Here is a 57,671-nt window from a genome sequence, read left to right as displayed (position 1 = left end):
TGCTGAGGCTTGCGTCGCCAAACAGCCATCAACATCGCGTCGATAGCCAGGTCGCTGCACATCCTTGGCTTCATTGACCAACCAATTACTTGGCGTGAGAACAGATCCAGCACTACCGCGAGGTAGAGCCACCCTTCATAGGTGCGGATGTAAGTGATATCTGTCACCCAGACCTTGTTCGGCTCACTTACCTTGAACTGCCGCGCGAGGTGGTTGGGCGAGGCCACTGTTGGTTTTCCACCATAGAACCCTGGACGCCGCCGATAGCCCGTTTGAGAACGCAGTCCCTCCGCCTGCATCAAGCGCCTGACTCGATTTCGGCCGCATTCCTCTCCCAGCTCACGCAGGTCATCGTGAATTTTGCGGTAGCCGTATACACCTCCGCTTTCCAGCCAAGCGTGTTTGATCAAGCCAAGCAGACGTTGATCTTCTTTTGCTCGGGCAGATTGAGGCTCGGCCAGCCAGGCGTAATAGCCGCTGGGGTGCACCTTGAGGGTTTGGCAAAGGCGCCGCACCGGGTAATCAGTCGAGTGCTTCTTGATGAAGGCGTACTTCAGCCGCACTCCTTGGCAAAGTACGCGGCGGCCTTTTTTAAGATGTCTCGCTCTTCCGTCACGCGCTTGAGTTCAGCGCGTAGCTTGCGCAGTTCGGCCTGCTGATCGTCGTCTTGCTGACGCTGCTCTTGGGGCTTGCTGTAGACCTTGATCCAGGCGTAAAGACTGTGCACGGACATGCCCAGGCGCTGGGCGACATCGGCGACAGGTTTGCCTTTCTCGGTCACTTGCTTGACCGCTTCGATCTTGAATTCTTCGGGGTAACGCTGACGACTCATGGCACCTCCTATTTGGGCCTCATTATGAGGCTTGGAGGTGTCTACGAAACCAGGGGCGATTCAGTTTTGGTATACTGGCTCAACTCATAAAGCGCCTCAACTCCTACGAAGCGTTGTACAAGGGCCGATTTGCCGAGTGGTTTTTTTGTAATGTCGCTGATCAAGCTTCTGCTTTCATGCACGAAGTTGCTGAATATGGGTTGTTGAAGTTTTTGAATGTCAGGTAGTCCTAGTCTTTCCAAATATTTAATGAAAGGATTCAGGGATACTACAAATCGATGGGCTGAACTTTCTTGAGCTTTGCGTCGGCTGTCACGGCCGCGAGTTAAATAGCAGAAGGCAACTTCTTTTATTGTTTGTCGGTAAACTTCAGGGTAGATTTCAAACTGAATCGAGGATGGATATTTTCCTGTGTTGGTTGGGGTGTTGTTAAAGTGCCAGGTGTCGTCGCCGAAACGACTTAAAATAACAAACTCGCCGTCAATCACTACGGCAGACACTATTAGACGGTTCTGGTAGTCAATCGAGGTTTTGCTGAAGTCCACTGGTTTGGGGAAAAATGGCTCGGAAGGGGGTGCAATAGATTCCATTACGCAATTACCTCTAGGGTGGGGATTGTATCGGCGCTCCAAAATGGATGAGGGTTTTTGTGAGCAAGAGCTTTAGCGTCATCAACCTGTTGCTGCTTGAAAATACCCCGGCGGAGGCCTTCCGCGATTACATAAATATCAATAAGCCTGGGTATGTGGGAGAGTTCCTTTTCCCAGCGGTGTTTCGAGATTATATTGCGCTCACTGTATATCCGAAAGTAAAAGCTGAAAAGCTTATAGAGATCTTCAGCAGTAATCACAAAGTGCCTACATCTTAAACAATTAAGAAAGCTAGTGCAGAGCCCTTGCTTCTCGTTCGGGTCCGGGGTGTTGCTGCCATTGGAGCACTTCGCAACGGGAGTTTGGTGATAGGTGGCTCCAATTGTTTTTGTCAGCAATTCGCTCACCAGAATTTCCCCCATAAATCGCCATTTCTTTTTGCTTTCCAGTGATGCTGCCAAATAGTTAGTATCTGTTACCCTGGCGGTATTGCCTAATGCACTTGCGACCCCATAAATATCACCGTCTAGAATTTCATAAACCCGGTTCGCAAATGTCTTTCTGAAACGGCTGATATTCAGTCTGAGGGGGTCCCCATTTGCGTCGGTTAGTCCATGCGTTGACACTAGCTTTGTGGTTGCCGAGCTTATTGCTCGGGGGGACAGCCGCTTGACAGTGCCCACGGTTTGATATTCTTGGCTATGATACAACCAAATGCAGTCATCGAATTCTGGATGCTGATTGCGAAGTAAGGCGGTTCTGAAAATGACTTGCCGTATTAAACGCTCGACACTGAACCTAATTGAAGTCGTTGACTCCGTTCCTCCTTCGCCATCGTTGTTGCTTTGTAGGATTATTTTGCTCGTATTGTGTCCGCGGTTCTTCCAGAGAGATAGGAAATATGTATTATCTTTAGGGTGCGGCCTGAGGCAGTCGGATGTCATCTCACGTAGCGGTGTCGTGTTTCGTCCCGTGTGAAACGCAACTACCAACAAACAATAGCTAATCAGATCGCTTGTGAGTGGTTGGTGAAGATCCCAAATCGGAAGAATTGCTGCTCGCAGTGCCTTAATGGCTGCTTTTTTTTCTTTGTTGGTGAGTGGTGTCTCGCCCTGCTGAAGTTTGTTGCTATTCGGGAAGGGATTCGTTGGAAAGGTCTTGTCTTTCCCATGAGTAACAACTTCTATGATGCCACGGCGCCCCAGCGGTACCAGTAAGCACTTAACATGAGCGTAGTGATTACGATGAGAGGTGATAGCCCCTCCGTGGCTTGATAGGTGGCGAATGAACTCATCGAGGAACTGGCGATTGATATCTTGTGGTGTGAGGATGCTATCTAGGGCATTAGCTCGTAGCGCCGCAAAATCAAGCATCCTCGTGATTGAGGTGTAGACTGAGCATACTGTATATACTTCCAGTTCCTTATCTTGTTTGGCAAAAAAACGAAGAATTTGAACGTGGCAGATATAGGTGATTGCATCAATTTTTCCGCCGTACCACTCCGCAAAGCTGAGGCTTGCCCGTTGGAAGGTGTTAGGTGGTATTTCCACAATCGGATTAGCAATGAGTTCCTGAATGCTTGGGTTCTTGAATTTGAGGCTACCGTCTATCTCAGGAATGGATATGTCGGTAGTGCTGAATTTCTTTTTTCTACCCATCAGCTGATCCTATTTCATTCAGTTCGTCGTCATACTGGAGTACAGCATTGTCGACGTAATCATTTGCAATGTGTAAGTAGATTCTGGTTGTTTCTATCGAGCTGTGGCCAAGTTGGCTGCTCAGATAGATTAGTGGGTCTAGGTCGAGTCGGGACCGCTGCAAAGAAATCAACGTGTGGGTGGCGTAAGAGTGTCGCAGCATGTGTGGGTGTACATCCAACCCTATTTTTTTTCCGATGTCACGCACAATTTTTTCTAACCCTTTTCCTTCATTGGCGTAAGGCTGGCCATTTTGGTTCAGAAACAGTCTTCCGCTGTCGCCAGCCCCTAGTGAGCATCTTTCGCCGCGATGCTGAGTAATGTACTGGTCAACTTGAAGTAGGAATTTTCGACTCACGTATACATCTCTAATTGTACCTCTTTTAGTTTTTATCCCAAACCCGTCAGATGGATCAAGGCGGAGGAAAATATTTCGAGTTTTTCCCCGGTCGCGCAATGCTTTTTTGATGTAATCAATAGGGATGGTGGCAAGCTCCATCCGGCGCAGACCCGTGCGCAGCGCAAAGCTTACGAGCATTCGGTGGTGTACGTTTTGAATGGAGCTAATGAGTGCTTTGATCTGGTCTCTAGTTAAATATTTTGGGAGGGTTTTAAGCTTGCGGGGCATCGCATCGTTAGCTTTTACCTTGTTGCCGCGCGCGTCAACGTGAGCTAAGAACCCGCTTCCGGTCTTTGCGGATCTAACTTCGAAGTCGTGGGGGAGGTTTGAAATCCAGTTCCTTTTATACGCATATTCATAGAATTTACAGACGTAATGCATGCGGTGTCTGACTGTGTTTCTTCCGTGATTGTGCTCAGTGAAGCAATAATCGCGATACGCGCTTAGTAGTGTTTTGGACTCCTCTCTATCTACGTCCCACCAGTCTAGGTTGTGGGCCTGTAAAAATGAGAAGAAGTCGTAAAGAGCCTGGCCAGTTGCGTTCCATGAATCACCTGAGCTTATTTGTGCTCTTGTCAGGTGACTTCTGTAAAAGTCATTTACAGGGATGCAGCTCTCCATTGTGTCCCATAGGAGAATTGGCATCCCAGCTAGGGGACGGCCTGAGAGCTGATAATCCTCGGTTGCCCAGATCAGGTGCATGAGTAGGTCCTTTCAAGAGCAGATTTCGTGGGAGGTGGCTGGGGCTAGCCAGCTGAGTGGGGTGGGTATGAGGAGATGCTAGCACTTCACCTAACAGATGGTACGCCCCATAACATCATGTATACCTCCGGCACCACCGGCAAACCCAAGGGCATCGTCCGCGAAAATGGTGGCAACGCGGTCGCGCTGTGCTACGCGATGCGTCATATCTACGGCATGCAGGCCGGGGATGTGTGGTGGGGCATTTCCGATGTCGGCTGGGTGGTCGGCCATTCGCTGATCGTCTACGGGCCGCTGATGAACGGCTGCACCACGGTGTTCTATGAGGGCAAGCCAATCCGCACACCGGATGCCTCGGCGTACTGGCGGGTGGTCGCGCAGTACCAGGTCAATGCCTTGTTCTGCGCACCGACCGCCATGCGTGCGATCCGCAAGGAAGACCCGGAGGGCGAACTGATCCGCAAGCATGACTTGAGCTCGCTGCGCCAACTGTTCCTGGCTGGGGAAAAGCTCGATTCCAGCACCCATGAGTGGCTGGAACGGGTCACCGGCAAACCGGTGCACGACCACTGGTGGCAGACTGAGACCGGCTGGCCAGTGACCGCGCCTTGCGTGGGGCTGGAGGGCAGTGCGGCGCGGCCGGGATCGAGTAACCGCGCGGTGCCGGGTTATCACGTGCGCGTGCTGGATGATGAAGGGCATTTGCTGGGCCCTGATCAGCAAGGCTCCATCGTCATCGCCCTGCCGCTGCCGCCCGGGTGCAGCCAGACCCTGTGGGGCGACCATGATCGCTACCTGCAGGCATATCTGCAGACCTACCCGGGTTACTACCACACCGGGGACGGCGGCTACCTGGATGAAGAGGGCTTCGTCTACATCATGGGCCGCACCGACGACGTGATAAATGTCTCCGGGCATCGGCTGTCCACGGGTGAGATGGAAGACCTGGTCGCCCGCCACCCGGCGGTGGCCGAGTGCGCGGTGATCGGTGTGCATGACGAGATCAAGGGCCAGGTGCCGCTGGCGCTGGTGGTGCTCAAGGATGGCGAGGGCATTGCCGAGGCACAGTTGCTGGTGGAGCTGGTGGGCAGCGTACGTGAGGAAATTGGCGCGCTGGCGTGTTTCAACCGGGTGCGGCTGGTCAAGCGCTTGCCCAAGACGCGGTCGGGGAAAATCCTGCGGGCGGTGCTGCGCAAGATTGCCGATGGGCAGGCTTATGTGCCGCCTTCGACCCTGGATGACCCGGCGGTGCTGGGGGAGATCGAGGCGGTGCTGGCGGATTTGCCACGGGCTGGCTGATGCGGTGACCTCTCTGGCCTCTTCGCGGGGCAAGCCCGCTCCTACAGGTACAGCACATGCCGTGAGAACGGTGGTGTACTTGTAGGAGCGGGCTTGCCCCGCGAAGAGGCCGGGTCAGGCAATAAAGCTTTCGGGTCCAGCCTGATGCAGTTGCCCTAATCGGCTCCGTGTCCGCATCAGGTCAGCCAGCGGCCCGCCAAGGCTTTCTTCCAGTGGCCGCTTGCCGATCACGGTCACCTGCCGATCCTGGTCATACAGCACATCCACCAGGTTGACGAAGCGCTGCTGCGCCGCCAGCGAACACTCCGACAGATCATCCAGCCCATCGATGATCCACTCGTCGTACTGGCCGGCCAGCACCAGGTAGTCGATGACTGCGGTGGCCTTTTCGCACAAGTCGTCAAAGGCCAGCACCACCCGCCGGCCATCGATGGCCAAGGCGCGCAGTGGGCGTTTGTTCACCTCCAGCATCACCGGTTGCTCCTCCGGCACCTTCAGCGCCTGGCGCTGCGCCGCGTCCCCCGGCCACACATAGTGCCCTTGGGTGAAGCGCTGGTGCTGGCGGTTGGCCGGCAGGCTGCGAAAATCCGTATCGCCACCGACTTCGAGCACTTCCATCGAGCTGTTGATCAGGCGGATCACCGGCAGGAAGCGCTCGTGGTACAGCGGGTTGGGCAGCAGCCCTTCAGGTGCGTAATTGGAGGTCACCAGCAGGAAGATGCCGCGGGCGAACAGGGCATTGAACAGCCGGGTCAGCAGCATGGCATCGCCGATGTCATGCACGTGGAATTCATCGAAACACAGCACCTGGCAGTCGCCCAGCAGCTGGTCCAGGGTGGCGCCCAATGCATCGTCCAGCAGGCGGTGCTGGTGCATACCCTGATGCAGGCGGGCAAAAAAATCGTGGAAGTGCAGGCGCCTTTTGGCCTCGACCGGCAAGGCCTGGAAAAAGCCATCGAGCAGCCAGCTCTTGCCACGGCCGACTGAGCCATGCAGATAGAGGCTGCGAGGTTGGCCTCCCTCCAGCAGCTGCGCAAGTTGCCTGGCCATGCTGTCGATGACCCGGCGTTGGCCATCGCTGAGCTGGTAGCCGCGGCTGGCGGCCTTGTCTTCGAACCAGCTGAGCAGCTCGCTCTGTTGAGGTGCGACAGTGCGCAGGCGCTGGCTGAACTGGCGCAGCGGGGCAGGGATCCAGGCGGACAAGGCGAAGCCTCCTTGGGCAAATGCGGAGCTGCGCGCAGCTTGCCCGAGGCGAGCGGTTTTGACCAATACAAAAAGTGCCAGGCATCTATCGCCTGGCACGATGTTTTCAGGCCTTGCGCTCCAGTTGGCGCTCGATCATGTACTTCACGGTCAAACGGCGTTCTTTCAGATGGCGCAGGTCTTCGTCGACAAAGTTGCCGGCCGAGATCGATTCGGCCGCCAGCACCTGGTTGTCGATGTCCATGTACTCGTCGAGCAGGCGGTCCAGGGCCTTGTCCTGCTGGCGCCGCTGCTGAACGATTTCGCGCGGATAGTGCAGGTCCTGGTAGAGGTCGTGGGATACGGGCATGGGGTCCTCCTTGGTCAATGCAGTTCGCTTATCTGGTTGGAAGGGAGGAATGCGATTGTGTTGAAGCGAGGCGGTGGAAAAACGACGGGTGGTTGCCCTAATGGGCCATGAAAACGGCTCGGAACCACTAACTTGCTGTTTTAAAGCATTTTTTTTCACGTTGGGGGTTTACAGGGAAAATCTATGTGTTAAAGTGCCGCGCATTCCAAGACAACAACCCAGTTGTCACTCAGTTGGAATTGTCAGAGCAGCATCAGCTGCATCCGATACAGGGGCGTCGCCAAGCGGTAAGGCAGCAGGTTTTGATCCTGCCATGCGTTGGTTCGAATCCAGCCGCCCCTGCCATTTTCTCTCTTCATAAATACCTATTCCTGATTCAGTGCAGATGACAATCGGCGCTGGGTTTTGCCGTTTCTGTCTCCTGCACCGGCCTATTCACGGCGGTTCGGCGCGCCGATAAAACCGCTCCCACAGGAGTGGAGCGGGCAAGGGTAGGTCTATCCGGCCACCCGCAGCAGTTCATTCAGCACCCTGGCCAGCTCATCTGCCTGCACGGGCTTCTGCATCACCAGGCTCCCTGGCACTTCCAGCCCTTCCAGCTCCGCATACCCGGTCAGGAACACCACCGGCAACTGCGGGTAGCGGTCGCGCGCCGCCAGGGCCAGTTGCCCGCCGTTGAATTCGGGCATGGCAAAGTCCGTCAGCAGCAGGTCGATGTCGTCGTCCAGCAGGGCCAGCGCCTGCTCCCCGCTGTGTGCCTGGCGCACCTGGTAGCCATACTGGCGCAGCACGTCGCCGAGCATGTCGCGTACCAGGTGATCGTCATCCACCAGCAGCACCGTGTGGTCATGGCCACTGTCATCGCTCGGCAGGGCGGCTGTCGGCGCTACAGGATCGATGGCCATCTCCTGCTTCACCGCCGGCAGATACACCGCCACCTGGGTGCCATGGCCAGGCTCGGTATCGATGCGCACACCGCCGCCGGATTGCTTGGCAAAGCCGAACACCTGGGCCAGGCCCAAGCCGGAGCCTTTGCCGATGTCCTTGGTGGTGAAGAACGGCTCGAATACCTTGGCCAGCACCTCATCGCTCATGCCGCAGCCGGTGTCACGGATGCTCAGCATCACGTACTCGCCGGGCTCGGGATCTTCCGGGCGTTGCGGCCGGGCCTTGATGCGGGTGTTGCGGGTCGACAGGGTCAACTGGCCGCCTTCGGGCATGGCGTCGCGGGCGTTGATGGCCAGGTTGAGGATGATCATCTCGGTCTGGGTCGGATCGGTCAGCGCCTGCCACAGGCCGTGGTCCAGGTCCAGGCGCACCAGGATGTTGCCGCCGAGGGTGCGGCGCAACAGTTCTTCCAGGCCGGTGAGGGTGCGGTTCAGGTTCAGTGGCACCGGCTCCAGGCGCTGGCGGCGGGAGAAGGCGAGCAATTGCGAGGTCAGCTTGGCGCCGCGCTCACCGGCTTCGCGGATATGCGTCAGGCGGCTGCGGGCCTTCTCCAGGTTACCCTTGGCCAGGTCGCGTTCAAGGAAGCTGGCGCCGGTGAGGATGACCGTGAGCAGGTTGTTGAAATCGTGGGCGACTCCGGCGGTGAGCTGGCCGACGGCCTCCAGCCGCTGCATCTGCTGCAGCGCCGCCTCGATGCGTTCGCGCTCGGTGATCTGTTCGCGCAGGCGGGTGTTGGCCTCGGCCAGGCCCAGGGCCGTTTCGCGCTCGCTAGTGATGTCCCGTGCCACCACGTAGAGCAAGGTGTCTTCCGGCACCACCACCCAGGACAACCAGCGCAACTGACCACCGGCATGCTGGATGCGGCCGACGAAGCGGGCGCTGGTACGGCCATGGGCGAGGGCCGCCAGCTCGGTGAGCAACGCCTCCTGATCCACTTCGGGCAGCAGGTGCAGCAGCGAGGTCTGGCTCAGGCGCTCGCGGGAGAAGCCCAGGCTGGCTTCCCAGGCCGGGTTGAGGGCCACCGGGGTCAGGTCCTTGTTGAGCACCGCGAGCAAGTCCTGGGACAGCTCCCAGGCACGGTCCCGCTCACGGGTGCGGCGCTCGACCCGTTCGCCGAGCATTTCGTTGAGCTGCCTGAGCGCCTGGGTCGCCTGGCGCTGGGTATGGATGTCCTGCAGTACCCCGGAAAACCGCGTGCACTGGCCGTCGACGAACTGGCACTGGCCGCTGCTGAGCAGCCAGCGCGGCTCCAGGCCGTTGGGTTGGGCAATGCGGAACTCGACCCGGTACAGCCCGTCGCTGTCCGGGCGCATGGCCTGCTCGACGGCTTCGCGGACCTTGGCCTGGTCGTCGGGGTAGATGCCGGCATAGAACACCTGCAGGCTCATCTCGGTCTCGACCGGCAAGCCGAACAGGGTCTTGCAACGGTCGTCCCAGACCAACTGGCCCTGTTGCGGCCGGAAGTCCCAGGTGCCCATGCCGGCGGCATCGATGGCGATGCGCGCGCGGGCCTCGACATCGGCCAGGGCTTCTTCCGCGCGGCGCCGGCGCTGGCGCTCCTGCACTTCGGTTAGGGCGCGGCGCACGGCCTTGGGCAGCAGCGGCAGGTTTTTCTTCAACACATAATCGGTGGCGCCCAGGCGGACCATTTCCACCGCATGTTCTTCACCGTAGATGCCCGAAAGAAAGATGAATGGCGTGTCGGGCGCCAGGCGCTGGGCAATGGCCAGCACCTCGGTGCCGGAAGAACCCGGCAGCACGCAGTCGCAAAGAATCAGGTCGAAGCTGGCCTGGTGCAGCGCGTGCTCGACGCCGACATGGTCGAACACCAGCCGTGATTGCACCTGCAACCCGCTGCGCTCCAGGCGCATCAGGGTCAGCTCGGCATCCATCGAGCTGTCTTCGACCATCAACAATTTGAGCGGTGTCGGCAACATCTTCGCGGGGGCCTCAGTTGCTGGCGCGACGGTTAAGGCGCAGCGAGCCGGGAGGTGGCTCGTTGAGTACTGCCCAGAATACCCCCAGGTCGGAAATCGCCGCGACGAACTCCTTGAACTCCACGGGCTTGACCACGTAGGCATTGACCCCCAGCTCATAGGCGCGCAGCAGGTCGGGCTCTTCGCGGGAAGAGGTCAGCATCACCGTCGGGATGCTGCGCAGCTCCGCAGTGGCGCGGACTTCCTTGAGCACTTCCAGGCCATCGACCTTGGGCAGTTTCAGGTCCAGCAACAGCACCGCCGGGTTGCCATCGTCGCGATTGGCGTAAGTATTGCGCCGCAGCAGGTAGTCGAGGGCTTCAGCGCCGTCGCGCAGGACGATGACCTCGTTGGCCAGCTGGCTGCGCTCCAGCGCCAGCAGCGTCAGCTCCAGGTCCCGGGGGTTATCTTCGACCAGCAGGATGGGCTTGAGCATGGTGATACGGGTACCTCAGTTGGTTGCGGGTTGACGGGGCAGGGTGAAGTGGAAGCTGGCGCCCTGGTCGACCTGGCCTTCGGCCCAGACTCGCCCATCATGGCGCTCGATGATCCGCCGCACGCTGGCCAGGCCGATGCCGGTGCCTTCGAAGTCTTCCATGCGGTGCAGGCGCTGGAATACCCCGAACAGCTTGTTGGCGTAGGCCATGTCGAAGCCTACACCATTGTCACGGATATACACTTCGGTCTCACCCCGGTGCTGGCGGGCGCGGATCGCGATGTGGGCGGGTTCACGGCCACGGGTGTATTTGATAGCGTTGGCGATCAGGTTGTGCAAGGCCATGTTGATGAACGCCGGGTCGGCGATCACCTTGGGCAGTGGCGCGATGTCCCAGACGATGTCGCGGCCTTCATAATCGGGGGCCAGTTCTTGGCGAATGCTGTCGACCAATGTGTTCAGGTCGACATCCGACAGGCGCAACGCCGAGCGGCCCATCTGCGAGAAATTGAGCAGGTTGTCGACCAGGCTGCCGGCGAAGTGCGCGGCTTCATCGATGTGCTGCAGGAAGCGCTTGCCGCGTTCGCTAAGGCCCTGGCCCTCGATTTCACCGAGCAGCTCGGTGTAGCCGGCGATATGGCGCAACGGGGCGCGCAGGTCGTGGGACACGCTGTAGGAGAAGGCTTCGAGTTCCTTGTTCGAGCGGCGCAGCTCGTTGGCCAGCTGCGCCAGCTCCTCGGCCTTGCGCAGCACGATCCCCAGCACTGCCGTGCGCAGTTCGAGCACGGCTTCGATCACCAGCGAGTCCCAGGGTTGGCAGTAGCCGCTGATCTGTTCCTGCCAGCGATCGAAGCTGTTTCGCGGGTTGAGCGCACCCTGGGCGCCGATCTGTTTGTCGGGGCGCCCGGCCCAGTCGACCGTGCGCACCTGCTCGGGGCGGAACCACAACAGGTAGTGCGAGTGAATCTGCGAGATGGCCACTGCCAGCACGCCGCCGGCATGGGCAGCCAGCTCTGGCAGCTCATCGATGTCTCGGCGCAGGTTGTCGCTGTGGAACACTGCCTCCTCGCCGCGTTGCTCCAGCCAGTGCACCAGGCCCGTGACTTGCGCCGCAGGCGGGGTCTGGCCGATCAGGTCGCAGCGCTCGGCAGAGATGACCGCCGCGCCACTGGCCCCGGCGAACGCCAGCAGCACCTCGGGCAAGTCGCGCAGGCCCTCGCTGACGCTGTCGTGGTCGGCCATCGACGAGATCATGCGCACGATGTGCTGGCGCAGGTCGAGCAACTGGCGGGTCCTGGCGTGCGACAGGCGGGTCTCGATCTGCAGCGACAGCACGCTGGCCAGCAGTTCGCAGGCGGTGCGGGTGCGGAACTCGACCACGCGCGGCTGGGCGTGGTGGCAGGAGATCAGGCCCCAGAGCTGGCCATCGACCACGATCGACAGCGACATCGACGCCAGGGTGCCCATGTTGCGCATGTACTGCAGGTGCACCGGTGACACGCTGCGCAGGGCGGCGAAACTCATGTCCAGGGGCTTGCCGGTGCGCGGGTTGATGGCGGGCACTAGGGGTGAAGCCTGATAGTTGGCATCTTCGATCACGCGGATGCGGTTGACGCGGTACAAGTCGCGGGCCTGGCGCGGGATGTCCGCAGCGGGAAAGCGCAGGCCGAGGTAGCTCGGGTAACCGACGTCGGCCTGCTCGGCGAGCACTTCGCCATTGCCCTCGGCGTCGAAGCGGTAGGCCTTGACCCGGCCGAAGCCGGTGATGCGCTTGACCTGCACCACGCACTGCTGAAGCAACTCTTCGAGGCTGTCGGCATTGTGCAGGCTGCTGACGAATCCCCGCACCAGCGGGTAATAGTCGCCCTGGTCGGCCAGGTCTGCAGGCTGGCGGAAGGGCTCGAACTCGGCGAACAGCACCTGGTCGTGGCGGTGCGTCAGCAGGCGCAGCGTGTCTGTGCAGGGTGCCCCTTGGCGCAAGCGTAGATCACCGATATGAAACGGGAAGGCCTCGTCGTTGGGCAGCCGTTCGAGCCTGGCGCGCAGGTCGAAGCTTTCGCTGACCACGTCGGCGAAGGTGCAGCCCACCAACTCACGTGCTGGCAGGCCCAGCCACTGCTCGACGTTCTCGCTGGCCTGGAGGATGCGCAGGTCGTGCTCATCCAGCACCAGCAGAAAGCCGTGCGGCCGGATGCCGCCGGGTATCTGGATCGGCTCCTCGGCGCAACGCTCCACGGCGGCGGCGAGCGCGTTGTCTGCAGTCGTCAATGGAAAGGCTCCTGTGATGTTCGTCCATGCGTGCCGCGTTAGCGGCCCATGGCCATTGGAGGCATAGGATGCCCAAGGGTTCGACTTGGCGGGGAAATTTCTGCCCGTTTCGCTAGGGCTTTGTCGTTAACACAAAAGAATGGCACCCCGCCATCACGATTCGGCCACCTGCTGCTACGCTCAAAAGTACGGTAGAAGAACAAGGATCACCCAGTGACGGAACGCTTTCTGGCCGTGCTGTTGGGCCTGTTTTTGAGCGGCATTGCCGGGGCGGCGGACTTCCTCGTGGAAGTGCGGGTCCTGGTAGAGCGTGGCTGCATGCTGACCCACCAACAGCGTGATGCGGATGCACAGGCCCTGGGCGTGATCGACCTGGGCACTGCCGCACGCCTGGATGGGCCCGGCGGGCCATTGAGTGGTGTGCTGATCAACCAGCGCCCACCGCGCCTCGAGTGTAACCCCGACACGCCTTACCAGGTGCGGGTCGACGGCGGCCAGCACGGCGGCGTCGGCGAACTGCGGTTTCTTGGCAGCGACGATGGCAAGGCCAGGCCGATCCCGTATCGGCTGTACCGCGATGCTGCCTGGCGCGAGCCGGTTGTCGTCGGTGTGGCCCATGCCGCACGGGTACCGGACAGCGGTTCGGTTGTGCTGCCCCTTTACGCCCGGATCGACAAACTGGCCTGGGTGCCACGCGCGGGGCAGTACGCCGACCTGCTCAAAATCACGGTCACCTGGTAGCGAGGCCGCCATGCACAAGGACGTCACGCCATGAACCGCACATCGATCCTGTTGCTCAGCCTTGGCCCGCTGCTGCTGCCCAGCGGCGCAGTGCATGGCACCACCACCGGTTTCATCCAGGCGCGCCTGGTGATAAGCGCCGCCTGCCAGATCAACAGCGGCGACCAGCCGCCTGCCACCCTCGGCAACCCTGGCCTGATGGATTTCGGCCAGCGTGGCCCGAACTGGGACACGCCGCTGCGCAGCCGGGTCGACGAGGCGAGTGGCGAGGGTAGTTTGCAGATCAGCTGCACGCCCGAGGTCAGGGCGTTCAATGTGCGCATCAATGGCGGCCTGAATGGCGACGATGGCGTGCGCCGGCTCAGCAACGGCCGTGAAATGATCCCCTACCAACTGGCGGTCGACCCGGGTGGCAATAACCGCTACGGCATCGGCCAGGCCCGAGCCTTCACCATCAGCAGTTCCGAGCAGGTTCCTATTCCCATCTACGGTGTGGTGGTGGCGCAACCGCGTGCGCTGCCGGCCGGGCTGTACCGTGACACCCTGAGAGTGACTTTGGACTGGTAAACGACGCAAGGAGACTCCGATGCGAACGACTTTCACCCGTTGCATGCTCGCCGGCCTCGGCCTGGCCATGGCAGCTCACACCCAGGCCGCCACGGTGACCGGGACCATCACCTCGACCTTGACCCTGACCTCGGCATGCCAGGTCAATGGCGCTGGCGGCACCTCAGGGTTGAACTTCGGTGCCCTGAACTTCGGCACCCAGGAAGCCCTGTTCACCACGGCCAACGCCCAGGTGCTGGGTGGCGGCGGTGGCGCCATGAGCATCCTCTGCTCGGCCGGCACGGTACCGGCGATCCGCGTGCGTGCTGGGTCCCATGACGGCCAGTCGACTGGCGGTACGCGTGCGCTGGCCGACGGCGCCGGCAATTTCGTGCCCTACGACTTCTACACCGATGCCGGGCGCACTACGTTGCTGGCCATCGACGGCACCATCACCTTGCCGACCAGCACCGGCGTGGCGCAGACCGTCAACCTGTATGGCCAGGCGCGCGGCAAGGCCGGCCTGCCGGCAGGGACGTACACCGACACGGTGGCGGTCGAGCTGTCGTTCTGAGCCCGGTTCGCCGCCATGCGCGCCTGGCTCGGTGGTTGCCTGACGGGGCTCGGCCTGTTGCTGGCCACGCCTCTGGATGCGGCGACCAGCAGTACTTTCCAGGTGAGCGCGCAGATCGTTGCCGGTTGCCTGGTGGTGGGTGGGGTGACCAGCTATGGCGTGCTCGATTTCGGCACCCAGTCGGCGCTGTCCACCGGCATTCTCAGTACCTCGCTGGGCGGTACCACGGTGACCTTCCAGTGCACCCCCGGGGTGACCCTGAACATGAGCCTGGACGGTGGCCAGAACAGCGCCAGTGGTACGCGCAACCTCAAACGCACGGGCGGCACGCAGGTGCTGGCCTACCAGTTGTACCAGGACGCAGCTTACAGCCAGGCCCTGGGCATTGGCCAGAGCGTGGCGGTGAGCTACACCGACGCCACGGCCATCAAGTTGCCGGTGTATGGCCGTACCCAGTTGCCCGGCACCTTGCCGGCCGGGACCTACACCGATGTGGTGCAAGTATCGGTGACCTGGTGAACACACCAGCACCCAAGAAAAAGAGACCAAGGAGAGCGGTATGGGGGTAGGCGCGAAGTGGGCGCAAGGTGTGATCGGTTTGTTGCTGTTGGCGAGCCTGCCGGCGGGGGCAGCCACCTCGGTGCTGATCTGGCCGATCGACCCGGTGCTGGAGGCTGACCAGAAGGCCGGTGCGCTGTGGCTGGAGAACCGTGGCACGGCGCCGGCGAGTCTGCAGGTGCGGGTGTTCGCCTGGCGCCAAGGCGACTACCAGGAACAGTTCCAGGCCCAACGCGAAATCATCGGCAGCCCGCCTGTAGCCACCATTCCCCCGGGGCAGAAGCAACTGATCCGCCTGACCCGCACTGGCAGCTCGCCGGTCGGCCAGGAGCAGGCCTACCGCATCATCATCGATGAAATCCCTTCGCCATTGCCGACCGATGCCGCCAGTCAGGGCACCACGGCGGCGATCCGCCTGCAGATGCGCTATTCGGTGCCGCTGTTCGTCTATGGCGAAGGGCTGTGGGGCAAGGCCGACCCGCAAGGCAAGCGCAATGCCGACGGTGTCGGCAAGCCGCAGCTCAGCTGGCGCCCGGTGATGGTGCAAGGCAAGCCCTATGTGGAGATGCGCAATACCGGCCCGGTACATGCACGCCTGACCGATGTGGTGGTGCAGCACGGTGGCCAGGGTAAACCCTTGGCCGAAGGCCTGCTTGGCTATGTGCTGCCCGGTGCCAGCATGCGCTGGCCGGCACCGGTTGCGCCGAACGCTGGCAGCGTGATCAAGGGGAGGGTGAACGGTCAGGAAACGGCCGAAGCGATCCGGCAAGGGCAATGAGCCCGCCGCTGAGTGAAGGGCAGGGGCCATGGAGGACCTGGCAATGGTCGGAATCCGTGTGTGAGATGGCTGTCGCGGGCTTCGCGCCGCTGGTGCCTGGGGCTGACCTTGTTCAGCCCCTGCCTGGTGCTGGCCGACGACCTGCCACCACCGCCCAGCGAAACCACTGCCATCGCCGACGCCACGCTGTACCTCGACCTGCTGGTGAACCAGATGCCCAGGGCTGAGCTGGTGCCCGTGCAGCAGCGTGCCGGCCGCCTGTTCCTGGACAGCGACGTGCTGCGTGGCCTGGGTGTCAAGCTGCCGGGCAACCCGCAAGGTGAAGTGGCGCTGGACGCTGTGGCAGGCTTGCACACCGATTACGACAGCCAGAACCAGCGTTTGCTGCTGCAAGTGCCACCAGCCTGGCTGCCGGACCAGCAGGTCGGTGACCGTGGCCTGTACCCGGCCAGCGAGGCGCGCAGCAGCTTCGGCGCCTTGTTCAACTACGACCTGTACCTCAACGACACTGATGATGGCGGTTCCTACCTGGCCGCCTGGAACGAACTGCGCCTGTTCGACAGCTGGGGCACGTTCTCGACCACCGGCCAGTGGCGCCAGTCGTTCAACGGTGCGCAGAGCGATGCCAACCGCCAGGGCTTCCTGCGCTACGACACCACCTGGCGATTTACCGACGAGCAGCGCCTGCTGACCTATGAGGCCGGCGACTTCGTCACCGGGGCATTACCCTGGACCAGCTCGGTGCGGGTCGGAGGCATTCAATTGTCTCGTGACTTTGGCGCGCGTCCGGACCTGGTGACCTATCCCTTGCCGGCCTTTGCCGGCGAAGCGGCAGTGCCAACCTCGCTGGACCTGTTCATCAATGGCTACAAGTCCAGCACCACCGAATTGCAGCCCGGTCCCTACACCCTGACCAACGTGCCGTTCATCAACGGCGCGGGCGAGGCAGTGGTGGTAACCACCGATGCCCTGGGCCGGCAGGTGTCCACTACCTTGCCGTTCTATGTCACCAGCAGCCTGTTGCAAAAAGGCCTGTCGGACTTCTCGGTGGCTGCCGGCAGCCTGCGCCGTGACTATGCCGTGGAAGATTTTGGTTACGGAACCGGCGTCGCCTCGGCCAGCCTGCGCCACGGCGTCAGCGACAGCTTTACCCTGGAAACCCACGTCGAAACCGCCGAGTCGCTGCTGCTCGGCGGCCTGGGCGGCAACATGCGCCTGGGCACTTTCGGCGTGCTCAATGCGGCCTTGGCGCAGAGCCGGTTCGAGGGGGAGCAGGGCCACCAGGTCGCCCTCGGCTACCAGTACAACAGCCAGCGCATCGGCTTCAGCTATCAGCGCCTGCAGCGGTACGGCGAGTACTCGGACCTGACCCGGGTCGACCTCCCCGATATGCAACTGAGCCAGCGCAGCGAGCAGGTGACCCTGAGCGTCAACCTCGACCAGTACGGCAGCCTCGGCGCCGGCTATTTCGATGTGCGCGCTGGCGACGACACGCGCACCCGGTTGATCAACCTGAGCTGGAGCAAGCCGCTGTGGGGCAACAGCAGCCTGTACCTGTCGGCCAACCGCGAGGTCGGCGACAGCAGCTGGGCGGTACAGGCGCAGGTGGTGATTCCGTTCGACTTCGGCAGCACCCTGGCGGTGAGCACCGAACGCAGCAAAGATGGCGAAAGCCTGCAACGGGTCAACTACAGCCGCGCCGTGCCGGTGGGCGGTGGCGTCGGCTACAACCTCGGCTATGCCAGCGGCAGCGACCGCGATGCCTACCGCCAGGCCGACGTCACCTGGCGCCTGCAATCGGTGCAGTTGCAGGCCGGGGTGTACGGCAGCAGCGGCGAGATGACCCGCTGGGCCGACGCCAGTGGCTCGTTGGTGTGGATGGACGCCGGGATATTCGCCGCCAACCGCATCGACGATGCCTTCGTGGTGGTCAGCACCAGTGGCTACGCCGACGTGCCGGTGCGTTACGAAAACCAGGAAATCGGCCGCACCGACCGTAGCGGCCACCTGCTGGTGCCGTACAGCAGCGGCTACTACCGCGGCAAGTACGAGATCGACCCGATGAACCTGCCGCCTGATGTGTTGGCTGCCGAGGTGGAGCAACGGGTGGCGGTGCGCCGCGGTAGCGGCTACCTGCTGGAGTTCCCGCTCAAGCGCGTGCTGGCGGCGAGCATCGAGTTGGTCGATAGCCATCAGCAACCGCTGAAGCTCGGCAGTACGGTCACCCACCAGGAAAGCGGCAGCCAGGCGGTGGTCGGTTGGGATGGCTTGGTGTACCTGGAGAACCTGTCGCCGCACAACCGCCTGCAGGTGGCGTTGGAGGGGGGCGGGCAGTGCCAGGTCGAATTCGATCTGCCGGAATCGGCAGGCTCGATTCCGCTGATTGGTCCGCTGGTATGCAGATGAAAGGCCTGTTGTGCAGCCTGCTGCTGCTGCCGGCTGGATCGGCCTGGGCGCTGTGCTCGTCGGTGGCAACCCAGCCAGCGGGATTCGGCACGGTCAACTCGACCCTGGTGCGTACCACGGTACAGAGCGCGTCAAGCACCAACGCCGGGTTGCAGTGCACCGGGTCGCTACTGAGCCTGCTCAGCTCCACCGACCACTTCTACGCCACCATCACGCCCGCCACTGGTGGACTGGTCGGCCCTACCGGCGACGTCATTCCGTACACCCTGTACGCCGACAACAGCACCAGCTATCCAATCACCCGCGGCGTTGCCTTTGACTTCGCCCGTAATGGCATCCTCGATCTGCTGGGGTTGCTAAATGGCACCACACCCAAGTCCGTGCCGCTGTACATGAGGACCCAGGTCGGCAGCAACGTCGCCGCAGGTTTGTACCAGGAGACCCTGACCATCGCCTGGAGCTGGAACTACTGCTCGGGGATCGGCGTTGGCAGCATCTGCCTGGGGCGCGACATAGGTTCGGGCAGCCAGACCCTGAGCGTAAGCCTGACGGTCAGCAACGATTGCCAGATCACCACGCCCAACATCAGCTTCGGCAGCGCGCCGGTAGTGGCGGGGTTCGGTACCGTGAGCCAAAGCGTGAGTCTGTCGTGCACCAAGGGGAGTGCCTACACAGTGGGCTTGAACGATGGGGAGAATGTGTCGGGCGGGCGGCGGCGGATGAAGTCCACGGCCGGCAACTACCTGGCCTATGACATCTTCAAGAGCGCCGGTACCGTGCGCTGGGGCTCGCTGACCACGGCCAGGCGCTCCAGCAGCGATGCCGACGTGAACCCCGGAAACGGGACCGGGACGGGGAGCCAGGTGTTCAACTACAACGCCAAGGTCTATACCGACCAGGCGACACCGCCAGCGGCGAGTTACCTCGACAATGTGATTCTTGATGTGCAGTTCTGAGGGGGCAGTCCTGTGCTGGCCTCTTCGCGGGACAAGCCCGCTCCTGCACGAGCCGCGTCGCCCTCAAGCGCTGCGCGGTCCCTGTAGGAGCGGGCTTGCCCCGCGAAGAGGCCGAACCTGCTCAGCGCAGGTCGTCGACCATCTTCAGCAAGGTCTCCAGCACCGCCCCGGCCAACGCCTTGGACCGCGCCCCTGACCACTGGGCCACCGGCTCCGGCGCATCGTCATGGTCCTTGAACGGCATCTCCAGGGTCAGCGACAGGCAGTCATAGGCCATCCCCACCGCATTGCACGCCAGCGTGGTATTCGCCTGGCCCGGCTCGTCCCGGGTATAGCCATGCACCGTCTGGAAGTCCTGGGTCACGCTGCACAAGGTCGTGCGGAACTGCTCTTCCAGCTTGGCCAGCCGCGGCGTGTACCCTGGGTTGCCCTCACAGGCCGCCGTGAACACATGGGGGATTTCCTCGTCCCCATGCACATCGATGAACGCATCCACGCCGTACTGCTTCATCTGCGCCTGGGCGAAGAACACCTCGGGGCTGAACTCGACACTGGCATCCTGCCACGCCCGGTTCAGGTCCTTGCCCTTGAAATTGGTGCGCAGGTGGCCGAGGAAGGCGCCGTCCGGGTTCATGTTCGGGATCAGGTACAGGTCGGCCTTTTCCAGCAGTTTCTGAACGGTTGGGTCATTGGCTTGCAGCCGGTCGATCACCCCTTCCATGAACCACTCGGCCATGTGCTCGCCCGGGTGCTGCTGGGCAATCAGCCACAGCTTGCGCTTGCCCGCCGCACCATCGCCTGCGCGCAGCAGCGGGATATCCCGGCCTTGCACGCTGCGGCCGCGGGCCAGCAGCTCGACGCCAGAGATCTGCTGGGCACGTTCGATCAGCTGGTTGTGGCGGGCACGCAGGTAGGGCTCGAAGTAGGCGAACCAGACCTGCTCCTGCTCGGCCTTTAGCTCGAACGACAGCGCCTTGCCATCGAACTGGCTCGGCACGCGGAACCAGGTCTGCTGGTCGTAGGAGGCCACGGCGTTGTAGCCGCTCCAGGCGTTCTTGTAGGAAGACTCGCTGGCGTTGTCCAGGCTGAAGCGATGGAACTGACCCGGGGTGAGGCCGCTGACCTTGAAGTGGAACCACTGGAAGTGGCCGCTGTTCGTGTCCGGGCGGATGGCCAGGCGCACCTGGGCCGGGTTGCTGGCATCCAGCACCTGGATGTTGCCGGAATCGAAATCGCAGTCGATTTGCAGGGGGGACAGCGTCACGGTCATGGGCGGGCTCCTTGGGATTTGTTGTGGGGGTACTGTACACCGCTTGAGAGGGACGTGTGGGGGTGAGTATTAGGCTCACGAAACTAGGGTGGTAGAAGTTTCCTACAGATATTTAGGGATATTCGCTCTGTATTTTGCCTTGTGCATCTTGCTCGAATACATCCTAGTTACTCCATTTGAAACTGAGGGTTGGCTATATGAATAGGCGAGGCGCTTCGCAGTCCACTAGGGATTATGCTTTATTGCTCCTCCTCATCACTCTTCTGGGTGTATTCCCGCTAGATGTCATTTTGCCCTCTGTCCCTTTGTTGGCCCAGCACTTTGGTGTCGATGCAGGATACATTGCGTATTCGATCAGCCTGTTCGCTATCGGTGTGGCCATTTCTCAAACCATCATCGGCCCGCTTTCTGACCGGGTGGGGCGAAAGCGACTACTGATTGCTGGTCTGGTGGTTTCCGTTGCAGGTGCGGTGGGGTGCATCCTCACATCCAGTTACGAAGGCTTCATGGCTTTTCGTTTACTACAGGCGGTGGGATGCGGGTGCTTCGTACTTAGCCAGGCGCTAGTGCAGGATAAGTTCAGTGGCCATCAGCGCAATGCGATGCGTATTTTGATGACCAGCGCAAGTGGCTTGTTTATTTCTTTGTCGCCGCTTGCAGGCAGCGTGCTCCAGCAGTATTTCGGGTGGGAAGGCAGCTTTCAGGTCTTTGTGGTGCTAGCCGTTGTCGTGCTGGTGCTTGCCTTGAAGTTACTGCATGAGAAGCCGATATCACCTGGCGGTGCAGGCGTATTGAGGAGTTATCAGGTTTTGCTCGAGGATCGCGCGTTTCTCGTAAGCTCGCTATTTTCGTGCATGGCATTCGCCTGCCATTTTTCATTTGTGGTCGTCTCCCCATTGCTACTCATCGAGCAACTTGGCCTGGCGGAGTTCGCCTTCTCCATGGTCTTTCTCGGATATGGGCTGGCCTACCTGATTGGCGGCTTCATTGCCAGCGGGCTGAACGGCCGCATCGCGATGCATGCGCAGGTAGGTTGGGGATTCGCACTCATCGGTCTGGCTGGGCTTGCTCTTTGCCTGGTTGTCACCCTGCATGAGCTTGGGGTTTTCAGCCTTCTGCTTCCATTGGTGCTCTGTACCATCGGTATAACCATTGTGCGGCCAGCTGCAACGAGCCATGCGCTGGGGTTGCACCCGGAGCGTGCAGGTGCTGCGGCCTCGCTCAACAATACGATGCTGTTTGCATTCGGTGGGGGCGCCAGCATGCTGGTGGCATCTATGAGGAGCAGCTTGCCGATGAGCCTGGCGCTGGGCTTTATCGCCTGCAGCCTTGCGGGCGGGTACTTGCTTATCTATCTGAAAGGTTTGGAGCGGCGCCAGCTGGTTTGTGACTCAGGCCCAATACCCGAATAACAGTAGGGCAGCCAAGCCCAAACCAACCGCCACCGAACACCCACCCACCGAAATCGCTGCACGCCCTTGCTGATACCAGCCATCCTGCCCAAGCTCCCGCGCCGGGGCGAGCAGGCTGCGCCAGCGCAGTTCGGTGTCATGAAACGCTTGCAGGTGCGCAGGTGCCGCATCCAGCCAGCGGCGAAAATCGATGCGCTCGCACGATGTCACGTCTGGGCTCTGCAACCGCACATACCATTGCCCGGCCACACTGGCCAACGCATCCCCGCGTGGTTGCGCCACTTGCAGGGCCTGGTTCATGTTGCGTTCGATGCTGAGCATCGGGAGGTCGAGGCGCTTGGCAATGCTGGCAAAGTCCAGCTGATCGAGGCGGTTGAGCAGGAACACTTGCTGCACGCGCCGGGGCAGGCGTTTGAATGCGAACAGCAGCGCAGTCTCGGCAGCATGCTCGCTGGAAGGCGTGGGGTGCTCAAGGGGCAGCAGCAGACGGCTCATGGACAGCTCCTTGCTCGGGGTAGGGGTGGGGGCATCGTCCTTGATGCAGAAACAGCGTAGTCAAAACGAGATTGATTCTCAAGTGCTGGTTCCGCAAAGATTTGTAATGAGCATTCACGCTCTGAAACACTTTTGCTATCATGCCCGCCATCAACGATCTTCATTAGCCTGAAGAGCCAAAAAAAATGACCCGGCAAAAAGCCGGGTCAAAAACCGTGATTAGCCTGATGAGGAGATAATCTGGAGCGACCTAAGCTCCGGGTTATCCAGCAGATCTTGCGATCAGCTGAGTGCAATAATAATCGTTATCATTTGCCAGTCAAATGAATTTTCATTTATCCGGTAAAAAAGTTTTACCGGTGCGCTTCCTGTCCCGGCAATCAGGGCCTCTCGCCGGTGCCTTTCCTGGCTAGCTGGCTATCACGTTTCTCCCTTCTTCTTGTACCTACAGCCCGTTCTGCAGGGCGCGCTTGTGCTCCAGCAGGGCCCTGGCCATGTCGATCATGTGCATCAGCGCGAACGTCAGCTCGCGGGTGCTGCCTTCCTGATGGGTTGCGGTTTCGTGGGCGGTGGCGGCGGCACAGCGGAGTAATTCGATGGCGTGGTCCTGGGCCTGCTCGGCGGTGACGCCGGCGTGCAGGGTCCAGATCTGGTTGTGCGCGCTGGGGCGCGTGGGGTTGGGGTTCAGGTAGTAATCGAGGGCGCGGCGGGCCGCTTCGCTGTCGAGATCTGTTACGTCGTTTTTCGTTGGTTTCATCGCGATACCTGCTGAGTTCCTTTCCAACACAATGAATCCACAGGGTAGGTCAATCTGTACTATTTATCTTGATTGAGATAATTCAGGATGTGTATTGAAGCGGCTAATACAGTCCGTATTGTTTGCGCTCATGGAAAACTGGAACGCATTTCTCAAGCGCTACAAGCGCGAACACAACCTCAGCCAGCTAAAGCTCGCGGAGCGCCTGGCCATGACTCAAGGCGGCGTCGGCCACTGGCTGCGTGGAACCCGACGGCCGACGCTGGCGACCATCAATGAAAAGCTGGACAAGCTCGGGCTGGTGTACCTGGAGGCCCAGGTGATGGTGGTGGAGCGCGACATGGTGCGCGAACCTCAGGCTACCTATGCTGCCGAGAGGCCTTTGTCAGCTGAGGCGTTGCGCTATGCGAGCTTTCGTTTCCCGGTGCTGACGTGGGCAGATCTGCAGGGGCCATTACCAGAGACCAGCGAAATCAGCGAGCAGACCGACTATATGCCGGCGGGTAATGCTTTCTGGCTGGCGGTGGAAAACGATTCGATGAATGCGGCCAGTGGCAAGAGTGTGCCGGAGGGTATGCGCATTCTGGTTGATACCGGGCTGCCAGCGGAGCCGGGCAGGTTGGTCATTGCTCGACAGCCTGGGCGCTCGGCGGTTCTGAGGCAATTGATCGAGGAGGGCGGGGAGCGCATGTTGAAGCCGCTCAATACCCGTTATCCGACGGTGTTGTGCGAGGAGAGCTGCGAGTTTCTCGGGGTGGTGGTGCGGGTGCACGGGGCCTTCTAGAGGGTCGAGTAGGGCGTTGTGTTCAATTGGGGCTGGCAGGTGCATGCCAACAGATTTTCAGCGCCTGTGAGATCGAGCGCAGCCCGCGCGGCGCATCGCGAGCTGCGCTTGCTTCTACGTTTGTTTTTGGCCAGTAACGCCTGTGACAGCCACGCGCGACCGCCTTGTTTGTACGACGCGATATCGCGCCATGCGCCAAAGCGTTCGCGCGCAAATCCCCCAGCAATAATTGGCCCGAAACAATCGTAGGAGCGAGCGCAGCTCGCGATGCGCCGCGCGGGCGGCGCTCGATCTCACAGGCGCTACAAAAACCGCGACAGGCCCCCTCGGCCGTCACCCAACGCACCGCCTTACTCTGTCAATTCGACCAATACCGTCCCTTCGCTGACCATATCCCCTTCCTCACAGAACAGCGCCTTCACGGTCCCGCCATGGGGCGCGCGAATACTGTGCTCCATCTTCATCGCCTCCAGCACCACCAGTGCCGTTCCCGCCTCAACCACCTGCCCAGGCTCCACCAGCACCCGCACAATGCTGCCGTTCATGGGAGCCCCCAGCCCGCCCTGATGGCTGTGGCTGGCCTCGGCCTCGGCAATCGGGTCGAAGGCTTCGACGCCATGCACCTCGCCATCCCAGCGCAGGAACAGCGTGCCACCGCGACGTACCGCCAGATAGCGGCGACGGACACCGTCCTGGTCATGGCCCAGCTGTTCGCCATCCAACTGCCAGGCCGAAGCGGCGCTGCGCTCCAGGGCAACCGACTGGCTTTCGCCACCACTCACCAGATGCAGGCTGCTGCGCGCCGGCAGCCCCAGGCGCAGGCCATTGCGCTCAGCCCATGGTGAGCGTGCATCGTCAGCCCGTTGATGCGGCGCCTGGCCTTGTAGCCAGGCTTCTGCTGCGGCCTCCCAGAAGCCCGCAGGCAATGCCTGAGGTGTTGGCAGCAGTACGTCCTGATGGCGGGGAATGAAGCCAGTGTCCAGTTCCGCCGCTGCAAACGCAGGGTGGGCGAGGATGCGGCGCAGGAAGGCGATGTTGGTCTTCAGCCCGCCGATGGCGAATTCATCGAGCATCGCCAGCAAACGCAGGCGCGCCTGCTCGCGGTCCCGGCCCCAGGCGATCAGCTTGCCCAGCATCGGGTCGTAGAACGGCGACACCATATCGCCCTCGCTGACCCCGCTGTCCACCCGACGGCCTTCGCCCGCTGCCGACTCGCGATACAGCGTGAGCGTGCCAGTGGCCGGCAGGAAATCGTTGGCCGGGTCTTCGGCATACAGCCGCACCTCGATGGCATGGCCGATCAGCGGCACTTGGTCCTGGGTGATCGGCAGCGGCTCGCCGCAAGCCACGCGAATCTGCCAGGCCACCAGGTCGAGGCCGGTGATGGCTTCGGTGACCGGGTGCTCGACCTGCAGGCGGGTGTTCATCTCCATGAAGAAGAACTCGCCACGGGCATCAAGCAGGAACTCGACGGTGCCAGCACCGACGTAACCGATGGCCTGGGCCGCGCGGACCGCTGCCTGGCCCATGGCCTGGCGCAGCTCGGCGGACAGACCCGGCGCGGGCGCTTCCTCAACCACCTTCTGGTGTCGGCGCTGGATCGAGCAGTCACGCTCGTTGAGGTACAGGCAGTTGCCGTGCTGGTCGGCGAACACCTGGATTTCCACATGGCGTGGCTTGAGCACGTACTTTTCCACCAGCATGCGCGCATCGCCGAACGACGACTCTGCTTCACGCTGTGCCGAGGCCAGGGCGTCGGCCAGTTGGCTTTCGTCCTCGACCACTTTCATGCCCTTGCCACCACCCCCGGCGCTGGCCTTGAGCAGTACCGGATAGCCAATGCGCTCGGCGGCGGCGCGGAAAGTATCCAGATCTTGCGCTTCACCGTGGTAGCCGGGCACCAGCGGCACCCCGGCGTCTTCCATCAAAGCCTTGGCCGCCGACTTGCTGCCCATGGCATCGATGGCGCTGGCCGGTGGCCCGAGGAAGATCAGCCCGGCCTGTTCGATGGCGCGGGCAAAACCCGCGTTCTCGGACAGGAAACCGTAGCCAGGGTGGATGGCTTGGGCGCCGCTGGCCTTGGCTGCGGCGAGAATCTTGTCGACCACCAGGTAGCTGTCGGCGGCCTTGCTCCCGCCCAGGTCGACGCGAATATCCGCTTCGCGGCTGTGGCGGGCATCACGGTCGGTGGCGCTGTGCACGGCGACGGTGGTCAGGCCCATGGCCTTGGCGGTGCGCATTACCCGGCAGGCGATTTCGCCACGGTTGGCGACCAGCAGGGTGGTCAAAGCGGGGCGGCTCATGGGCGCGGCTCCTTCTTGTCGTCGGTTTGCCAGGCCGGGCGGCGTTTTTCCAGGAAGGCGCGCAAGCCCTCCTGGCCTTCGGCGCTGACCCGGATGCGGGCGATGGTGTTTTCACAGTAGCGGCGCAGGGCCGGGCTGAGTTCGCCATCGTCCACTTCGCGCAGCAGGTCCTTGGTGGCGCGCAGTGCTTGCGGGCTGTTCTGCAGCATATTGTTCACCCAGGCTTCGACCTGTGCGTCCAGCTCAATGGCCGGGTACACCTCGGCCAGCAGGCCCAGCTCGCGGGCCCGCGCACCGCTGAAACGCTCGGCGGTCAGGGCATAGCGGCGCGCGGCGCGTTCGCCGATGGCTTTGACCACGAACGGGCTTATCACTGCCGGGGCCAGGCCGATGCGCACTTCCGACAGGCACAGCTGGGCGTCTTCGGCGCCAATGGCCATGTCACAGCAACTGATCAGGCCCAGCGCGCCGCCGAAGGCCGCGCCTTGTACCACGGCCAGGGTCGGCGCCTTGAGGCGGTGCAGGGCATACATCAGCTCGCCGAGCTCGCGGGCATCATCCAGGTTGGTGTTGAAGTCCAGTTGCGCCGATTGCTGCATCCAGGTCAGGTCGGCACCGGCGCTGAAGTGCCGGCCGCGGCCGCGCAGCAGCAGGAAGCGCAGGCCGGCGTCTTCGGCCAGCTGGTCGAGGGCAACGATCAGCTCGCGGATCATCAGCGCGTTGAAGGCGTTGTTCTTGTCCTCGCGGCTCAGCCACAGGGTGGCGAAGCCGCGGGGGTCGCGAATCACTTCGAGGGTGCTGAAAGCGCTCATGGGTCACATCCGGAAAATGCCGAAGCGGCTCTGTTCGATCGGTGCGTTCAGCGCGGCGGACAACGCCAGGCCAAGAACGTCGCGGGTTTGCGCCGGGTCGATGACACCGTCGTCCCACAGCCGGGCGCTGGAGTAGTAGGGGTGGCCCTGGTGCTCGTACTGGTCGAGGATAGGCTGCTTGAGCTTGGCCTCGTCCTCGGCGCTGAAGGCCTGGCCGCTGCGTTCGCTTTGCTCACGTTTGACCTGCGCCAGCACCCCGGCGGCCTGTTCGGCGCCCATCACGCCGATGCGCGCATTGGGCCACATCCACAGGAAGCGTGGGTCGTAGGCGCGGCCGCACATGCCGTAGTTGCCGGCGCCAAAGCTGCCGCCGATGATCACCGTGAACTTAGGCACCTGGGCGCAGGCCACGGCGGTGACCAGCTTGGCGCCGTGCTTGGCGATGCCGCCTTCTTCGTACTTCTTGCCGACCATGAAACCGGTGATGTTCTGCAGGAACAGCAGTGGGATGCCGCGCTGGCAGGCCAGTTCGATGAAGTGCGCGCCTTTTTGCGCTGCCTCGGCGAAGAGGATCCCGTTGTTGGCCAGGATTGCCACCGGGTAGCCGTGCAGGTGGGCGAAGCCGCACACCAAGGTGGTACCGAACAGCGCCTTGAATTCATCGAATGCCGAACCGTCGACCAGCCGCGCGATCACTTCGCGCACGTCGAACGGCTGCTTGGCATCGGTCGGCACCACGCCATACAGCTCGTCGGCGTTGTACAGCGGTGCAACCGGCGCCTGGCGCTGCAGCTTGCCGAGCTTGTGCCAGTTGAGGTTGGCCACGCTGCGCCGGGCGATGGCCAAGGCGTGTTCGTCGTTGTCGGCGTAGTGGTCGGCGACGCCGCTGGTGCGGCAGTGCACATCGGCGCCGCCGAGGTCCTCGGCGCTCACCACCTCACCGGTTGCCGCCTTCACCAGCGGCGGCCCGGCGAGGAAGATGGTCGCCTGCTCGCGCACCATGATCGCTTCGTCGGCCATGGCCGGCACATAGGCGCCGCCTGCGGTGCACGAGCCCATCACCACGGCGATCTGCGGGATGCCCAGCGCGCTCATGTTGGCCTGGTTGAAGAAGATCCGCCCGAAGTGCTCGCGGTCGGGGAACACTTCGTCCTGGCGCGGCAGGTTGGCGCCGCCGGAGTCCACCAGGTAGATGCACGGCAGGCGGTTCTGCAGGGCGATGGTCTGTGCGCGCAGGTGCTTCTTCACCGTCAGCGGGTAGTAGGAGCCGCCTTTGACCGTAGCGTCGTTAGCCACGATCATGCATTCCACGCCTTCGACGCGGCCGATGCCGGCGATCACGCCCGCAGCCGGTACGTCTTCGCCGTACACCTCATGGGCGGCCAACTGGCCGATCTCGAGGAACGGCGAGCCCGGGTCGAGCAGGCGGTCGATGCGCTCGCGCGGCAGCAGCTTGCCACGCGAGGTGTGCCGCTCTTGGGCCTTGGGCCCGCCGCCCTGGGCCACCTGGGCGAGCAGACCGCGCAGGGCTTGGACTTGTTCGAGCATGGCCGCGCTATTGCCGGCGAACTCCGCCGAACGCGGGTTGATCTGGGTGTGCAAGGTAGCCATGTGCGCCCGTCCCTCGTGCTCAGCGGGTTTCGTTGAACAGTTCGCGGCCGATCAGCATCCGGCGAATTTCGCTGGTGCCGGCACCGATTTCGTACAGCTTGGCGTCGCGCAGCAGGCGGCCAGCCGGGAATTCGTTGATGTAGCCGTTGCCGCCGAGGATCTGGATCGCTTCCAGGGCCATTTGTGTGGCGCGTTCGGCGGTGTAGAGGATAACCCCGGCGGCGTCCTTGCGGGTGGTCTCGCCACGGTCACAGGCCTGGGCCACGGCATACAGGTAGGCGCGGCTGGCATTGAGCTGGGTGTACATGTCGGCGATCTTGCCCTGGATCAGCTGGAATTCGCCGATGCTCTGGCCAAACTGCTTGCGGTCGTGGATGTACGGCACCACCAGGTCCATGCAGCTTTGCATGATGCCGGTCGGGCCGCCGGAGAGCACCACGCGCTCGTAGTCCAGGCCGCTCATCAGCACGCGCACGCCGCCGTTGAGCTGGCCGAGGATGTTCTCTGCCGGCACTTCGACGCCGTCGAAGAACAGCTCGCAGGTGTTGGAGCCGCGCATGCCCAGCTTGTCGAACTTGTTGCTGCGGCTGAAGCCTTTCCAGTCACGTTCGACGATGAACGCGGTGATGCCGTGGGGGCCCTTGTCCAGGTCGGTCTTGGCGTAGATCACGTAGGTGTTGGCGTCGGGGCCGTTGGTGATCCAGGTCTTGCTGCCATTGAGCACGTAGTGGTCGCCGCGTTTTTCAGCGCGCAGTTTCATCGACACCACGTCGGAACCGGCGTTTGGCTCGCTCATGGCCAGTGCGCCGATGTGCTCGCCGCTGATCAGCTTGGGCAGGTACTTGAGCTTCTGCTCGTGGGTGCCGTTGCGGTTGATCTGGTTGACGCAGAGGTTGGAGTGGGCGCCGTAGGACAGTGCGACAGAGGCCGAGCCGCGGCTGATCTCTTCCATCGACACCACGTGGGCCAGGTAGCCCAGGCCGGCGCCGCCGTATTCTTCCGACACGGTGATACCCAGCAGCCCCATGTCGCCGAACTTGCGCCACATGTCGGCGGGGAACAGGTTGTCATGGTCGATCTGTGCGGCGCGCGGGGCCAGTTCGGCGGCAACGAAGGTGCGCACCTGGTCGCGGAGCATGTCGATGGTTTCGCCCAAGGCGAAGTTCAGGGTGGGGTAATGCATGCTGGGCACCTTGTTGTTCTTGAAATATGGGTAACACCGTAGCTCGCGGATCTGGCGCCGGTGTCATTGATCACCTTTACGTTAACGTAAACCTGCCTTCCGTCACTGTCAATCGGCTCATCACCTTTACGTAAACGTAAATCTGCGCCAGAGTATTCCCAGCTCGCTTCAGCCGTGCCCAGAACAACCACAAGAAGGGACACCCATGAGTCAACCAAGCTATACCTGCGGTCGCCAGGACCAACCGCTGCTGACCCTGACCATCGGCCAGGCCTTCGATGCCACCGTGGCCCGTTGCGCCGACGGCGAAGCGCTGGTGGTGCGCCACCAGGGCCTGCGCTATAGCTGGCGGCAGCTGGCCGAACAGGTCGATGTACATGCCCGTGCCCTGATGGCTCTGGGCGTGAACACCGGCGACCGGGTCGGCATCTGGTCGCCCAACTGCGCCCAGTGGTGCATCCTGCAACTGGCCAGCGCCAAGGTCGGTGCGATCCTGGTCAACATCAACCCGGCCTATCGCGTGGGTGAACTGGAGTACGTGCTACGCCAGTCCGGCTGCCTCTGGCTGGTGTGTGCCGATGCATTCAAGACCTCCGATTACCACGCCATGGTTCAGGAACTGGTACCGGAACTGGCGACCAGCCACCTGGGTGGGCTGGCCAGCGAACGCCTGCCCGAATTGCGTGGGGTGATCAGCCTGGCGGCCAACCCGCCCAGCGGCTTCCTGCCCTGGCCGGCATTGGCCGAGCGGGCAGGGCAGACCTCGACCGAAGCCTATGCGGCGCGTCAGCAAAGCCTGCAGTTCGACCAGCCGGTGAATATCCAGTACACCTCCGGCACCACCGGCGCGCCCAAGGGCGCCACGCTCAGCCACTACAACATCCTCAACAACGGCTTCATGGTCGGCGAGAGCCTGGGCCTGAGCGAACGTGACCGCATGGTGATCCCGGTGCCGCTGTATCACTGCTTCGGCATGGTCATGGCCAACCTCGGCTGCATCACCCACGGCAGCACCATGGTCTACCCCAACGATGCCTTCGACGCCGAACTGACCCTGCGCGCTGTAGCCGAGGAGCGCGCCAGCATCCTCTATGGCGTACCGACCATGTTCATCGCCATGCTCGATCATCCGTCGCGCACGCAACTGGACCTGTCGACCTTGCGTAGCGGCATCATGGCCGGCGCCACGTGCCCGATCGAGGTGATGCGCCGGGTGATCGACCAGATGCACATGGCCGAGGTGCAGATCGCCTATGGCATGACCGAGACTAGCCCGGTGTCGCTGCAGACCGGCCCGGAGGATGAACTGGAACTGCGCGTGACCACCGTCGGCCGTACTCAGCCACAGCTGGAGACCAAGCTGGTGGACGCCGATGGCTGCATCGTCGGCCGTGGCGAGATTGGCGAGCTGTGCACCCGTGGCTACAGCGTGATGCTCGGCTACTGGGACAACCCCCAGGCCACGGCGGACGCCATTGACCCGGCCGGCTGGATGCATTCGGGCGATCTGGCAGTGATGGATGAGCAGGGTCATGTGCGCATCGTCGGGCGCAACAAGGACATGATCATTCGCGGCGGCGAGAACATCTATCCGCGGGAGCTGGAAGAGTTTTTCTACACTCATCCGGCGGTGGCCGATGCGCAGGTAGTCGGCATCCCGTGCAGCCGTTATGGCGAGGAGATCGTCGCCTGGATCAAGCTGCATCCGGGGCATAGCGCCACGGTCGAGGAATTGCAGGGCTGGTGCAAGGCGCGCATTGCGCACTTCAAGGTGCCACGGCATTTCCGCTTCGTTGACGAGTTCCCGATGACGGTGACCGGCAAGGTGCAGAAGTTCAGGATGCGCGAGATCAGTGTGGCGGAGGTAGCAGCTTTGGTCGGCTGAGGCCGGAAGTGGTTGGTCGTGGCATTTTTCCTGGTTTCGAGATCGAGCGCCGCCCGCGCGGCGCTCGGTGGCACAGGCGAGATTTTTATACGGCGAACCCACCGCGCGCGCCCTCAATCCATCTCACGCCACCATCTCCCAACAACGGGGCTACCCTTAAGCCTTCACCGGTGGTTCATCACTCGGCGGATCACCCACCGTCGGCGGCATGGTCGGCTTGATCGGCAGCTCGTCCGGGTCTTCTTCCGGTACGGGCGGCGGCAAACTCGGGTCGTCGATGTTGGGATCGGGAGTTTCCGGTGGAATCGGAATGTTCATGGCCTGACCTCGCGTGGATGAATTGAAGAGGTGCTGCAGGCTCTGACCGCTGGCAGTTGCCGTTCGCTCAATTTTTTTGAACCCCACGCCTGTACCCGGCTCTGAACCCTTACCGCCACCAGCCTGAGGGAGCAAGGTCGATGTCACGAAACGAGCCCTTTGAAAGCGTGCCCATGGCGAACGATCACCCGGACCAGGCCATCAGCCTGTCCCAGGCGCTGCTGGCGCCGCGCATCGTGATCGAAGACACCCAACCCGTGCTCGATGCCGGCACCTTCGCCGCCAAGGCCGTCAGCGGCCAGCCGGTCGCCGTCAGCAGCAAGGTCTACGGCGACGGCCACGACCGCCTGGCGGTGGTGCTCAACTGGCGCCAGGCCCACAGCCGCCGCTGGCACTGCGTACCGATGCAGTCGCCGGGCAACGACCTGTGGCTGGCCGAGTTCACCCCCACTGAACTGGGCCCGCACCTGTTCAGCATCGAGGCGTGGATTGACCCGTTCGCCACCTACTGCCACGACCTGGAGAAGAAGTACCACGCCGGGGTCGAGGTCAAGCTGGAGCTGGAAGAGGGCCGGCTGATGCTCGGCCAGGGTATTGACCTCAGCGAAGGCGCGTTGCGCGAGGAGCTCAGCGCCTTGCAGCAGCGGCTGGTTTCGCTCAAGGCCGATGACCAGGTGGCGTTGCTGCTGCACCCTGACACCGCACGGCTGATGGCCGAAGCCGAGCACCGCAGTTACCTGACTCGCAGCGGCGAATTCCCCATCGATGTCGATCGTCCGGCAGCATTGTTCGCCAGCTGGTACGAGCTGTTCCCGCGCTCGATCACCGACAGCCGCGAGCGCCACGGCACCTTCAACGACGTGCACGAACGCCTGCCGATGATCCGCGACATGGGCTTCGATGTGCTGTACTTCCCGCCGATCCACCCGATCGGCACCCAGCACCGCAAGGGCCGCAACAACGCCCTGCGCGCCGAGCCCGGCGACCCCGGCAGCCCCTATGCGATCGGCAGCCCGGAGGGCGGCCATGAGGCCATCCACCCGCAGCTGGGCACCCGTGAGGACTTCCGTCGGCTGGTGGCCGCTGCGGCCGAGCACGGCCTGGAAATCGCCCTGGACTTCGCCATCCAATGCTCCCAGGACCACCCCTGGCTGAAGGAGCACCCCGGCTGGTTCAGCTGGCGCCCCGACGGCACCATTCGCTACGCCGAGAACCCACCGAAGAAGTACCAGGACATCGTCAACGTCGACTTCTACGCCGCCGACGCCGTACCGAGCCTGTGGCTGGCCCTGCGTGACGTGGTGGTCGGCTGGGTCGAGGAGGGCGTGAAGACCTTCCGCGTCGACAACCCGCACACCAAGCCGCTGCCGTTCTGGCAATGGCTGATCGCCAATGTGCGCAGCCAGTACCCCGAGGTGATCTTCCTCGCCGAGGCCTTCACCAAGCCTGCAATGATGGCGCGCCTGGGCAAGGTGGGCTATGCGCAGAGCTACACCTACTTCACCTGGCGCAACAGCAAGCAGGAGCTGCGCGAGTACTTCGAGGAACTCAACCAGCCGCCGTGGTGCCACTGCTACCGGCCGAACTTCTTCGTCAACACGCCGGACATCAACCCCTACTTCCTGCACACCTCGGGCCGTGCCGGGTTCCTCATCCGTGCCGCGCTGGCGACCATGGGCTCGGGTTTGTGGGGCATGTATTCGGGCTTTGAGCTGTGCGAAGGCACGCCGCTGCCGGGCAAGGAGGAGTACCTGGATTCGGAGAAATACGAGATCCGTCCGCGCGACTTCAACCAGCCCGGCAACATCGTCGCCGAGATTGCCCAGCTCAATCGCATCCGTCGGCAGAACCGGGCGTTGCAGACGCACTTGGGTGTGGCGTTCTTCAACTGCTGGAACGACAACATCCTGTATTTCGCCAAGCGCACACCCGAGCGCGACAACTACATCCTGGTGGCAATCAGCCTCGACCCGCACAACGCCCAGGAGGCCAGTTTCGAGCTGCCGTTGTGGGAACTGGGGCTGGATGACAACGCCGACACCCTGGGCGAGGACCTGATGAACGGCCACCGCTGGACCTGGCATGGCAAGACCCAGTGGATGCGCATCGAGCCCTGGCACCAGCCGTTTGGCATCTGGCGCATCGAAAAGGCCCGCTAGCACGGCGCACATCATCCCCTGTGGGAACCTTAGAGAGATCTGAAAGGAGTCACCCATGGCCAAGCGTTCCCGCCCGGCAGCCTTCATCGATGACCCGCTGTGGTACAAGGACGCCGTGATCTACCAGCTGCACATCAAGTCGTTCTTCGATGCCAACAACGACGGCATCGGCGATTTCGCCGGCCTGATCAGCAAGCTCGACTACATCGCCGAGCTTGGCGTCAACACCCTGTGGCTGCTGCCGTTCTACCCCTCGCCACGGCGCGACGACGGCTACGACATCGCCGAATACAAGGCCGTGCACCCGGACTACGGCAGCATGGCCGACGCCCGCCGTTTTATCGCCGAGGCGCACAAGCGCGGACTGCGGGTGATCACCGAGCTGGTCATCAACCACACCAGCGACCAGCACCCGTGGTTCCAGCGTGCCCGCCATGCCAAGCGCGGCAGCAAAGCGCGGGACTTCTATGTGTGGTCGGATGATGACCAGAAGTACGACGGCACGCGGATCATCTTCCTCGACACCGAGAAGTCCAACTGGACCTGGGACCCGGTCGCCGGCCAGTACTTCTGGCACCGCTTCTATTCGCACCAGCCGGACCTCAACTTCGATAACCCACAGGTGCTCAAGGCGGTGATCGGGGTGATGCGCTTCTGGCTCGACCTGGGTGTCGACGGCCTGCGCCTGGACGCCATCCCGTACCTGATCGAGCGCGACGGCACCAACAACGAAAACCTCCCTGAAACCCACACGGTGCTCAAGGCGATCCGCGCCGAGATCGACGCCAACTACCCCGACCGCATGCTGCTGGCGGAGGCCAACCAGTGGCCCGAAGACACCCGACCGTATTTTGGCGAAGGCGATGGCGACGAATGCCACATGGCCTTCCACTTTCCACTGATGCCACGCATGTACATGGCCCTGGCCATGGAAGACCGCTTCCCGATCACCGACATCCTGCGCCAGACCCCGGAAATCCCGGGCAACTGCCAGTGGGCGATCTTCCTGCGTAACCACGATGAACTGACCCTGGAAATGGTCACCGACCGCGAGCGCGACTACCTGTGGAACTACTACGCCGAAGACCGCCGCGCACGTATCAACCTTGGCATCCGCCGGCGCCTGGCGCCGCTGCTGCAGCGTGACCGGCGGCGCATCGAGCTGCTCACCAGCCTGCTGCTGTCCATGCCCGGCACGCCGACGCTGTACTACGGCGATGAACTGGGCATGGGCGACAACATCTACCTCGGCGACCGCGACGGCGTACGCACCCCTATGCAGTGGTCACCGGACCGCAACGGCGGCTTCTCCCGGGCCGACCCGCAGCGCCTGGTGTTGCCGCCGATCATGGACCCGTTGTACGGCTATCAGACCGTCAACGTCGAAGCCCAGGCTCACGACCCGCACTCGCTGCTGAACTGGAACCGCCGCCTGCTGGCCGTGCGCAAGCAGCAGAAGGCCTTTGGCCGCGGCAGCCTGCGCACGCTGACGCCGAGCAACCGGCGCATCCTGGCGTATATCCGCGAGTACACCGACGAAGGCGGCAACACCGAAGTGGTCCTCTGCGTCGCCAACGTCTCGCGTGCCGCCCAGGCTGCCGAACTCGAACTGTCGCAATACGCTGACAAAGTGCCTGTGGAGATGCTCGGTGGCAGTGCCTTCCCGCCGATTGGCCAACTGCCGTTCCTGCTGACCTTGCCACCTTATGCCTTCTACTGGTTCCTGCTGGCTGCCCACGACCGCATGCCCAGCTGCCACATCCAAGCTACCGAGGGGTTGCCGGAATTGACCACGTTAGTACTGCGCAAACGCATGGAAGAACTGCTCGAATCCCCCTCCAGCGACACTCTGAACGACACAGTCCTGCCGCAATACCTGCCCAAGCGCCGCTGGTTCGCCGGCAAGGAAGGCCCGATCGACCAGGTGCGCTTGCGTTACGGCGTACGCTTCGGCACTGCCACCACGCCAGTGCTGCTCAGCGAGATCGAAGTGCTCAGCAATGGCGTGGCCACCCGTTACCTGCTGCCGTTCGGCCTGCTGCCGGAAGAGCAGATCAACACGGCGTTGCCGCAGCAGCTGGCGCTGTCGCGGGTACGCCGTGGCCGTCAGGTGGGTCTGATCACCGACGCCTTCGTCCTCGAACCGTTCATCCGAGCCGTGCTGCGCGCCTGTCAGGACGGCATGCACCTGCCTTGCGGCAATGGCCAGGGCGAGCTGCGCTTCGCCTGCACAGCCCAGCTGGCCGGCCTTGAGCTAAACGAAGAAAGCGAGGTGCGCTACCTCAGCGCCGAGCAGTCCAACAGCTCGGTGGTGATTGGCGACCGAGTGGTGCTCAAGCTGATTCGCCGGGTTAACCCGGGCATTCACCCTGAGCTGGAAATGAGCGCCTACCTCACCGCCGCCGGCTTTGCCAACATCTCGCCGTTGCTGGCCTGGGTCAGCCGCGTTGATGAGCAGGGCGCGCCGCACCTGTTGATGATTGCCCAGGGTTACTTGAGCAACCAAGGCGATGCCTGGGCCTGGACCCAGAACACCCTGGAGCGGGCCATCCGCGATGAGATGGAACCGACCAGCGTCGACGCCGAAGCGCACACCGACGCGTTGGCCGAGCTCAACGGCTTCGCCGCCTTGCTCGGCCAGCGCCTGGGCGAGATGCACCTGTTGCTGGCGGCACCGACCACCGATGAAGCCTTCCAGCCACGCCCAAGCGACGCCGAAGACGGTCAACGCTGGAGTGCGCAGATCAGTGCCGAACTGAACCACGCCCTCGATCTGCTGGCCCAGCACCGCGAACACCTCGACGCCGACAGCCAGGCCCTGGTCGATGACCTGCAACAGCAGCGTGACGGCCTCGCCCAGCACATCGCCAAGCTCGCCGAACAGGCCCAGGGCGGCCTGCTGATGCGCGTGCATGGCGACCTGCACCTGGGGCAGGTGCTGGTAGTGCAGGGCGATGCCTACCTGATCGATTTCGAAGGCGAACCGGCCCGTCCACTGGACGACCGCCGAGCCAAGCACAGCCCGTACAAGGATGTCAGCGGCGTGTTGCGATCCTTCGACTATGCTGCTGCGATGATCTTGCGCAGCGCGTCTGCCGTGGACCTTTCCGACCCGGCGCGGCAAGCCCGGCAACGGGTTGCCCGGCAGTACCTGCACCAGTCGCGGCATGCCTTCGTCGAAGCTTATGGCCTGGCCACCGCTGCCATGCCCCACGCCTGGCAACAGGCCGAGGGCGAGCGCGCCGCACTGGAGTTGTTCTGCCTGGAAAAAGCCGCCTACGAAATCACATACGAAGCCGAGAACCGTCCGAGTTGGCTGGCCGTGCCCTTGCATGGCCTGCATGGACTGATCAGTACCTGGGGAGAGTCATAGATGAATGCAACCACGCGTGAAAACGGCGGCCTTCGGCAACGGGACCTGGATGCCCTGGCCCGCGCCGAGCACGCCGATCCCTTTGCAGTGCTGGGCCCCCACGCTGACGGGCAGGGCGGCCTGCTGGTCCGTGCCTTCCTGCCCAATGCCCTGAACGTGCGGGTGCTGGCGCGCCATGATGGGCGCCTCCTCGCCGAAATGGTGCAGGGCAGCCTGCCTGGCCTGTTCAGCGCGCACCTCGATGAGGCACAGCCGTACCTGCTGCACATCGGCTGGGCCGGTGGCGAGCAGCTGACCGAAGACCCCTACAGCTTCGGCCCGCAACTGGGCGACATGGACCTCTACCTGTTCGCCGAAGGCAACCACCGCGACCTGTCCGGGCGTTTCGGCGCCCAGCCGATCCAGGTCGATGGCATCGACGGCGTGTGCTTCTCGGTGTGGGCGCCGAATGCGCGGCGGGTGTCGGTGGTGGGTGACTTCAACAACTGGGACGGCCGCCGCCACCCCATGCGCCTACGCCACAGCGCTGGCGTATGGGAGTTGTTCGTGCCACGCCTGGGTGTGGGTGAAACCTACAAGTTCGAAGTGCTCGGCAAGGACGGCATACTGCCACTGAAGGCTGACCCGCTGGCCCGCGCCACCGAGCTGCCACCGAGCACCGCGTCGAAGGTGGCCGCCGAACTGAGCCACGACTGGCAGGACCACGACTGGATGGAGCATCGCGCCCAGCGCCACGCCTACAGCGCACCTTTGTCGATCTACGAGCTGCACCCGGGTTCCTGGCAGTGCGAACTCGACGATCTGGGTGAAGTGTCGCGCTACTACAACTGGCGTGAACTGGCCGAGCGCCTGGTGCCTTACGTGCAGCAGTTGGGCTTCACCCATATCGAGCTGCTGCCGATCATGGAACACCCGTTCGGTGGCTCGTGGGGCTACCAGCCGCTGTCGATGTTCGCACCGACCTCGCGCTATGGCAGCCCTGAAGACTTCGCTGCCTTCATCGATGCCTGTCATCAAGGCGGCATCGGCGTGATCCTCGACTGGGTGCCGGCACATTTCCCCACCGACGAACACGGCCTGGCCCGGTTCGACGGTACCGCGCTTTACGAGTACGACAACCCGCTGGAAGGCTTCCACCAGGACTGGAACACGCTGATCTACAACCTCGGCCGCAACGAGGTGCGTGGCTTCATGATGGCGTCGGCCTTGCACTGGCTCAAGCACTTCCACATCGACGGGTTGCGTGTTGATGCGGTGGCCTCGATGCTGTACCGCGACTACTCGCGCAAGGCCGGCGAATGGGTGCCCAACCGCCACGGCGGGCGTGAGAACCTCGAGGCAATCGACTTCATCCGCCACCTCAATGGCGTCGCCGCCCACGAGGCACCGGGCGCACTGATCATCGCCGAGGAGTCCACCGCCTGGCCGGGCGTAAGCCAGCCGACCCAACAGGGCGGCCTGGGCTTTGCCTACAAGTGGAACATGGGCTGGATGCACGACACCTTGCACTACATCCAGAACGACCCGGTGCACCGCACCTATCACCACAACGAGATGAGCTTCGGCCTGATCTACGCCTATTCCGAGCATTTCATCCTGCCGATCTCCCACGACGAGGTGGTGCATGGCAAGCACTCGCTGATCGACAAGATGCCCGGTGATCGGTGGCAGAAGTTTGCCAACCTGCGCGCCTACCTGACCTTCATGTGGACCCACCCGGGCAAAAAACTGCTGTTCATGGGTTGCGAGTTTGGCCAGTGGCGCGAGTGGAACCACGATCATCAGCTGGACTGGTACCTGCTGCAATACCCCGAGCACCAGGGTGTGCAGCGCCTGGTCGGTGACCTCAACCGCCTGTACCGCGAACTGCCGGCGCTGCACGAGCAGGACTGCCAGCCTCAGGGCTTCCAGTGGCTGATCGGCGATGATGCGCACAACAGCGTGTATGCCTGGTTGCGCTGGAGCAGCCAGGGCGAGCCGCTGCTGGTGGTGGCCAACTTCACCCCGGTGCCGCGTGAGGGCTACCGGATTGGCGTGCCGTTCGGTGAGCGTTGGCAGGAGCTGCTCAACAGCGATGCCGAGCTGTATGCCGGGTCGAATGTCGGCAACCTGGGGGCGGTGGCGAGTGATGAGGTGGCCAGCCATGGGCAGCCGTTGTCATTGGCCCTTAACCTGCCGCCGTTGGGTGTGCTGGTGATGAAGCCAGCCTGAAGGGTTGCCTGAGCTGGCCTCTTCGCGGGGCAAGCCCGCTCCTGCAAGGGTTTCGTAACCTCTGAAGGAGCGGGCTTGTCCCGCGAAGAGGCCAGGCCTGCCTACCACCGCATCCGCACCCCAAGGCTGCCAATCAGCCCGTTGATGTCATTGCCATCCACATCACTGCTGTAATCGGCACTGACAAACAGCGCCACCTTAGGTGTCACCCGTGCCACCAACCCCAAGCCCAATTCCACCGTGGTCGAATAGCGCGAGCTGGAGATCTTGTCGACCTGGTCCAGCTTCACCTCGCTGGTATCGTTGAAGTCATACCAGACGTTGGTCCGCACATAGGGCTCGATCGGCATGCCTTTCACCTCGTAGCGCCCGGACAATTTGGCACCGACCCGGCCGCTCCAGCTGGGCTGGCTGTCGAACGCCTTCAAGGTCTCTGCCTGCACCTGGTTGCCTGGGAAGAACTGCTGGTTGATCAACTGCGCCTGCGGCTCGATGACCCAGCCGCCACCCAGGCCGATCGGGTAACCACCTTCCACCGAAAAGGTCATCGCATGGCCGCTGTCATCCAGGCGCTGGCCGCTGTCGTCACGGCCCATCACCTCGATGCGCGAGCCCATGGCCACGGCATCCACGTGCCAACCGTGTTCATGGGTCATGCTCCAGTACACCCCCAGGCTCCTGCCACTGAGGTTGACCGCGTTGCGCTGCTTGTCCCCCAGCAATGGCCGTGCACCGCTGAGGCTGCTCTGCAGGTTGTTGTGCCCAACGAAAATCCCCGCACGGTGGACGTTGCCATCGGCGGTTTCACGCACGAACAGGTCCGGGCCGATCATCAGTTGCTGGCTGGGCGCTTCCAGTTGATCTGGCGCCCGCGCACCCGGTTGTGGTGTGGCGCCAGGGAAGAACTGCGCCCACTGGCCGCCCGCCAGGTCGGGGGCTGGCAGGCTGTGCCGTTCGCCCATCTTCTCGCTGAAGGCGTTCAGCGTACCCATGTTAAGGCCACTGGCGCTGACCGGTTCGAGCGACAACGTCGGAACCGTCGCTTGTTGCAGGTAGCTGGGGGAGATCGGATCTTCCTGCAGTTCGAACGCGAAAGTTTCCACCGGGGTTGCCAGAAGCATCGACGTGGAAACCGCGTAGAAAATACGATCGAAGCGCAAGGGATTCGAGGTTGTTTTCATGGCGGATCTCCTCTGTTTTATTGTTGTACAGCCCAAGGACCTGGCCTGCGTGTCACGAGCTGTACGACAAAAACAGAGGGCGACCCAAACCAGCGCGCCAGCTTTCGCAGGCGCGAGCAAAGGCGCGAGCTAGAGGCCCGGCGCGAGTTTTTACGTCTAGTGATTACTGTTCAGCTAAGGAGAGACCGGCGCTTGCGTCAAGAAAGCGTGAAAGATCTGTTCAAGGGCCGTGGTTGTTTTTAAGTCGCTGATTAGCCTAGTTAATTTTTCAGGTATAGCGGTGATCGCTATTTCTGCGGCACTGGCTATGCCGAATCATTGTTACAACCTGACCTCCACGGCCAGTGGCAGATGGTCGGAAAGGTGCGTCCAAGGTTTGTGCCCCAGAATCTGCGGCGCATGGCTATCGGCGTTGCGCAGGTAGATGCGGTCTAGGCGCAGCAGCGGCAGGCGAGCGGGGTAGGTGCGGGCGAGCAGGCCGTGATGACGCTCGAAGGCCTCGTGCAGGTCGCGCTGCAGGCGCAGGGTGCGGTTGCCGTGTTGCTGCCAGTCGTTGAAGTCGCCGGCGATTATCACCGGTGCATCGGCAGGCAGCCCATCGAGCAACTGGCGCAGCAGCTGCAGTTGCTTCTGCCGATGGCTTTCCAGTAGCGACAGGTGCACGCAGATGGCATGCACCTTGTGCTGGCCGGGGACGTCGAGGATGCAGTGCAACAGGCCGCGACGCTCGGGGCCGGTGATCGACACGTCGAGGTTGCGGTGCTCGATGATCGGGTACTTGGACAGCAGTGCATTGCCGTGGTGGCCGTCGGGGTACACCGCATTGCGGCCGTAGGCGAAGTCGCTCCACATGCTGTCGGCGAGGAATTCGTATTGCGAGGTCTGTGGCCAGCCAGGGTAGCGCGCGGCATGGCGGTCGTGGCTGCCGAGCACTTCCTGGAGGAACACGATATCGGCCTGGGTGCTGCGCACCGCCTCGCGCAGCTCAGGCAGGATGAAGCGCCGGTTGAAGGCGGTGAAGCCCTTGTGGGTGTTCACCGTCAGCACCCTCAGCCGGTTGACCGGCGTGGCCTGACGAGTACTGGCGAAACCTGGGCTGCCGGCTTCGAGGTTCACGGTGGCTCCTCAATGGCTGCTGCTAGGGTTGCTGCTCCTACAAGGGACAGGCACTGGTAAGTGAGGTTCAGTCTGGCTCGCGCGGACTGCTTTGTGTGTCTACGCTTGCCATAAGGGAGGCGTATGGCTGATGTGTCGTAGAGCTTGTATTGATGCTTACCGGGTAGATCAAAGCATCCGCACCAGCGAAATGGAATTCAGCCATGGCTATTTTCAATTCCTCTGCTTTACATGCAGGCACTCCTAGCCTGGCAGTGCTCTGCCCTCGTGGTTTCCCGGTGGGTGAACTCGCGTGCTATCGGGAGCAGGCAACACAAGCCGTTGAGCTGCGCATCACCCGCCATTGGCACGATGCCCGCGGCAACCTTGTGCAAAGCCTTGACCCGCGTCTTGCCGAAACGGCTACCCCAAACTTTCGCTGGCACAGCGACCTGGCTGGGCGAACTCTGTACACCGAAAGTGTCGATGCCGGGCCGAGCGTGGTCCTGCCTGACGTGGCCGGGCGTCCGCTGCTGGCGGTCAGTGCTAGCGGCGTCAGCCAAGCGTGCTTCCATGAAGTACCTTCGCTACCCGGCCGGCTGCTGGCCGTGACGGAGCAGGGCGTTGGCGAAGCGCTGCCGCGTGTCGCAGAGCGCTACCGCTGGGCAGGCCTGAGCCCGGCGGAAAAGAACCGTAACCTTGCCGGTCAGTGCGTGCGCCATTACGACACTGCAGGCCTCATCGAACTGCAAAACCTCGCGCTCAGCGGCGCAGCGCTGGCCCAGTCTCGGTGCGTGCTTGCAGGCGAAGACGAGGCGGACTGGGCGGGTGAAGACGAGCAAGCATGGCAGAGCACCCTGGAGCCAGAGCGCTACGTGACGTTGCGTACGCTCGATGCCACGGGAATCCAGTTGACCCAGACGGATGCGCGGGGCCACCAGCAGCGCCAGGCCTATGACGTTGCCGGGCAGTTGCGAGGCAGTTGGCTGACCCTGCAAGGCCAGGCCGAGCAGGCGATCGTTGCTTCATTGTGTTATTCGCCATCGGGCCACAAGCAGCAGGCAGTCCATGGTAATGGGGTAATCACGGACTACGGCCTCGACCCAATGACGCAAAGGCTGACAGGCATTCGTGTGCAGCGCCCGGGCACGCAGATCTCCGCTGCCACGACGCTGCAGGACCTGCACTACCATTACGACCCGGTGGGCAATGTGCAGAGTGTGCGCAATGACGCCGAAGCTACCCGCTTCTGGCGCAATCAGAAGGTAACGGCAGAGAGTACGTTCACCTACGACAGCCTGTACCAACTGGTGCAGGCAACGGGGCGGGAGATGATCGGACGTGGTGCTCAGGGGCCACAGTTGCCTGATGTGCTGGTTCCTTTGCCAACCGACGAGAGCGCCCTCACAAATTACACGCGCCGCTACAGCTACGACCGCGCGGGCAACCTCACCCAGATCCAACACAGCGCCCCGGCCAGCAACAACGCCTACACCACTCGAATGACCGTCTCCAACCGCAGCAACCGTGCAGTGCTGGCGCGTGAGGGCCTGTTGCCTGAGCAGGTGGATGAATTGTTCGATGCCGGTGGCCATCAACTGGAGCTGCTGGCCGGACAGGACCTGCGCTGGAATGCGCGGGGTGAGTTGGCGCAGGTGAAACCGATCGAACGTGAGGCGGGCGCGGATGATCGCGAGTGGTACCGCTATGGGGGTGACGGGATGCGCCTGCTCAAGGTGAACGAGCAGCAGGCAGTGGGTGTCACTCAATCTCAGCGAGTGCTGTATCTGGATGGCCTGGAATTGCGCGACACCGATGAAGATACCCGCCTGCATGTAATCAAGGTTGCGGCAGGGGGCGGTGCGCAAGTGCAAGTTCTGCACTGGGCCAGTGGTTTGCCGGCAGGGCTGGACAATGATCAAGTTCGATACAGCTATCACAACCTGATTGGCAGCAACGGTATGGAATTGGATGCGCAAGGGCAAGTGATTTCACTCGAAGAGTACTATGCGTTCGGAGGTACGGCGGTTTGGACTGCCCGTAACGACATGGAAGCGAGCTTCAAAACGCTCCGATTTTCCGCCAAAGAATGCGATAAAACCGGGCTTTATTACTATGGAGCCCGATATTATCAGCCGTGGAGCGGGCGCTGGCTAAGTGTGGACCCCATGGGTGCGTTGGAAGGATTGAATCTTTTTCGGATGGTCCGGAATAACCCGAGCACCTTGCATGATCCCAATGGTAATAGTTCTAAAGATGGCTATATTTACGCCCCGTTGGTGGAGGGAGACGTTGTAAGGCAGATCCTGAATGAAAATTTGGTTCGATATCGTAAGGGCAAGCCTCCATATACAATTATCGTTGATAACGAGTCCTCTAGGTCGGTATTTGAGCTTCTTGTAAAGTTCAACAGAAGGCAAATAGGCATAGAAATGCAGTCTCGTGAAAAGAAAGCGGCCGAGAAGCAGATGCGTACAGCCAAGCACAATGTTCTGCAGTCCGCAGCTGGTGCAACCCTCGGTGGTACGTTCAGTAGTGCAGCATTCGGTACCCAATGGGCTATGGCGGGAGCTGTTGGTGGCGCAGTACTTGTAGCGGGCAGCGCCCTCATAGCCTCGGTGATCGATCGGGATTTGCATGCGGATAAATTGCAATCACGAAGGCATCATGCCAATCAATACCAGAGTGTCCTTGATGCTTTAAATGTCATAATTGGCAATTCGCCGAACGGCTTCGCATCGCTCGATAGCAATAATGCCAAACTCTATATTACCGGGCACGGGGCCCCTGGAGACCCTACGCTGGGCGCGGACGATGTTGAGGGATCAACGGAGATCGATGCAGGAGAAATCGCTACCCGCCTGCGGGAGGGTGGGCTCCCTAGGGATTTTGTCGATATCCGGGTCAGTTCATGCAACAGCGGAGATAGTCGCAGTCCCACCTCGTTTGAGCTTGAAGAACTGGCGGACGCTTCTGCCGTGGATTTTGATGCGGATCCTATTCGGCAACCTTTCGCACGCACTTTACGTAATGCCTTGAGGGGAATGGGGTTTTCAAACGTGAAAGTGACCGGTTATCACGGGGTAGTATGGAGTAGTCAGTATGGGAAGATGAGTGAGATTGGTAGTGTAAGCCTTCGCCGCTCACGTTGTTCTAGAGTGTTCTAGGGCTCGAAGGAGTTAAGGGAAAGGAATTGAGCATGCCCGCGATGTTCAAACGGGGGCCGTGCCTAAAATCACTTGAGCGATCTTGGCCATGGCCTCTTTGAATGCCCCAGCTTTGCACGCTGGCACTCCCAGGTTGGTGGTACTTTGCGTGCGCGGTTTACCCGTACGCGAGGTCGACAGTTATCGTAACGATGCCGCAGACGTCGTTGAATTGCACATCACCCGGCATCAGTACAATGCCCGTGGTCATCTTGCACTAAGCCGTGACCCGCGCCTTGCCGAAACGGCTACCCCGAACTTTCGCTGGCACAGCGACTTGTCTGGGCGACCTCTTTACACCGAAAGTGTCGATGCCGGCTCGAGCGTGGCCCTGCCTGACGTGGCCGGGCGTCCGCTGCTGGCGGTCAGTGCTACCGGCGTCAGCCAAGCGTGCTTCCATGAAGTACCTTCGCTACCCGGCAGGCTGCTGGCCGTGACGGAGCAGGGCGCTGGCGAAGCGCTGCCGCGTGTCGCAGAGCGCTATCGCTGGGCAGGCCTGAGCCCAGGCGAAAAGAACCGCAACCTTGCGGGTCAGTGCGTTCGCCATTACGACACCGCAGGCCTCATCGAACTGCAAAACCTCGCGCTCACCGGTGCAGCGCTGGCCCAGTCTCGCCGCGTGCTTGCAGGCGAAGACGAGGCGGACTGGGCGGGTGAAGACGAGCAAGCATGGCAGAGCACCCTGGAGCCAGAGCGCTACGTGACGTTGCGTACGCTCGATGCCACGGGAATCCAGTTGACCCAGACGGATGCGCGGGGCCACCAGCAGCGCCAGGCCTATGACGTTGCCGGGCAGTTGCGAGGCAGTTGGCTGACCCTGCAAGGCCAGGCCGAGCAGGCGATCGTTGCTTCATTGTGTTATTCGCCATCGGGCCACAAGCAGCAGGCAGTCCATGGTAATGGGGTAATCACGGACTACGGCCTCGACCCAATGACGCAAAGGCTGACAGGCATTCGTGTGCAGCGCCCGGGCACGCAGATCTCCGCTGCCACGACGCTGCAGGACCTGCACTACCATTACGACCCGGTGGGCAATGTGCAGAGTGTGCGCAATGACGCCGAAGCTACCCGCTTCTGGCGCAATCAGAAGGTAACGGCAGAGAGTACGTTCACCTACGACAGCCTGTACCAACTGGTGCAGGCAACGGGGCGGGAGATGATCGGACGTGGTGCTCAGGGGCCACAGTTGCCTGATGTGCTGGTTCCTTTGCCAACCGACGAGAGCGCCCTCACAAATTACACGCGCCGCTACAGCTACGACCGCGCGGGCAACCTCACCCAGATCCAACACAGCGCCCCGGCCAGCAACAACGCCTACACCACTCGAATGACCGTCTCCAACCGCAGCAACCGTGCAGTGCTGGCGCGTGAGGGCCTGTTGCCTGAGCAGGTGGATGAATTGTTCGATGCCGGTGGCCATCAACTGGAGCTGCTGGCCGGACAGGACCTGCGCTGGAATGCGCGGGGTGAGTTGGCGCAGGTGAAACCGATCGAACGTGAGGCGGGCGCGGATGATCGCGAGTGGTACCGCTATGGGGGTGACGGGATGCGCCTGCTCAAGGTGAACGAGCAGCAGGCAGTGGGTGTCACTCAATCTCAGCGAGTGCTGTATCTGGATGGCCTGGAATTGCGCGACACCGATGAAGATACCCGCCTGCATGTAATCAAGGTTGCAGCAGGGGGCGGTGCGCAAGTACAAGTCCTGCACTGGGCCAGTGGCTTGCCGGCAGGCCTGAACAATGATCAGGTCCGCTACAGCTATCACTACCTGATTGGCAGCAGCGGGCTGGAGCTGGATGGGCAAGGATCGGTCATTAGCCAAGAGGAATACTACCCGTTCGGCGGCACGTCCGTATGGACGGCGCGCAGCCAGATCGAAGCCGAATACAAAACCATTCGTTACTCCGGTAAAGAGCGCGATGCGACAGGACTGTATTACTACGGTTATCGCTATTACCAGCCGTGGGCTGGCCGCTGGCTGAATGCTGACCCAGCCAAAACGGTAGATGGGCTCAATCTTTATCGGATGGTGCGTAACAATCCCGCGACGCTGCATGACCCCAATGGAATGGAATCACAGAAAGAAGGGTATATCCTTATCCCGTTTGTGAAGGGCAACCTCCGAGAGATTGCATATGAACTTAATTTTCAGCGAGCAAGTAAGCGGAAAACACTCAGGACTATTCTTGTCGCCGATGACGAGCTGAAGAATCACTTAGAGGTTCGGAGGAAAGCTGACGAACGAAAAGCCAAAGCTGACGTCGACAGGCACCTTGTGACGCTTGCTGATTTCGAACGCAAGGTCTCTACAGCATCGGATGAGATACTTAGACAAACCGCTCGCAGCAAAGTCAAATTCAGTCGAGAAGTACTTGAGGTACTTGAGCTTGATCATAGTGTGATCAGGGATACAAGATTTGAGTCTGTAGCGTCGACGCTGGCCGGCCTTGATCCAGAAAAGAGTAAACTCTACCTGTGGGGGCACGGGCTAGCGGGTGATAATCGCCTTACGCATGAGACTGAAACCTTTACGACGAATCAGCTTGTAACATTTCTTATTGAAAGCGGGCTGCGTACTGACTTCAAAGATGTCCGCTCCCTTTCGTGCTACGGCGCTGATGCAGTCACGCCCAATTCATTTGCCTTTGAGGAGGTCAGCGGCGTACAGCATTCGTTTGGCCAAGCTCTCCTCAACTCTTTTAGAGACAGAGGCTTCCCCGATGTGGTGGTAAGCGCCTATCACGGTTTAGTGATACGTGAGGAGATCGGGGTTAATCAGGTTCGTATCGGTGACGAGAAACGACGTCGTTCTGCAGCAAGAAGAGAGTTCGCGGAAAAGGCGTAAACAATCGAGCATTGGCGAGTGTGATGAATACCTTTCAGATGAGTGACTGTGCTCATGTCTTCGGCTCTCTTTCGGCTATGTAGCAATGGGCAGCGTGCTTCGGATCGTGTTTTTAGCTGCCCAACATTAGGTATCGAATTTCCAGAGCAAGCTCAGGCAGGCTGAATCACTACTCCTCCTCGCGCTGTAATACCATCAAAAGCAACGACCGGCCTTTGACTTCGAAGGTGCTGTCGAACTGCAGGTGTTGCGGCTTGCGCATCTCTGGCCGGTCGGTATCAATCAGGCAGCTCCAGTACTCGCCTTCGGGCACTGCCGGCAGCAGGAACGGCACCACATCATGGTGCGCATTGACGATCAACAGCATGGTCGCCTCCGACCCCGGTCGCGCGATGCCACTGACCTGCGCGCGGCCATCGATCAGCATGCCCAGGCAGCGGCCGTGCGGGTCTTCCCACTGCTCCACGCTCATCTCGCTGCCATCCGGCGCCAGCCAGGTCACATCCTTGACCCCGATCGCTTCGTTGTAATCGCCGACCAGGAAGCGCGAGCGGCGTAGCACCGGGTATGCCAGGCGCAGGCGAGTCAGGCGCTTGACGAAGGCCAGCAGTTCCTTGCCTTCATCGTCCAGGTCCCAGTTGACCCAGCCGATCTCGCTGTCCTGGCAGTAGGCGTTGTTGTTGCCATGTTGGGTGCGGCTGAATTCATCGCCGGCGACAATCATCGGCGTGCCCTGAGCCAGTAACAGCGTGGCAAAGAAGTTGCGCATCTGGCGCATGCGCAGGGCGTTGATTTCAGGGTCGTCGGTGGGGCCTTCAGCACCACAGTTCCATGACAGGTTGTTGTCGGTGCCGTCCTGGTTGTTCTCGTCGTTGTCTTCGTTGTGCTTGCTGTTGTACGACACCAGGTCACGCAGGGTGAAGCCATCGTGGGCGGTGATGAAGTTGACCGAGGAATACGGCCGGCGCCCGCGGTTGTTGAACATGTCTCCCGAAGCGGTGATCCGTGCGGCGAAATCGGCCAGTTGGCCTTCGTCGCCTTTCCAGAAGGCCCGTGCGGTATCGCGGAAGCGGTCGTTCCACTCGGCCCAGCCGGGCGCGAAGTTGCCCACCTGGTAGCCGCCAGGGCCGCAGTCCCAGGGTTCGGCGATCAGCTTGACCTGGCTGAGCATCGGGTCCTGGCGGCAGGCGACGAGGAATCCGTGGCGCTCGCTATAGCCATCGTGGTAGCGGCCGAGGATGGTCGCCAGGTCGAAGCGGAAACCGTCCACGCGCATTTCCCCGGCCCAGTAGCGCAGCGAGTCGGTGACCAGTTGCAGCACCCGCGGGTGGCTGAGGTCGAGGGTGTTGCCGGTGCCGGAGTCGTTGATGTAGAAGCGCTTGTCGTCGGGCATCAGGCGGTAGTACGAGGCGTTGTCGATGCCGCGCATCGACAGGGTCGGGCCGCGTTCGTTGCCTTCGGCGGTGTGGTTGTAGACTACGTCGAGGATCACCTCCAGGCCGGCGTCGTGCAGGTGCGCGACCATCTCCTTGAACTCGGCGATCTTGCCGCTGGCCAGGTAGCGCGGGTGCGGCGCGAAGAAGGCGATGCTGTTGTAGCCCCAGTAGTTGTTCAGGCCTTTTTCCAGCAGGTGCTGGTCGTTGACGAAGGCGTGGATCGGCAGCAGCTCGATGCTCGACACGCCCAGGTCCTTGATGTGCTTGAGCAGCTCGTCGTTGGCAAGGCCTGCGAAGGTGCCGCGGAGTTCTTCTGGCACCGCCGGGTGGCGCATGCTGATACCGCGGGTGTGGGCTTCGTAGATGATCGTGCGTTCCCAGGGCACCTGCACGGGTTGGTCGCGGCCCCAGGTGAAGGCCGGGTCGATAACCTTGCATTTGGGCACGAAGGGCCCGCTGTCGCGCTCGTCGAACGACAGGTCGCCGTCCGGGTGGCCGATGGTGTAGCCGAACAGTGCCTCGGACCATTTCAGGCTGCCGACCAGTTGCTTGGCATAGGGGTCGATCAGCAATTTGTTGGGGTTGAAACGATGGCCGTTTTCCGGCTCGTAAGGGCCGTACACGCGGTAACCGTAGACCAGCCCGGGATGAGCATCGGGCAGGTAGCCGTGGTAGATCTCGTCAGTGTACTCGGGCAGTTCGATGCGCTCGATTTCCTGCTCGCCGGTGGAGTCGAACAGACACAGTTCGACCTTGGTGGCGTTGGCCGAGAACAGGGCAAAGTTGACCCCCAGGCCGTCCCAGGTAGCGCCCAGGGGGAAGGGCAGGCCTTCGCGGATACGCGACGGGGCGACGGAGCGGGTTTTCTTCGGGGTACGGGGGCTCATGGCGGTCCTCGATTGGCCGTGGTGATGGGGGGACTGCGGGGACCTGTGAGGGCCGCTTCGCGGGGCAAGCGCGCTCCTAAAGGATATTGCGTCCCCCTGTAGGAGCGGGCTTGCCCCGCGAAGAGGCCCGCACAGGCTTAACCTGCGGTGGGCTTCTTCACTGCGCGAGGCTTCTTGGCGGCAGGCGTTTTTGCCGCAGGCAGGGCAGTGACCTTGGGCTCGGCAGGCGCCTTGGGCTTGGCCGGTGCCCGCTTGCGCGGTTCTGCCTTGGGTGCCAACGCCTCGGCTTCGGCAAGCTTGCGGGCCATCTCCCAATGGCGCTCCTCTTGCCCCTCCGGCTTACCTTCCGATTCCCAGATCTGGTAAGCAAATTCGCGTACTCGTTTTTCTTCGACACTCATCACGACGCTCCTGAATGCTATGCATGTTCAATCAACAGGTTGAGCGGAAATTGCGACAGAGCCGCGCTCAACATCAGCTCCTTTGTAGGGCTGACAGCGGCTGTACCGAAAAGTCCAGTCCAAGTGGCAGGCGACAAGGCAAACGGCAGGATCACCCGGGTGTCGTCCCAGTTCTGTGCCGGGATCAACGGTGTAGTGGCGCCGCCGAGCAGGCCGCTGGCCAGGCGCGGGGCGATAACGATGGCGCGTTGGCTTTCACCCAGGCGGGCGAAGGCGATGACCTGCTCGGCATGCCGGCCCTGCACGTTCAGCGGCAGATAGGCGCCGCGGCGGAACAGCTCGGCATTGGCCTGGCGGCAGTCCAGCACCCGGGCGATCAGGGCCTGCTTGATGCGGCCGTCGCGCCATTGCGCCAGTAGCTCGGCGGGCGCGGTGGCATCGTCCAGGGTGCGGCGCCTGCAAGCGTAGTCCACGGCGCGGCGGTTGTCCGGGTCGACCAGGCTGAAATCCCAGTACTCGTTGCCCTGGTACAGGTCGGGCACACCCGGCACGGTCATGCGCAGCAGGCTCTGGACCAGGCCGTTGAGGGCGCCGGGGCAGGCGATCAGTTGTGCAGCATCCGCCAGCGACTGGCGCAGCTGCTGGTTTTCCCGATCCAGCAGCAGTCCGTCGACATAGGCGGCGCAGGCCGCTTCATAGGCCTCGTTCGGCGCGCTCCAGCTGCTGCGCAGCTTGGCTTCGCGCAGGGCCTTCTGTTGCCATTGGCGGATGCGTTCGGCGTACTGGCGCAGCGCGTTGTCGTCGTGCAGGTCGAGGGTCAGTGGCCAGCTGCCCAGCAACGTCTGCAACAGCAGCAGTTCGTCGCCGGGGCTGGGTGCCACACCGTCGTCCAGTTGCTCGCGCAGCGGTGCAGCCAGCTCGCGCCAGTGCTCGACACGACTGGCCAACCATGGGCCGCGCTCGCTCAGTACAGCCAGGCGCGCGCGGCTGTCTTCGCCACGCTTGTGGTCGTGGGTGGCGGTGGCGAGCAGGTTGTCGGGGAAGTCGCGCAGGCGACGCTGGGCCTCGTTATGGAAATGCTCGGTGCCGGCGCTGAAGCGCTCGGCCTCGAAGCCGACATCGTTGCGCGACAACAGCCGCGCCGAACGATAGAAGGCGGTGTCCTCCACGGCCTTGGCGGCACTGGGGGCGGTGAGCTGCTGGAAGCGCACACAGGCATGGCGCAGGTGCTTGCGCGGCCGGCCCGGGGCCATCTGGCGCCAAGGCTGGCCACCAAGCCATTGCTCAAGCTGGTCGAGCAGTGGCCAGTCGGCTTCACCCAGGTCCCTGCGGGCATTGGCCAGGGCCTGTTGGAAGAAGCGTTCGTCCTCTGCCGGGCGTCCGCAGGCGTTGAAGTAGGTGCGATAGACAGGGTAATGCGCAACCAGCGCCTGCAGTGCGCGGCGGATCGCGCCGAGGGTCAGGTCGCGGGTCATCAGGTCGTCGCGGGCGACCTGCAGCAGGGCCTGGGCCACGGATTCGCAGTCGCCGGCCAGGCTGGCGTTGAGCACCAGGTGGCGCGCCAGGCGCACTTCCTCGGCGAAGTCGGGGCGTTCGCTGACGGTGGCCCACAGCTCGGTCAGCGGCGTTTCGCCGGCCGGGTCGTGCTGCAGCAGCGAGACCTGGTTCATGAACTCGTAGCCGGTGGTGCCGTCGGTAAGCCAGTCGCGGTGCAGGTGTTCGTCGGTGCCGAGGATCTTTTCCACGTAGATCGGGAAGTGCTCCAGCGCGGCCTGCAACGGGCGCCTGGCAAGCAGGCTGTCGACCCGGCGACGCAGCTTGCGGCAGTACCCGCGCGGGTCGGCCAGGCCGTCGATATGGTCGATGCGCAGGCCGTCCACCAGGCCGCGCTCGATCAGTTCGAACAGCTTGGCGTGGGTCGCCTCGAACACCACGGCACGCTCCACCCGCAGGCCGCCGAGTTCGTTGATGTCGAAGAAGCGCCGCCAGTTGATGTCATCGGCGGCGGTGCGCCAACTGGCCAGGCGGTAGGTCTGGCGTTCGAGCAGCAAGTGCAGGCGCTTGAAGCCGTTTTCGCTGCGGCTGTCGAAGGCGATCAGGGCCGATTCCAGGTCCGCGCCTTCGCGCACCAGGCGTGCCAGTTCGGCGTGCAGGGGCAGGGCGTCTGCCAGTGGCTCAGGCGCATCGCGCAGCGCGGTGAAATGCTCGGCCAGGGCCTTTAGTGCAGGCTCGGGGCTCTGCGCCAGTATCCAGCCATAGTCCAGCGGGCAGATGGGGAAGCGGTGCTGGTAGTGGGCGATCTGCAGCAGGCCCGATGGCTTGTCGAATTGCAGCGGGATTTCACCGTTCTTCAGCGCCGCGCCATAGTCGCTGCCAAGGAACGGCAGCAGCAACTGCCCGGCCAGCAGTGGGTCGCTGGAGTGCCACTGGATGTCGAAGAACTCCGCGTAGGGGCTGCGCCGGCCCCAGGCCAGCAGGCTCTGCCACCAGGGGTTGTCGGCGCCGCCCACGGCCATGTGGTTGGACACCGTGTCGAGGATCAGCCCCATGCCGTGCTGGCGCAGCGCAGCCACCAGCCGTTGCAACGCGGCCTCGCCACCCAGCTCGGGGTTGACGCAGGTCGGGTCGACCACGTCGTAACCGTGGCGCGAGCCGGCGCGGGCCTTGAGGATGGGCGAGGCATACAGGTGGCTGATGCCCAGCTGGGCAAAATACGGCACCAGTGGCACGGCGTCATCGAGGGTGAAGTCGCTGTGAAATTGCAGGCGCAGGGTCGCGGTCAATGGCTTCATCGGTCGCGCTCCCAGGCTTGCTCACGGGCCTGGGCCAGCAGCTCCAGGCGCCGTGCGGCATCTTCGTCGTCGAGCAGCTCGCGCACCGGCGCGGCGAAGCGCCGACGCCAGTTGGGGTGGCCGCTGGTAGTCCCGGGCAAGTTAGGTTGCTCGTCGCTGCCGAGCAGGTCTTCCAGCGGGATCAGCACCAACGGCGCGCGGGTGTGGCCTACGTAGCGGATGGCGGCATCGATCAAGGCGTCATTGTCCTCTTGCGGGCCATAGTTGGCTTCCAGGGTGCGGCGCAGGCCTTCGCATTCCTTCTGCCTTGTATGGCGCCAGTGCAGTTCGGTGGCGGCGTCGATCAGATGCAGGCGCTGGCTCCAGTCGATGTCGCGGCTTTGCAGCCAGCCGGCCAGCGGCGCCAGGTCGTGAGTGCCGGTGGTGGCCAGGGCGTCGTCCGGCCAGTCGAGAATCGGCTTGAAGTGGCCGGGCTGGGTCTGCTCGAAAGGCAGCACGCGCATGCCCAGCACGGCCTTGGCCGCCAGCTGTTCGCGCAGGCCCTCGGGCACGGTGCCGAGGTCTTCGCCGAGGATGATCGCCTGGTGGCGCACCGACTCCAGGGCCAGCAGGCGCAGCAGGTCTTCCTGCGGGTAGTTGAGGTAGGCGCCCTCGGCAGGCTTGCAGCCCCGGGGAATCAGCCACAGACGGCGCAGGCCCATGACATGGTCGATGCGCAGGCCGCCGGCATGGGCCAGGTTGGCCCGCAGCATCTCGATGAAGGCGCGGTAGCCGTTGCGCTTGAGGCCCTCGGGGGAGAAAGCGCAGATGCCCCAGTCCTGGCCCGAGCGATTGAGGATGTCGGGCGGCGCGCCGACCTTGAGGTTGGCCAGCAGCTCGTCCTGGCGGCTCCAGGCCTGGCTGCCGGCACCATCGGCTCCAACGGCCAGGTCGGCGATCAGGCCGACCGCCATGCCGTTGCTACGTGCGGCGTGCTGGGCGCGTTGCAGGCTGCGCTCGGTCAGCCACTGACAGAAGGCATGGAACTCGACCTTGGCCGGGTAGGCGTTGGCGAAGGCCTCGACTTCCGGGTGGTACGGGTCGTGCCAGGCGCTGGGCCAGTTGCGCCAGTCGGCGCCCAGGCCATGCTCGACGGCTTGCGCCTGCAGCACTTCAAAGCGGCAGTGATGTTCCAGGGCCTGGCCACGTGCCTTACGGAAGCTGTCGAAGTCCTTGCGCAGCGGGTGGTCGGCCTGGCTGAAATCCTGGTACAGCGCTTCGAGCAGGCGCAGGCGAGCGTCGGCGGCTCGGGGCCAGTCCACCAGCGGGCGCTGCTCCAGGTCTTCGAGCACTTGCTCCAGGCCACAGGCCTCGATCGCCATGCGCACGGCACGCTCGCCCAGCAGCGCGGAGGGGCTGGCGTACAGGGTGTTGAGCAACAGGCGGCTGGACGGCGAGTAGGGGCTGTAGTATTGCTGATCGACGGCCGAAAGCGCGTGGATCGGGCTGATCGCCAGGGCATCGGCACCGCGCTCGGCGGCGCTGCGCGCCAGTTGTTCCAGGGCCAGGCAGTCGCCGTAGCCACCATCGCCGCTGCGTCGCAGGCTGTAGAGCTGCACCGCCAGGCCCCAGCAGCGCGGCGACGGTTCGGCGACCGCGTCTGCCAGGCTGTGGCAGCGCGGCGGTGCCACGGCCAGGGTGAAGCTGCGTTCGTTGATCTGCAGCAGGTGATAGCCGACCGGCAGGCCGCCGGGCAGGTTGCCTTGGGCATCGAGGGTCAGGTACTGCAGGCGGTTGCTTTCCAGGGTACAGCGCACGGCGCTGCCCGGCGGGAAGTAGCGGCGCAAGGGCAGCGGCTGGTCAAGTTCGGCGGTGATCAGCGGGGGCAGGTGTTCGGCGTCTTCGGCGGCTTCCACGGCGCGCAGGCTGGCCTGGATGGCAGGCTCGTCGCCGGCGGGGTGGCCCAGGCCGTCGAGGACCTTGCGCAGCACCTCGTCGCTGACCTGTTGTGGCCGGTTGTTGGCGTCGATCCAGTCGCGGGCCAGCCCGACGCGGGCGGCCAGTCGGTGCAAGGCGGTTTCGCTCATGGGCGCTCCTGGCCAGGTGATAGCAGGCTGACCACACAGCTGTGGGCGGACAGCGCAGTGTCGGGGTGAGTGGTGTCGCTGCTGTCGAACAGGCGCCGCTCGACGGCGGGCAGGGCGACCGCCTGGGGCGCGGCGGCCAGGTTCAGGTCGATGCGCAGGGTGCTGCCATCGCCTAGCTGCCAGCGCGCAGTGAGCGCCTTGTCGCCCAGCACCTCGGCGCCCAGGGCGCGGCTGCCGGGCAGGTGGGGGATGACATGGCGCCGGCGCAGGTCGAGCAGCTGCTGATAAAGGCCGTGCCAGCCGGCGATGACTTCCTTGTTTTGCGGCCGCGATGCCTCAAAGGTCTGTTCGGCATTGGGGTCGGGTATGTGTTCGCGTTGCTCGGGGTCGGCGAATGCCTTGAAGTGGGCGAATTCGCCGCGCCGGCCCTCGCGCACGGCGTCGGCCAGGTCGTCGTGGAAGTCGGTGAAGAACAGGAACGGCCGGCAACTGCCATCGTCATCGCCCATGAACAGCAACGGGATCATCGGCGCCAGCAGCAACAGGCCGGTGGCCGCACGCAGGGCCGCAGGCGGGCACAGGCGCGTCAGGCGTTCGCCCAGGGCACGGTTGCCGACCTGGTCATGGTTCTGCAGGAACAGCACGAAGGCACTTGGCGCCAGGTGCCCGCTGGGTTCGCCGCGTGGCGTGCCGTGGCGGTTGGCCTGGCCCTGGAACACGAAGCCTTCGGACAGGCAGCGGGCCAGTTTGTCGATGGGTTTTTCCTGGTAGTCGGCGTAGTACCCTTCGGTTTCCCCGGTCAGCAGCACATGCAGGGCGTTGTGGCCATCGTCGTTCCACTGGGCATCGAAACCCTGTTCGAGCAGCGTGGCCTGGTTGTGCTCATTCTCCAGCACCAGCCACACATGCCGGCCGGGCTCGACGGCGGCGCGCACCCGCTGCGCCAGTTCGATGAGGAAGTCGGGTTGGTCGATGGCGTGCACGGCATCCAGGCGAAGGCCGTCGCAGCGGTAGTCGCACAGCCACATCAGGGCGTTCTGGATGAAGTAATCGCGCACCTCGCGGCGGCGAAAATCGATGGCCGCGCCCCAAGGCGTCTGGCGGTCTTCGCGGAAGAACGGGCTGGCGTACTGGTGCAGGTAGTTGCCGTCCGGGCCGAAGTGGTTGTAGACCACATCTACCAGCACCATCAGCCCCAGGCCGTGGGCGCGGTCCACCAGTGCGCACAGTTGCTCGGGGCTGCCATAGGTGTGCTGCGGCGCATAGGGCAGCACACCGTCATAGCCCCAGTTGCGCTCGCCGGGGAACTGGCCCAGGGGCATCAGCTCGATGGCACTGATGCCCAGTTCGGCCAGCCGCGGCAACTGCCGGGCGACACCTGGATAGCCTTCGAGCACGCCGACGTGCAGCTCCATGATTACCGCTTCATGCCACGGCCGCCCTTGCCAGGGGTGCTGCCAGGCGTAGGCGCCGGTGTCCACGACCTGGCTCGGCCCGTGCACCCCTTCGGGCTGGTAGCGCGACGCCGGGTCGGCTACCTGCAGCTTGCCGTCGATACGGTAGTGGTAGCGGTCACCGGCCTGGCACGGGGCAACTCCCGTGTACCAGCCGTCGCCATCGGGCAGCAGCCCGATGGCCGGCTGCTGCTCCAGTTCCAGGCTCACGCTGCGCGCATCGGGCGCCCATAGGGCGAAGCGCGCCGACGTGGCGTCGAGCAGGTGTGCGCCATGCCTGTGCATCTTCGACCCCCGCTCAGTAGTGGCTCAGGTGTGCCTGCTTGACCAGGTCCTCGTAGAGGCGCGCGTAGGGCTCCACTGCCTGGCACCAGTTGAACGGCTGGGTCATCGACAGGCAGCGCATGGCATTGAGCAGGTCCTTCTTGCTGTAGATGTAGAACGCCCGGCTCAGGGCTTCGCGGTAGCTGTCGACA

General features: G+C 62.7%; 40 protein-coding genes, 1 tRNA gene and 1 pseudogene (2 of these 42 cut by a window edge). 17 read left to right on the top strand and 25 right to left on the bottom strand.

Annotated elements, in window-relative coordinates; all coding sequences use genetic code 11:
- The 4 genes from ACOKS3_RS18800 to ACOKS3_RS18785 form a co-directional block, all read right to left on the bottom strand.
- A protein-coding gene (locus ACOKS3_RS18800) for an IS3 family transposase (protein WP_087535084.1) occupies positions 1–832 on the bottom strand; the annotation gives its coding sequence in 2 pieces (ribosomal slippage) (positions 1–598 and positions 598–832; 1,152 coding nt in all); it reaches 319 nt to the left of the window's first position.
- A gap of 41 nt (positions 833–873) precedes the next feature.
- On the bottom strand, positions 874–1,422 hold the full coding sequence (locus ACOKS3_RS18795; protein WP_463581450.1) for a hypothetical protein: 549 nt from the start codon (positions 1,420–1,422) through the stop codon (positions 874–876).
- Entirely contained in the window at positions 1,422–3,080 is a 1,659-nt protein-coding gene (locus tag ACOKS3_RS18790; RefSeq protein WP_087535169.1) for a hypothetical protein, read from the bottom strand. Before ACOKS3_RS18790 ends, ACOKS3_RS18795 begins: the two co-directional genes overlap by 1 nt.
- Complete coding sequence (locus ACOKS3_RS18785; RefSeq protein WP_087535168.1) at positions 3,073–4,221, bottom strand: tyrosine-type recombinase/integrase; 1,149 nt, start codon at positions 4,219–4,221, stop codon at positions 3,073–3,075. Before ACOKS3_RS18785 ends, ACOKS3_RS18790 begins: the two co-directional genes overlap by 8 nt.
- Before the next feature lie 105 nt (positions 4,222–4,326).
- Here ACOKS3_RS18785 and ACOKS3_RS18780 point away from each other — a divergent pair.
- Positions 4,327–5,520: pseudogene (locus ACOKS3_RS18780) on the top strand (AMP-binding protein); the annotation flags it as partial.
- A 114-nt stretch (positions 5,521–5,634) separates the two neighbouring features.
- On the opposite strand, the gene zapE reads toward ACOKS3_RS18780, so the two are convergent.
- Both zapE and ACOKS3_RS18770 read right to left on the bottom strand, forming a co-directional pair.
- Positions 5,635–6,723 carry a cell division protein ZapE gene (gene zapE, locus ACOKS3_RS18775; RefSeq protein WP_422763503.1) on the bottom strand — a complete coding sequence of 363 codons (1,089 nt, stop codon included), beginning with the start codon at positions 6,721–6,723 and terminating at the stop codon, positions 5,635–5,637.
- Between the two features lie 106 nt (positions 6,724–6,829).
- The gene (locus ACOKS3_RS18770) at positions 6,830–7,072 is read right to left on the bottom strand and encodes a hypothetical protein (RefSeq protein WP_027593905.1); all 243 of its coding nucleotides are present in this window, start codon (positions 7,070–7,072) and stop codon (positions 6,830–6,832) included.
- A 270-nt stretch (positions 7,073–7,342) separates the two neighbouring features.
- Between ACOKS3_RS18770 and ACOKS3_RS18765 the strand changes: the two genes are divergently transcribed.
- Positions 7,343–7,417: transfer RNA gene (locus ACOKS3_RS18765), tRNA-Gln, on the top strand.
- Positions 7,418–7,569: 152 nt separating this feature from the next.
- Here the strand turns inward: ACOKS3_RS18765 and ACOKS3_RS18760 are convergent.
- From ACOKS3_RS18760 to ACOKS3_RS18750, 3 genes are read right to left on the bottom strand one after another with little or no spacing between them, the layout of a single operon-like run.
- Complete coding sequence (locus ACOKS3_RS18760; protein ID WP_422763504.1) at positions 7,570–9,957, bottom strand: response regulator; 2,388 nt, start codon at positions 9,955–9,957, stop codon at positions 7,570–7,572.
- Between the two features lie 13 nt (positions 9,958–9,970).
- Complete coding sequence (locus ACOKS3_RS18755; RefSeq protein WP_103448127.1) at positions 9,971–10,432, bottom strand: response regulator; 462 nt, start codon at positions 10,430–10,432, stop codon at positions 9,971–9,973.
- A 15-nt stretch (positions 10,433–10,447) separates the two neighbouring features.
- Positions 10,448–12,718: an ATP-binding protein gene (locus tag ACOKS3_RS18750; protein ID WP_103448126.1), complete on the bottom strand. Its 2,271-nt coding sequence runs from the start codon at positions 12,716–12,718 to the stop codon at positions 10,448–10,450.
- Between the two features lie 195 nt (positions 12,719–12,913).
- On the opposite strand from ACOKS3_RS18750, the gene ACOKS3_RS18745 reads away from it, so the two are divergent.
- The 7 genes from ACOKS3_RS18745 (at position 12,914) to ACOKS3_RS18715 (ending at position 19,259) form a co-directional block, all read left to right on the top strand.
- Entirely contained in the window at positions 12,914–13,441 is a 528-nt protein-coding gene (locus ACOKS3_RS18745) for a Csu type fimbrial protein (RefSeq protein WP_103448125.1), read from the top strand.
- Positions 13,442–13,471: 30 nt separating this feature from the next.
- Complete coding sequence (locus ACOKS3_RS18740; RefSeq protein WP_103448124.1) at positions 13,472–14,008, top strand: Csu type fimbrial protein; 537 nt, start codon at positions 13,472–13,474, stop codon at positions 14,006–14,008.
- Positions 14,009–14,027: 19 nt separating this feature from the next.
- The gene (locus tag ACOKS3_RS18735; protein WP_103448123.1) at positions 14,028–14,561 is read left to right on the top strand and encodes a Csu type fimbrial protein; all 534 of its coding nucleotides are present in this window, start codon (positions 14,028–14,030) and stop codon (positions 14,559–14,561) included.
- A 15-nt stretch (positions 14,562–14,576) separates the two neighbouring features.
- Entirely contained in the window at positions 14,577–15,080 is a 504-nt protein-coding gene (locus ACOKS3_RS18730; RefSeq protein WP_103448122.1) for a Csu type fimbrial protein, read from the top strand.
- Between the two features lie 40 nt (positions 15,081–15,120).
- The gene (locus ACOKS3_RS18725; RefSeq protein WP_103448121.1) at positions 15,121–15,897 is read left to right on the top strand and encodes a fimbrial biogenesis chaperone; all 777 of its coding nucleotides are present in this window, start codon (positions 15,121–15,123) and stop codon (positions 15,895–15,897) included.
- Between the two features lie 108 nt (positions 15,898–16,005).
- The gene (locus ACOKS3_RS18720) at positions 16,006–18,303 is read left to right on the top strand and encodes a fimbria/pilus outer membrane usher protein (protein ID WP_422763563.1); all 2,298 of its coding nucleotides are present in this window, start codon (positions 16,006–16,008) and stop codon (positions 18,301–18,303) included.
- Complete coding sequence (locus ACOKS3_RS18715) at positions 18,294–19,259, top strand: Csu type fimbrial protein (protein WP_103448119.1); 966 nt, start codon at positions 18,294–18,296, stop codon at positions 19,257–19,259. Before ACOKS3_RS18720 ends, ACOKS3_RS18715 begins: the two co-directional genes overlap by 10 nt.
- A 121-nt stretch (positions 19,260–19,380) precedes the next feature.
- Here ACOKS3_RS18715 and ACOKS3_RS18710 read toward each other — a convergent pair whose 3' ends face one another.
- The gene (locus ACOKS3_RS18710; RefSeq protein ID WP_422763505.1) at positions 19,381–20,529 is read right to left on the bottom strand and encodes a M14 family metallopeptidase; all 1,149 of its coding nucleotides are present in this window, start codon (positions 20,527–20,529) and stop codon (positions 19,381–19,383) included.
- Between the two features lie 197 nt (positions 20,530–20,726).
- Here ACOKS3_RS18710 and ACOKS3_RS18705 point away from each other — a divergent pair, with 197 nt between their 5' ends.
- Positions 20,727–21,941, top strand: coding sequence for an MFS transporter (locus ACOKS3_RS18705; RefSeq protein WP_422763506.1), 1,215 nt, complete (start codon positions 20,727–20,729; stop codon positions 21,939–21,941).
- Here the strand turns inward: ACOKS3_RS18705 and ACOKS3_RS18700 are convergent.
- Entirely contained in the window at positions 21,921–22,436 is a 516-nt protein-coding gene (locus tag ACOKS3_RS18700; protein ID WP_422763507.1) for a DUF4880 domain-containing protein, read from the bottom strand. The two genes, ACOKS3_RS18705 and ACOKS3_RS18700, sit on opposite strands and share 21 nt — an antisense overlap.
- 445 nt (positions 22,437–22,881) lie before the next feature.
- Positions 22,882–23,193, bottom strand: a complete 312-nt coding sequence (locus tag ACOKS3_RS18695; RefSeq protein ID WP_103448116.1) for a DUF6124 family protein — start codon at positions 23,191–23,193, stop codon at positions 22,882–22,884.
- Between the two features lie 130 nt (positions 23,194–23,323).
- On the opposite strand from ACOKS3_RS18695, the gene ACOKS3_RS18690 reads away from it, so the two are divergent.
- Positions 23,324–23,977, top strand: a complete 654-nt coding sequence (locus ACOKS3_RS18690) for a LexA family protein (RefSeq protein ID WP_103448115.1) — start codon at positions 23,324–23,326, stop codon at positions 23,975–23,977.
- Positions 23,978–24,327: 350 nt separating this feature from the next.
- Here ACOKS3_RS18690 and ACOKS3_RS18685 read toward each other — a convergent pair whose 3' ends face one another.
- Genes ACOKS3_RS18685 through ACOKS3_RS18670 form a run of 4 tightly spaced genes read right to left on the bottom strand, consistent with a single transcriptional unit; the run spans position 24,328 to position 29,886 of the window.
- Positions 24,328–26,280 (bottom strand): acetyl/propionyl/methylcrotonyl-CoA carboxylase subunit alpha, encoded by a 1,953-nt coding sequence (locus ACOKS3_RS18685; RefSeq protein WP_422763508.1) that lies wholly within the window; start codon positions 26,278–26,280, stop codon positions 24,328–24,330.
- Positions 26,277–27,092, bottom strand: a complete 816-nt coding sequence (locus tag ACOKS3_RS18680; protein WP_422763509.1) for a gamma-carboxygeranoyl-CoA hydratase — start codon at positions 27,090–27,092, stop codon at positions 26,277–26,279. Before ACOKS3_RS18680 ends, ACOKS3_RS18685 begins: the two co-directional genes overlap by 4 nt.
- A 3-nt stretch (positions 27,093–27,095) precedes the next feature.
- A complete protein-coding gene (locus ACOKS3_RS18675; protein WP_422763510.1) occupies positions 27,096–28,703 on the bottom strand; it encodes a carboxyl transferase domain-containing protein in 1,608 nt (535 codons plus the stop codon).
- 19 nt (positions 28,704–28,722) lie between these two features.
- Positions 28,723–29,886 (bottom strand): isovaleryl-CoA dehydrogenase, encoded by a 1,164-nt coding sequence (locus ACOKS3_RS18670; RefSeq protein ID WP_103448111.1) that lies wholly within the window; start codon positions 29,884–29,886, stop codon positions 28,723–28,725.
- Between the two features lie 205 nt (positions 29,887–30,091).
- On the opposite strand from ACOKS3_RS18670, the gene ACOKS3_RS18665 reads away from it, so the two are divergent.
- Complete coding sequence (locus ACOKS3_RS18665) at positions 30,092–31,771, top strand: AMP-binding protein (RefSeq protein ID WP_103448110.1); 1,680 nt, start codon at positions 30,092–30,094, stop codon at positions 31,769–31,771.
- Positions 31,772–31,927: 156 nt separating this feature from the next.
- Here ACOKS3_RS18665 and ACOKS3_RS18660 read toward each other — a convergent pair whose 3' ends face one another.
- Positions 31,928–32,089, bottom strand: a complete 162-nt coding sequence (locus ACOKS3_RS18660; RefSeq protein ID WP_181004509.1) for a hypothetical protein — start codon at positions 32,087–32,089, stop codon at positions 31,928–31,930.
- A gap of 140 nt (positions 32,090–32,229) precedes the next feature.
- Between ACOKS3_RS18660 and ACOKS3_RS18655 the strand changes: the two genes are divergently transcribed.
- The 3 genes from ACOKS3_RS18655 to glgB are packed head-to-tail and all read left to right on the top strand — an operon-like array spanning position 32,230 to position 39,832.
- Positions 32,230–34,248, top strand: coding sequence for an alpha-1,4-glucan--maltose-1-phosphate maltosyltransferase (locus ACOKS3_RS18655; RefSeq protein WP_103448109.1), 2,019 nt, complete (start codon positions 32,230–32,232; stop codon positions 34,246–34,248).
- Between the two features lie 55 nt (positions 34,249–34,303).
- Positions 34,304–37,621: a maltose alpha-D-glucosyltransferase gene (treS, locus tag ACOKS3_RS18650; protein ID WP_422763511.1), complete on the top strand. Its 3,318-nt coding sequence runs from the start codon at positions 34,304–34,306 to the stop codon at positions 37,619–37,621.
- A complete protein-coding gene (glgB, locus tag ACOKS3_RS18645; RefSeq protein WP_103448107.1) occupies positions 37,622–39,832 on the top strand; it encodes a 1,4-alpha-glucan branching protein GlgB in 2,211 nt (736 codons plus the stop codon).
- Positions 39,833–39,933: 101 nt separating this feature from the next.
- Here the strand turns inward: glgB and ACOKS3_RS18640 are convergent, their stop codons facing one another.
- Both ACOKS3_RS18640 and ACOKS3_RS18635 read right to left on the bottom strand, forming a co-directional pair.
- The gene (locus ACOKS3_RS18640) at positions 39,934–41,013 is read right to left on the bottom strand and encodes an autotransporter domain-containing protein (protein WP_103448106.1); all 1,080 of its coding nucleotides are present in this window, start codon (positions 41,011–41,013) and stop codon (positions 39,934–39,936) included.
- A gap of 321 nt (positions 41,014–41,334) precedes the next feature.
- Complete coding sequence (locus tag ACOKS3_RS18635) at positions 41,335–42,129, bottom strand: endonuclease/exonuclease/phosphatase family protein (RefSeq protein ID WP_103448105.1); 795 nt, start codon at positions 42,127–42,129, stop codon at positions 41,335–41,337.
- Between the two features lie 203 nt (positions 42,130–42,332).
- Between ACOKS3_RS18635 and ACOKS3_RS18630 the strand changes: the two genes are divergently transcribed.
- Together ACOKS3_RS18630 and ACOKS3_RS18625 are read left to right on the top strand one after the other, a co-directional pair.
- Complete coding sequence (locus ACOKS3_RS18630) at positions 42,333–45,275, top strand: RHS repeat domain-containing protein (protein ID WP_422763512.1); 2,943 nt, start codon at positions 42,333–42,335, stop codon at positions 45,273–45,275.
- A 148-nt stretch (positions 45,276–45,423) separates the two neighbouring features.
- Positions 45,424–48,159 (top strand): RHS repeat domain-containing protein, encoded by a 2,736-nt coding sequence (locus ACOKS3_RS18625; RefSeq protein ID WP_422763513.1) that lies wholly within the window; start codon positions 45,424–45,426, stop codon positions 48,157–48,159.
- Positions 48,160–48,328: 169 nt separating this feature from the next.
- Here the strand turns inward: ACOKS3_RS18625 and glgX are convergent, their stop codons facing one another.
- The 6 genes from glgX to glgA all read right to left on the bottom strand — a co-directional run.
- Positions 48,329–50,482: a glycogen debranching protein GlgX gene (gene glgX / locus ACOKS3_RS18620; protein WP_422763514.1), complete on the bottom strand. Its 2,154-nt coding sequence runs from the start codon at positions 50,480–50,482 to the stop codon at positions 48,329–48,331.
- A 137-nt stretch (positions 50,483–50,619) separates the two neighbouring features.
- Positions 50,620–50,886 (bottom strand): DUF2934 domain-containing protein, encoded by a 267-nt coding sequence (locus ACOKS3_RS18615; protein WP_103448101.1) that lies wholly within the window; start codon positions 50,884–50,886, stop codon positions 50,620–50,622.
- Between the two features lie 14 nt (positions 50,887–50,900).
- Positions 50,901–53,675, bottom strand: coding sequence for a malto-oligosyltrehalose synthase (locus ACOKS3_RS18610; protein WP_422763515.1), 2,775 nt, complete (start codon positions 53,673–53,675; stop codon positions 50,901–50,903).
- Positions 53,672–55,741 carry a 4-alpha-glucanotransferase gene (gene malQ, locus ACOKS3_RS18605; RefSeq protein ID WP_103448099.1) on the bottom strand — a complete coding sequence of 690 codons (2,070 nt, stop codon included), beginning with the start codon at positions 55,739–55,741 and terminating at the stop codon, positions 53,672–53,674. Before malQ ends, ACOKS3_RS18610 begins: the two co-directional genes overlap by 4 nt.
- On the bottom strand, positions 55,738–57,480 hold the full coding sequence (gene treZ, locus ACOKS3_RS18600; protein WP_422763516.1) for a malto-oligosyltrehalose trehalohydrolase: 1,743 nt from the start codon (positions 57,478–57,480) through the stop codon (positions 55,738–55,740). Before treZ ends, malQ begins: the two co-directional genes overlap by 4 nt.
- Positions 57,481–57,493: 13 nt before the next feature.
- On the bottom strand, positions 57,494–57,671 hold the end of the coding sequence (gene glgA, locus ACOKS3_RS18595; protein ID WP_103448097.1) for a glycogen synthase GlgA. 1,382 nt of this gene lie beyond the right edge of the window; the window shows 178 of its 1,560 coding nt (coding positions 1,383–1,560); the start codon falls outside the window, past its right edge; the stop codon is at positions 57,494–57,496.

Origin of the sequence: Pseudomonas sp. HS6-2 (genome assembly GCF_049325675.2) — a bacterium.
GTDB lineage: Bacteria > Pseudomonadota > Gammaproteobacteria > Pseudomonadales > Pseudomonadaceae > Aquipseudomonas > Aquipseudomonas putida_N.
This window is presented reverse-complemented; position numbering and strand designations above follow the sequence as displayed.

Excerpts from the sequence above, each read along its gene's own strand:
- ACOKS3_RS18705 (WP_422763506.1), top strand. The coding sequence starts at position 20,727 with ATGAATAGGCGAGGCGCTTCGCAGTCCACTAGGGATTATGCTTTATTG.
- ACOKS3_RS18665 (WP_103448110.1), top strand. The coding sequence starts at position 30,092 with ATGAGTCAACCAAGCTATACCTGCGGTCGCCAGGACCAACCGCTGCTG.
- ACOKS3_RS18640 (WP_103448106.1), bottom strand. The coding sequence starts at position 41,013 with ATGAAAACAACCTCGAATCCCTTGCGCTTCGATCGTATTTTCTACGCG.
- treS (WP_422763511.1), top strand. The coding sequence starts at position 34,304 with ATGGCCAAGCGTTCCCGCCCGGCAGCCTTCATCGATGACCCGCTGTGG.
- glgX (WP_422763514.1), bottom strand. The coding sequence starts at position 50,482 with ATGAGCCCCCGTACCCCGAAGAAAACCCGCTCCGTCGCCCCGTCGCGT.
- ACOKS3_RS18610 (WP_422763515.1), bottom strand. The coding sequence starts at position 53,675 with ATGAAGCCATTGACCGCGACCCTGCGCCTGCAATTTCACAGCGACTTC.
- ACOKS3_RS18680 (WP_422763509.1), bottom strand. The coding sequence starts at position 27,092 with ATGAGCGCTTTCAGCACCCTCGAAGTGATTCGCGACCCCCGCGGCTTC.
- ACOKS3_RS18685 (WP_422763508.1), bottom strand. The coding sequence starts at position 26,280 with ATGAGCCGCCCCGCTTTGACCACCCTGCTGGTCGCCAACCGTGGCGAA.
- glgB (WP_103448107.1), top strand. The coding sequence starts at position 37,622 with ATGAATGCAACCACGCGTGAAAACGGCGGCCTTCGGCAACGGGACCTG.
- ACOKS3_RS18655 (WP_103448109.1), top strand. The coding sequence starts at position 32,230 with ATGTCACGAAACGAGCCCTTTGAAAGCGTGCCCATGGCGAACGATCAC.
- ACOKS3_RS18790 (WP_087535169.1), bottom strand. The coding sequence starts at position 3,080 with ATGGGTAGAAAAAAGAAATTCAGCACTACCGACATATCCATTCCTGAG.
- ACOKS3_RS18735 (WP_103448123.1), top strand. The coding sequence starts at position 14,028 with ATGCGAACGACTTTCACCCGTTGCATGCTCGCCGGCCTCGGCCTGGCC.
- ACOKS3_RS18760 (WP_422763504.1), bottom strand. The coding sequence starts at position 9,957 with ATGTTGCCGACACCGCTCAAATTGTTGATGGTCGAAGACAGCTCGATG.
- ACOKS3_RS18670 (WP_103448111.1), bottom strand. The coding sequence starts at position 29,886 with ATGCATTACCCCACCCTGAACTTCGCCTTGGGCGAAACCATCGACATG.
- ACOKS3_RS18715 (WP_103448119.1), top strand. The coding sequence starts at position 18,294 with ATGCAGATGAAAGGCCTGTTGTGCAGCCTGCTGCTGCTGCCGGCTGGA.
- ACOKS3_RS18730 (WP_103448122.1), top strand. The coding sequence starts at position 14,577 with ATGCGCGCCTGGCTCGGTGGTTGCCTGACGGGGCTCGGCCTGTTGCTG.
- ACOKS3_RS18710 (WP_422763505.1), bottom strand. The coding sequence starts at position 20,529 with ATGACCGTGACGCTGTCCCCCCTGCAAATCGACTGCGATTTCGATTCC.
- ACOKS3_RS18770 (WP_027593905.1), bottom strand. The coding sequence starts at position 7,072 with ATGCCCGTATCCCACGACCTCTACCAGGACCTGCACTATCCGCGCGAA.
- ACOKS3_RS18785 (WP_087535168.1), bottom strand. The coding sequence starts at position 4,221 with ATGCACCTGATCTGGGCAACCGAGGATTATCAGCTCTCAGGCCGTCCC.
- ACOKS3_RS18660 (WP_181004509.1), bottom strand. The coding sequence starts at position 32,089 with ATGAACATTCCGATTCCACCGGAAACTCCCGATCCCAACATCGACGAC.
- ACOKS3_RS18630 (WP_422763512.1), top strand. The coding sequence starts at position 42,333 with ATGGCTATTTTCAATTCCTCTGCTTTACATGCAGGCACTCCTAGCCTG.
- malQ (WP_103448099.1), bottom strand. The coding sequence starts at position 55,741 with ATGAGCGAAACCGCCTTGCACCGACTGGCCGCCCGCGTCGGGCTGGCC.
- treZ (WP_422763516.1), bottom strand. The coding sequence starts at position 57,480 with ATGCACAGGCATGGCGCACACCTGCTCGACGCCACGTCGGCGCGCTTC.
- ACOKS3_RS18755 (WP_103448127.1), bottom strand. The coding sequence starts at position 10,432 with ATGCTCAAGCCCATCCTGCTGGTCGAAGATAACCCCCGGGACCTGGAG.
- ACOKS3_RS18695 (WP_103448116.1), bottom strand. The coding sequence starts at position 23,193 with ATGAAACCAACGAAAAACGACGTAACAGATCTCGACAGCGAAGCGGCC.
- ACOKS3_RS18740 (WP_103448124.1), top strand. The coding sequence starts at position 13,472 with ATGAACCGCACATCGATCCTGTTGCTCAGCCTTGGCCCGCTGCTGCTG.
- ACOKS3_RS18690 (WP_103448115.1), top strand. The coding sequence starts at position 23,324 with ATGGAAAACTGGAACGCATTTCTCAAGCGCTACAAGCGCGAACACAAC.
- ACOKS3_RS18725 (WP_103448121.1), top strand. The coding sequence starts at position 15,121 with ATGGGGGTAGGCGCGAAGTGGGCGCAAGGTGTGATCGGTTTGTTGCTG.
- ACOKS3_RS18675 (WP_422763510.1), bottom strand. The coding sequence starts at position 28,703 with ATGGCTACCTTGCACACCCAGATCAACCCGCGTTCGGCGGAGTTCGCC.
- ACOKS3_RS18795 (WP_463581450.1), bottom strand. The coding sequence starts at position 1,422 with ATGGAATCTATTGCACCCCCTTCCGAGCCATTTTTCCCCAAACCAGTG.
- ACOKS3_RS18700 (WP_422763507.1), bottom strand. The coding sequence starts at position 22,436 with ATGAGCCGTCTGCTGCTGCCCCTTGAGCACCCCACGCCTTCCAGCGAG.